At 71.5% G+C, this 43,624-nt stretch carries 28 protein-coding genes and 1 pseudogene (1 of these 29 cut by a window edge); 18 read left to right on the top strand and 11 right to left on the bottom strand.

Features of this window, described 5'->3' with window-relative positions:
* Window positions 1-9 precede the first annotated feature (9 nt).
* The 10 genes from ACFVYL_RS08950 to ACFVYL_RS08905 all read left to right on the top strand — a co-directional run bounded on the left by ACFVYL_RS08950 (window position 10) and on the right by ACFVYL_RS08905 (window position 21,697).
* A complete protein-coding gene (locus ACFVYL_RS08950) occupies window positions 10-11,268 on the top strand; it encodes an amino acid adenylation domain-containing protein (protein ID WP_389713935.1) in 11,259 nt (3,752 codons plus the stop codon).
* Window positions 11,265-11,477 (top strand): MbtH family protein, encoded by a 213-nt coding sequence (locus tag ACFVYL_RS08945; RefSeq protein ID WP_389713934.1) that lies wholly within the window; start codon window positions 11,265-11,267, stop codon window positions 11,475-11,477. The genes ACFVYL_RS08950 and ACFVYL_RS08945 overlap by 4 nt, the downstream gene beginning before the upstream one ends.
* 17 nt (window positions 11,478-11,494) lie before the next feature.
* Window positions 11,495-14,809, top strand: coding sequence for an amino acid adenylation domain-containing protein (locus tag ACFVYL_RS08940; protein WP_389713932.1), 3,315 nt, complete (start codon window positions 11,495-11,497; stop codon window positions 14,807-14,809).
* A 59-nt stretch (window positions 14,810-14,868) separates the two neighbouring features.
* Window positions 14,869-15,663 (top strand): alpha/beta fold hydrolase, encoded by a 795-nt coding sequence (locus tag ACFVYL_RS08935; protein ID WP_389713930.1) that lies wholly within the window; start codon window positions 14,869-14,871, stop codon window positions 15,661-15,663.
* Entirely contained in the window at window positions 15,660-16,652 is a 993-nt protein-coding gene (locus tag ACFVYL_RS08930) for a methyltransferase (RefSeq protein WP_389713929.1), read from the top strand. Before ACFVYL_RS08935 ends, ACFVYL_RS08930 begins: the two co-directional genes overlap by 4 nt.
* Before the next feature lie 144 nt (window positions 16,653-16,796).
* Window positions 16,797-17,525, top strand: coding sequence for a sulfotransferase family protein (locus ACFVYL_RS08925; RefSeq protein ID WP_389713927.1), 729 nt, complete (start codon window positions 16,797-16,799; stop codon window positions 17,523-17,525).
* Between the two features lie 407 nt (window positions 17,526-17,932).
* A complete protein-coding gene (locus ACFVYL_RS08920) occupies window positions 17,933-19,228 on the top strand; it encodes a phosphatase PAP2 family protein (RefSeq protein WP_389713968.1) in 1,296 nt (431 codons plus the stop codon).
* A 373-nt stretch (window positions 19,229-19,601) separates the two neighbouring features.
* On the top strand, window positions 19,602-20,558 hold the full coding sequence (locus ACFVYL_RS08915) for a YihY/virulence factor BrkB family protein (protein WP_389713926.1): 957 nt from the start codon (window positions 19,602-19,604) through the stop codon (window positions 20,556-20,558).
* A 91-nt stretch (window positions 20,559-20,649) separates the two neighbouring features.
* Window positions 20,650-21,045, top strand: coding sequence for a DUF2267 domain-containing protein (locus tag ACFVYL_RS08910; protein WP_389713924.1), 396 nt, complete (start codon window positions 20,650-20,652; stop codon window positions 21,043-21,045).
* Between the two features lie 37 nt (window positions 21,046-21,082).
* Window positions 21,083-21,697 carry a VanZ family protein gene (locus ACFVYL_RS08905; protein ID WP_389713923.1) on the top strand — a complete coding sequence of 205 codons (615 nt, stop codon included), beginning with the start codon at window positions 21,083-21,085 and terminating at the stop codon, window positions 21,695-21,697.
* A gap of 14 nt (window positions 21,698-21,711) precedes the next feature.
* Here ACFVYL_RS08905 and ACFVYL_RS08900 read toward each other — a convergent pair whose 3' ends face one another.
* On the bottom strand, window positions 21,712-23,211 hold the full coding sequence (locus ACFVYL_RS08900) for a SulP family inorganic anion transporter (RefSeq protein WP_389713921.1): 1,500 nt from the start codon (window positions 23,209-23,211) through the stop codon (window positions 21,712-21,714).
* Between the two features lie 277 nt (window positions 23,212-23,488).
* Window positions 23,489-23,641 (bottom strand): annotated as a pseudogene (locus ACFVYL_RS08895) (iron chelate uptake ABC transporter family permease subunit); the annotation flags it as partial.
* Window positions 23,642-23,698: 57 nt separating this feature from the next.
* Between ACFVYL_RS08895 and ACFVYL_RS08890 the strand changes: the two are divergent.
* Complete coding sequence (locus ACFVYL_RS08890) at window positions 23,699-23,953, top strand: DUF6332 family protein (protein WP_389713920.1); 255 nt, start codon at window positions 23,699-23,701, stop codon at window positions 23,951-23,953.
* Here ACFVYL_RS08890 and ACFVYL_RS08885 read toward each other — a convergent pair.
* Together ACFVYL_RS08885 and ACFVYL_RS08880 are read right to left on the bottom strand one after the other, a co-directional pair.
* Entirely contained in the window at window positions 23,876-25,162 is a 1,287-nt protein-coding gene (locus ACFVYL_RS08885) for an MraY family glycosyltransferase (RefSeq protein WP_389713919.1), read from the bottom strand. The two genes, ACFVYL_RS08890 and ACFVYL_RS08885, sit on opposite strands and share 78 nt — an antisense overlap.
* Window positions 25,163-25,273: 111 nt before the next feature.
* Complete coding sequence (locus tag ACFVYL_RS08880) at window positions 25,274-26,290, bottom strand: hydroxyacid dehydrogenase (protein WP_389713918.1); 1,017 nt, start codon at window positions 26,288-26,290, stop codon at window positions 25,274-25,276.
* A 169-nt stretch (window positions 26,291-26,459) separates the two neighbouring features.
* On the opposite strand from ACFVYL_RS08880, the gene ACFVYL_RS08875 reads away from it, so the two are divergent.
* A complete protein-coding gene (locus ACFVYL_RS08875; RefSeq protein WP_389713916.1) occupies window positions 26,460-27,272 on the top strand; it encodes a polysaccharide deacetylase family protein in 813 nt (270 codons plus the stop codon).
* 167 nt (window positions 27,273-27,439) lie between these two features.
* Entirely contained in the window at window positions 27,440-27,904 is a 465-nt protein-coding gene (locus ACFVYL_RS08870) for an SRPBCC family protein (RefSeq protein WP_389713915.1), read from the top strand.
* Between the two features lie 13 nt (window positions 27,905-27,917).
* Here the strand turns inward: ACFVYL_RS08870 and ACFVYL_RS08865 are convergent, their stop codons facing one another.
* The 5 genes from ACFVYL_RS08865 to ACFVYL_RS08845 form a co-directional block, all read right to left on the bottom strand.
* Complete coding sequence (locus ACFVYL_RS08865) at window positions 27,918-29,078, bottom strand: XdhC family protein (RefSeq protein ID WP_389713914.1); 1,161 nt, start codon at window positions 29,076-29,078, stop codon at window positions 27,918-27,920.
* A gap of 44 nt (window positions 29,079-29,122) precedes the next feature.
* Entirely contained in the window at window positions 29,123-30,580 is a 1,458-nt protein-coding gene (locus ACFVYL_RS08860) for an NCS2 family permease (protein ID WP_389713913.1), read from the bottom strand.
* A gap of 225 nt (window positions 30,581-30,805) precedes the next feature.
* On the bottom strand, window positions 30,806-33,187 hold the full coding sequence (locus ACFVYL_RS08855) for a xanthine dehydrogenase family protein molybdopterin-binding subunit (RefSeq protein ID WP_389713912.1): 2,382 nt from the start codon (window positions 33,185-33,187) through the stop codon (window positions 30,806-30,808).
* Window positions 33,188-33,191: 4 nt separating this feature from the next.
* Complete coding sequence (locus ACFVYL_RS08850; protein ID WP_389713910.1) at window positions 33,192-33,815, bottom strand: (2Fe-2S)-binding protein; 624 nt, start codon at window positions 33,813-33,815, stop codon at window positions 33,192-33,194.
* Window positions 33,815-34,705, bottom strand: a complete 891-nt coding sequence (locus ACFVYL_RS08845) for an FAD binding domain-containing protein (protein WP_389713909.1) — start codon at window positions 34,703-34,705, stop codon at window positions 33,815-33,817. The genes ACFVYL_RS08850 and ACFVYL_RS08845 overlap by 1 nt, the downstream gene beginning before the upstream one ends.
* Window positions 34,706-35,062: 357 nt before the next feature.
* Here ACFVYL_RS08845 and ACFVYL_RS08840 point away from each other — a divergent pair, with 357 nt between their 5' ends.
* Complete coding sequence (locus tag ACFVYL_RS08840) at window positions 35,063-36,739, top strand: PucR family transcriptional regulator (RefSeq protein ID WP_389713908.1); 1,677 nt, start codon at window positions 35,063-35,065, stop codon at window positions 36,737-36,739.
* A 186-nt stretch (window positions 36,740-36,925) separates the two neighbouring features.
* Window positions 36,926-37,687, top strand: a complete 762-nt coding sequence (locus ACFVYL_RS08835; RefSeq protein WP_389713907.1) for a hypothetical protein — start codon at window positions 36,926-36,928, stop codon at window positions 37,685-37,687.
* Between the two features lie 33 nt (window positions 37,688-37,720).
* On the opposite strand, the gene ACFVYL_RS08830 is transcribed toward ACFVYL_RS08835, so the two are convergent.
* Window positions 37,721-38,488: a GntR family transcriptional regulator gene (locus ACFVYL_RS08830; protein ID WP_389713905.1), complete on the bottom strand. Its 768-nt coding sequence runs from the start codon at window positions 38,486-38,488 to the stop codon at window positions 37,721-37,723.
* A 136-nt stretch (window positions 38,489-38,624) separates the two neighbouring features.
* On the opposite strand from ACFVYL_RS08830, the gene ACFVYL_RS08825 reads away from it, so the two are divergent.
* Both ACFVYL_RS08825 and ACFVYL_RS08820 read left to right on the top strand, forming a co-directional pair.
* Entirely contained in the window at window positions 38,625-39,488 is an 864-nt protein-coding gene (locus ACFVYL_RS08825) for a (2Fe-2S)-binding protein (RefSeq protein ID WP_389713903.1), read from the top strand.
* 231 nt (window positions 39,489-39,719) lie between these two features.
* Window positions 39,720-40,793: a DUF2637 domain-containing protein gene (locus tag ACFVYL_RS08820; protein ID WP_389713902.1), complete on the top strand. Its 1,074-nt coding sequence runs from the start codon at window positions 39,720-39,722 to the stop codon at window positions 40,791-40,793.
* A 36-nt stretch (window positions 40,794-40,829) separates the two neighbouring features.
* Here the strand turns inward: ACFVYL_RS08820 and ACFVYL_RS08815 are convergent, their stop codons facing one another.
* On the bottom strand, window positions 40,830-41,315 hold the full coding sequence (locus tag ACFVYL_RS08815) for an ATP-binding protein (RefSeq protein WP_389713900.1): 486 nt from the start codon (window positions 41,313-41,315) through the stop codon (window positions 40,830-40,832).
* Between the two features lie 177 nt (window positions 41,316-41,492).
* Here ACFVYL_RS08815 and ACFVYL_RS08810 point away from each other — a divergent pair, with 177 nt between their 5' ends.
* Window positions 41,493-43,624, top strand: the 5' portion of a protein-coding gene (locus ACFVYL_RS08810) for an alpha-mannosidase (RefSeq protein WP_389713898.1). Its footprint extends 913 nt past the window's final position; only the first 2,132 of its 3,045 coding nucleotides appear in the window; its start codon is at window positions 41,493-41,495; its stop codon lies off the right edge, out of view.

Genomic DNA, 43,624 nt, shown 5'->3' with positions numbered 1-43,624 from the left:
ACCGTCTTCATGGTGCTCCAGGCCGCCCTGAGTGTGCTCCTGCACCGCCTCGGCGCGGGCACGGACATCCCCATCGGCACACCCGTCGCCGGTCGCGGCGAGGAAGAACTCGACGACCTCGTCGGCTTCTTCGTCAACACGCTCGTGCTCCGCACCGACCTCTCCGGCGACCCGACGTTCGAGGAGCTGCTCGACCGGGTCCGCGAGAGCGATCTCAGCGCCTACTCCCACCAGGACGTCCCCTTCGAGGGCTTGGTGGAGGCGCTCAACCCCACCCGCTCCCTGGCCCACCACCCGCTCTTCCAGGTCATGCTCGCCCTCAACAACACCCCGCGTGCGGCGATGGAGTTCGGCGGGCTCAAGGCCACCCCCCAGGCCGTCCGCCTTCAGTCCGCCCGGATGGACCTGTCCGTCAGCCTGGCCGAACAGCACGACGACGACGGCTCCCCCGACGGAATCAGCGGTGTGATCTCGTACCGCACCGACCTGTTCGACCACGGCACGGTCTCCGCCATGGCCGAGCGGTTCATCCGCGTTCTTGAGAGCGGCGTCGCCGCCCCGGCGCAGCGCGTGGCGTCGTTCGACGTGCTGTCGGAGGACGAACGGCGCCACGTCCTCGAAGAGTGGAACGACACGGCTACGCCGGAACTGGCCGGTAGCGCAGCCGAGTTGTTCCAGGAGCGCGCGGTGGCCGTACCTGACGCGATCGCGCTCAGCGCCGACGGCGTCCACGTCTCGTACGCGGACCTCAACGCCCGCGCCAACCGTCTGGCCCGCCTCCTGGTCGAACGGGGCATCGGTCCCGAGCACATCGTGGCCCTGGCCATCCCTCGGTCGCCGGACCTGATCACGGCGCTGCTCGCCGTGCTCAAGGCGGGCGCGTCCTATCTGCCGCTGGACACCACCTATCCGGTCGACCGCATCCGCTTCATGCTGCGGGACGCCCGTCCGAGCCTCGTCCTGGCCCACTCCAGCGCCGCCGACATCCTGTCGGAGCAGGACGACACGTCCGTCGTCGTCCTCGACACCCCCGCGGTACGGGAGCACCTCGCGGTCCTGGACGCGTCCGACCTCACCGACGCCGACCGGCTCGGCGCTCCGGACCCCGCCCACCCGGCGTACGTCATCTACACCTCAGGCTCCACCGGCACCCCCAAGGGCGTCACCGTCCCGCACCGGGGCCTCGCCAACTTCGCGCTCGCGCAGAGCGAGCAGTGGGGCATCGGCGTCGGATCCCGGGTGCTGCAGTTCCTGTCGCCCAGCTTCGACGCCGCCGCGTCGGAGTTCTTCACGGCCCTCCTGACGGGCGGCACACTCGTCCTCGCCGACGCAGAGCGGCTCACGCCCGGGCCCGACCTCCTCGAACTCCTGCGCACCGAAGAAATCACGCACTGCACGCTGGTCCCGTCGGTGCTGCGGGTGCTGTCCGAGAAGACGCTGCCGGGCTCGCTGACGCTGATCGTCGGCGGGGAGGCCTGCGGTCCGGAGATCGTGGAACGCTGGTCCGCGGGCCGGAAGATGTTCAACGCGTACGGGCCCACGGAGATCACGGTGTGCGCGACGTTGAGCGAGGCGTTGTCGGGTGCGGTGGTGCCGCCGATCGGTCGCCCGATCGCCAACGTGCGGACCTATGTCCTGGATGAGGGGTTGTCTCCGGTGCCGCCCGGGGTGCCCGGTGAGTTGTACGTGGCCGGGCCCGGTGTCGCCCGCGGCTACTTGAATCGGCCGGGGCTGACGGCGGAGCGGTTCGTCGCCGATCCGTACGGGCCTGCCGGGTCGCGTATGTACCGTACCGGGGACTTGGTGCGGTGGAACGGAGACGGCACGCTGCAGTTCCTGGGCCGCGCCGATGACCAGGTGAAGCTGCGCGGGTTCCGCATCGAACTCGGCGAGGTCGAGGCGGCGTTGACCGCCTGCCCCGGCGTGGCGAGTGCGGCCGCTCTCATTCGTGAGGACCGGCCCGGCGACCGACGTCTGGTCGGCTACGTCGTGGCCGAGGACGACGAGGCCGGCGGTGGCGCGGCTGGTGCGGGGCTCGACGTCGAACAGGTGAAGAAGGCCGTCGGTGCGCGGCTGCCCGAGTACATGGTGCCCACGGCCGTGGTGCTCCTGGACGCACTGCCCCTGAGCGCCCACGGAAAGCTGGACCTCCGGGCGCTGCCCGTGCCCGACTACACCCGCGCCACCACCCCCGCCCGTGCCCCCGGCACCCCGCACGAGCGGATCATCGCCGGGCTCTTCGCCGACGTCCTCGGCCTCGACGCCGACCGCGTCGGCGTCGACGACGGGTTCTTCGCCCTCGGCGGCGACAGCATCAGCTCCATCGTCCTGGTCACCCGCGCCCGCGAGCACGGTCTCGACCTCACGCCCCGCGATGTCTTCAAGGACCAGACGCCCGAGGCACTGGCCCGCAGGGCGCGACCGGTCGGCGACGACGGCGGCAGCGGGTACGGCCGGAGCGGCGGAGACGGCTCCGACGCCGGTCGCGCGGGCGTGGGCGAGGTACCGCTGACGCCGGTCATGCACTGGCTCCTCGAACCCGGCCACCCCTTCGACGCCTTCCACCAGTCCGTCCTCGTACAGGTACCCGGCGGCATCGACCGCGCACAGCTCGGCGACGTACTGCAGGCGCTCGTCGATCACCACGACATGCTGCGGGCCCGCCTCGTGCGGCGGGACGGCACCGACGCCGAGTGGTTCCTCGACGTCCCGCAGGCCGGTGCGGTTCAGGTCGAGCCGCACCTCGCCCACGTGGTGACCGCCGGTCTCGATGACGAGCGGCGGCGCGCACTCCTCGTACACCACGCGGAGCAGGCATGCGGACGGCTCGCGCCGCACGACGGGGTCATGCTGCAAGCGGTCTGGTTCGACAACGGACCGGTGGAGCCGGGCCAACTGCTGCTCTCCATCCACCACTTGGTGGTGGACGGTGTCTCCTGGCGAATTCTGCTGCCGGATCTCGCCGTCGCGGGAACGGCCGTACTCGCCGGACGTACACCCGAGTTGGCGCCGGTCGGCACGTCGTTCCGGCACTGGGCCCACAGACTCACGGAGCTGGCCGCCGAACCCCGCGCCACCGCGACGCTGTCGCAGTGGACCGAGATGCTGTCCCGGCCCGAACCGCGCCTCGGGCAGGACTCCGAAGACGCTCACGAGGTGGGGGGCACGGGGGACCGTTCCGCGCGCGACACCGCCGACACCCTGGCCTCGCTGCGCGTGCGCGTACCGGCCGAGCTCACCGAGGCGCTCCTGACCCGCGTGCCCGCCTCGCTGCACTCCACCACCAACGAAGTGCTCCTGACCGGGCTCGCGGTCGCCCTCGCCGGCTGGCGCGACGCTCCCCGGCACACCTCCACGCACACCTCCACCCTCATCGACCTGGAGGGACACGGCCGCCAGGACGACCTCGCCGGGGCCGACACCGCCCGCGTCGTCGGCTGGTTCACCAGCATGGCACCGGTCCGGCTCGACCCGGGCGCCGTACCGGCCGCCGAGCTGCGCACCGGCGGCCCCGCGGTCGGCCGTGCGCTGCAACAGGTCAAGGAGCAGCTGCGCGCCGTCCCCGACAACGGATTCGCCTACGGGCTGCTGCGCCACCTCAACCCGGAGACGGCTCCCGTCCTCGCGCAACTCCCCGCCCCCCAGGTCTCCTTCAACTACCTCGGCCGGTTCACGGTGCCGGTCCCCGGCGCCGACACCGCGGCCGCAGACTGGCAGCAGGTCCCCGGCAACCCGTCGCTCGGCGGCCTGGACCCGCGCATGCGGGCCCCGCACCCGTTGATGATCAATGCCGTCACCGTGGACTCCGCCGACGGCTCCGCGCTGAGCGCGACCTTCAAATGGCCCGAGGCCCGCTTCCCCCGCCACCGCGTCCAGGAGCTCGCCGACGCCTGGCTGGCCGCGCTCGCCGCACTCGGCGCGCACGCCGAAGGACCGGCGGCCGCGGGCCGGACCCCCAGCGATCTCGACCTCGTCGACCTCACCCAGCAGCAGATCGCCCGACTCGAACAGCAGCACCCGGCGCTGGCCGACGTCTGGCCGCTGTCCCCGCTCCAGGAGGGCATGCTCTTCCACGCCCTCGCCGACGGCGCGGACCCCGACGCCCTCGACGTCTACATGGTCCAGATGGCGCTGCGCCTCGACGGTTACGTGGACGGCGAGGCCCTGCGGGCGGCGGCACAGCGCATGCTGGAGCGACACCCCAACCTGCGGGCGGCATTCCGCCACGACGGCCTCGACCGGCCGGTGCAGGTCATCGAGGACGGGACTCAACTGCCCTGGCAGTACGTCGACTTGTCCGACGGCGCGAAGGCCGGAGCCGACACCGAAGCGGCCCTGGACGAGTTCCTGAGCGGGGAGCGGGCCCGGCGCTTCGACCTGGCACAGGCGCCGCTCATGCGGTTCGCCCTGGTGCGCCTGGGCGAAGACCGCCACTGCCTGGCCATCACCCAGCACCACATCCTCACCGACGGCTGGTCCTCGGCCCTCCACATCAATGAACTCCTCGCCCTGTACCGGCTGTACGCATCCGGCGGCGACGACTCCGCCCTGCCCAGGCCGACCCCCTACCGCGACTACCTGACGTGGCTCGTGGAGCGCGACCGGACAGCGGCGCAGGACGCGTGGACGCAGGCGATGGCGGGGGCCGAACCGACGTACGCGGCGGCGGTCGCACCCTCGGCCGACCAGGGGTCCACATCCCTGCCCGAGCGGCTGGTGTCCCACCTGGACGCGGACACCACGGCGGAACTCGACGCCCAGGCACGCCGCGCCGGCGTGACCCTCAACACCTTGGTGCAGTGCGCGTGGGGTGTGCTCCTCGGCCGGATGACCGGTCAGGACGACGTGGTCTTCGGTGCCGTGGTGTCGGGGCGCTCTCCCGAGATTCCGGGTATCGAGGGCATGATCGGTCTGTTCATCAACACGGTGCCGGTCCGGGTGCGGCTGGACTCCGAGGACACGTGGGCCGATCTGGCCACACGTGTGCAGGACGAGCAGGGTGCGCTGCTGCCGCACCAGCACCTGTCCCTGACGGAGATCCAGCGGGCCGCCGGTACGGGCAGCCTGTTCGACACCGTCGTCGCCTTCGAGAACTACCTGTCCCCCCGCACCGCCAACCCCGCCGAGGATGCGGGAGGCCTGCGGGTCACCGGGGCCAAGGGCTACGACGGCGCCCACTACCCGCTGAACCTCGTCATCGTCCCCGGCCCCGAGCTGCGCCTGCGCCTCGACTACCGCCCCGACAACTACACCCGCCCGGACGCGGACGCTCTCCTCGACCGCCTGGTTCGTCTGCTGAGTTCTGTGGCTGAGGATGCGGGGCGGCGGGTCGGTGCGGTGGAGCTGCTCTCCGCTGGTGAGCGTGAGCGGGTGGTGGGTGAGTGGGGTGCCGGTCCGGCGGTAGAGGTGCTTGCGGAAACGGCCCCGGCTCTGTTCGCGGCGCGGGTCGCGCAGGCTCCGGATGCGGCGGCGGTGCTGGCTGCGGATGGCAACACCGTTTACTCGTACGGTGAGTTGGATGCGCGTGCGGATCGGCTGGCGCGGTTGCTGATGGACCGTGGGGTGGGGCCGGAGCAGGTGGTGGCGCTGGCGCTGCCGCGGTCACCGGAGCTGGTGGTCGCCGTCCTCGCGGTGTGGAAGGCGGGGGCGGCGTATCTGCCCATCGACACCGCGTATCCGGTGGACCGGATCCGCTTCATGGTCGAGGATGCCCGCCCGGCACTGGTCGTGACGGACACGACGAGCATGCATCTGTGGACGCAGGACACCTCCCTCGTCCTCCTTGACGATCCCGCTGTGCAAGCACAGTTGGCGGCTTCCGCCCCGGCCGGTCCGGTCGCGGCCGAGCTGGTCGCGGCCGAGCATCCTGCCTATGTCATCTACACCTCCGGCTCGACCGGGGTGCCCAAGGGTGTCGTGGTCACGCACGCGGGTCTGGTCAGTCTCGTGGCGTCCTCGGCGCCTGACCTCGGTGTGGGTCCGGGCAGCCGGGTGCTGCAGTTCGCCTCGCCCAGCTTCGACGCGGCCACCTGGGACTGGAGCCTGGCGCTGCTCTCCGGTGCCGCACTCGTAATCGCCGACGCACACGAGCTCGCTCCCGGCCCCGCGCTCACACGTGTCCTCTCCGACGCGGGCGTAACCTACTGCATGGTGCCCCCCTCCGCCCTGGGTGTGCTGGACACCGCACACATCCCGCCGTCGATGACGGTCGTCGTGGGCGGCGAGGCCTGCGGACCGGACACTGCCGCACGCTGGTCCGTGGGCCGGACCATGGTCAACGCCTACGGGCCGACCGAAGCCACCGTGTGCGCCACCCTCAGCAACCCCCTCTCGGGGCCGGAAATCCCACCCATCGGCCGCCCCATCGGCAATGCGCGGGTGTACGTACTGGACGGGGAACTCTCCCCGGTCCCCGCGGGAATGCCGGGTGAGTTGTACGTGGCGGGCGCGGGTGTCGCCCGTGGCTACCTCAACCGGCCCGGACTGACCGCCGAACGGTTCATCGCCGACCCCTACGGGCCCCCCGGGTCACGCATGTACCGCACCGGCGACCTCGCGTCCTGGAACAACGACGGCACCCTGCGCTACCTCGGACGCACCGACGACCAGGTCAAACTGCGCGGCTACCGCATCGAACTCGGCGAGATCGAAGCCGCGTTGACCGCCGCCCCCGGCGTCGCGAGTGCGGCCGCCCTCATCCGTGAGGACCGGCCCGGCGACCGACGCCTGATCGGCTACGTCGTGAGCGAAGCCGGAAGCGACGCCGAACCGGCCACCGTGCGCGCCCAGGTAGCCAACCGCCTGCCCGACCACATGGTCCCGTCCGCCGTCATGGTCCTGGACGCGCTGCCGCTGATGCCGAACGGAAAGCTGGACCGCAAGGCACTGCCCGCACCCGACTACGCCGCTACGGCAACGTCATCCCGGGCCCCGCGCGACGCACGCGAGGAGCTCCTGACCGGACTCTTCACCGAAGTCCTCGGCCTGGACCACATCGGCCTCGACGACAGCTTCTTCGACCTCGGCGGACACTCCCTGCTCGCCATGCGCCTCATCGGCCGCGTCCGAGCCGTACTCGGAGCGGACCTGGCCATCCGCGACCTGTTCACCGCCCCGACCGTCGCCACCCTGGCAGCCACCGTCCACGCCACGACAAACCCGGCCGCCCGACCCACCCTCACACCCGCCACACGCCCCGACCAGATACCCCTGTCATTCGCGCAACGCCGCCTGTGGTTCCTGCACCGCTACGAAGGACCCAGCGCCACCTACAACGTACCGATCGTGCTACGCCTGACCGGCACCCTGGACGTCGATGCCCTGTGTGCCGCGCTGGGCGATGTGGTCGCACGCCACGAGGCCCTGCGCACCGTCTTCCCCGACAACGACGGCCAGCCCTACCAGGACATCCGCCCAGCCACCGAAGCACAGCCCGAAATCACGACCGAAACACTCACCGAAGCGGAACTGACCGACGCGATCGACCGCACCGTCCGCCACCCCTTCGACCTCGCGACCGAACTCCCCCTGCGCGGAGCCCTGTTCACCCTCAGCGACACCACCGACGAGCACGTACTCGTCCTGGTCATCCACCACATCGCCGGGGACGGCTGGTCGATGGGACCACTGCTCCGCGACCTCAGCACCGCCTACACCGCCCGCCACGCAGCAGTCCCGCCCACATGGGAGCCGCTGCCGGTCCAGTACGCCGACTACACCCTCTGGCAGCACGAACTCCTCGGCGACACGGACGACCCCGACAGCCTGCTCACCACCCAACTCGCTTACTGGAAGCAAGCGCTGGCCGGGCTCCCTGACCGCATCGAGCTGCCCACCGATCACCCGCATCCCGAGCAGGCCGGAACCGAGGGCGGCGTGGTCGCGGTGCGCATCGATGCCGAACTGCACCAGGCCCTGGCCACCCTCGCGCGGTCACGCCAGACGACCGTCTTCATGGTGCTCCAGGCCGCCCTGAGTGTGCTCCTGCACCGCCTCGGCGCGGGCACGGACATCCCCATCGGCACACCCGTCGCCGGTCGTGGCGAGGAAGAACTCGACGACCTCGTCGGCTTCTTCGTCAACACGCTCGTGCTCCGCACCGACCTCTCCGGCGACCCCACCTTCACCGAACTCCTCGACCGCGTCCGCGAGAGCGACCTCAACGCCTACGCCCACCAGGACGTCCCCTTCGAAAGCCTGGTCGAGGCACTCAACCCCACCCGGTCTCTCGCCCACCACCCGCTCTTCCAGGTCATGCTCGCCTTCAACAACACCCCGCGCGCAGCGATGGAGTTCGTGGGGACGCAGGCCTCGGTGCGGCCAGCAGGCTTCCACGCGGCGCGCACGGATCTGGCCCTCAGCCTGGCCGAACGGCACGGCGAGGACGGCTCCCCCGACGGGATCTCCGGCTCCCTCACCTACCGCACCGACCTGTTCGAGCAGCACACGACGACCGCGCTGGTGGAGCGGCTGCTGCGCGTACTGCGTACGGTCGTGGCCGATCCCGACCAGGGCATCGCCTCCGTCGACGTACTGTCGGACGACGAGCGGCACCGGGTGCTCGAAGAGTGGAACGACACCGCCGTGCCCACCCGGCCCGGCACGCTCCCCGAGCTGTTCCAGGCGCAGGCCGAGGCCACGCCGGATGCCGTCGCCCTGATCGCCGACGGCACCCACCTCACCTATGACCAGCTCAACACCCGCGCCAACCGTCTGGCCCGGCTACTGAGGGAACACGGCGTCGGCCCCGAACACATCGTCGCCCTCGCCCTGCCCCGCTCACCGGAACTGATCACCGCACTCCTCGCCGTACTCAAGACCGGCGCCGCCTACCTGCCCATCGACACGGCCTACCCGGCGGAACGCATCCGCCACATGCTCCAGGACGCCCGCCCCACCCTCGTCCTCACCGACACCACCACCACCGGCCTCTGGCCGCAGGGCACCCCCACCGTCCTCCTCGACGACCCCGTCCTCCAGGCGCAGACGGCAGCACTCGACCCCACCAACCCCGCCACCACACCCGACCCCGCCCACCCCGCCTACGTCATCTACACCTCAGGCTCCACCGGCACCCCCAAGGGCGTCACCGTGCCCCACCGGGCTCTCGCCAACTTCATGGCGGACATGAGGGGCCGGGTCGGTGTGCGGGAGGGGGACCGGTTCCTGTCCGTGACGACGATCGCGTTCGACATCGCCGGGCTGGAGATCTACCTGCCGCTCCTGTGCGGCGCCGGAGTCGTGCTGCCCGGTGCCTCGGTGGCCAACGACCCGCTCGCCATGGTCCGGCTGATCGCCGAAGCCGGGGTCACCGTGGTCCAGGCGACACCTTCGCTCTGGCGGGAGTTGGCTGCGGCGCCCGGCGCGACGGGCCTCGGTCTGCGCCGTGTGCTGGTGGGCGGCGAGGCCGTCTCCGCGGACCTGGCGGAGACCCTCCGTGGTCTCGGCCGGGCGGTGACGAACGTGTACGGGCCCACCGAGACGACCATCTGGTCGACGGCCGCCGAGCTGGACCGTGCCGATGGCGGGGGTGCTCCGTCGATCGGCCGTCCGATCTCGAACACGCGGGTGTATGTGCTGGACGCCGCGCTGCGTCCGGTCGCACCGGGGGTACCGGGTGAGTTGTACGTGGCGGGGGCGGGCCTCGCGCGTGGCTACCTCAACCGGCCGGGTCTGACCGCCGAACGGTTCATCGCCGACCCCTACGGGCCCCCCGGATCCCGTATGTACCGCACGGGGGACCTCGCGTCCTGGAACAACGACGGCACCCTGCGCTACCTCGGACGCACCGACGACCAGGTCAAGCTGCGCGGGTTCCGCATCGAACTCGGCGAGATCGAGGCCGCGTTGACCGCCTGCCCCGGCGTCGCGAGTGCGGCCGTTCTCATCCGCGAGGACAAGCCCGCCGACCACCGCCTGGTCGCCTACGTCGTACCTGACGACGGCACGCCCCTTGACCCGCAAGACCAGCAAGACCTCCAAGGCCTCCAAGGCCTCCAAGACCTTCGGGATCGGCTGAAGCTCTCACTGCCCGAACACATGGTGCCCACAGCCCTCGTCCCCCTCGACGCGCTCCCCCTGACCCCCAACGGCAAGCTCGACCGCGCGGCCCTGCCCGCGCCCGACTACACCAGATCCACCAGTCCGACCCGGGCCCCCGGCACCCCGCACGAGCGGATCATCGCCGGGCTCTTTGCCGAAGTCCTCGGCCTGGACGTCGCCCTGGTCGGCAGCGACACGAGCTTCTTCGCCCTCGGCGGGCACTCGCTGCTCGCGATGCGGCTGATCGGCCGGATCCGTGCCGCCCTCGGCGCGCAGTTGCGGCCCAGGGACTTCTTCGAGGCGCCCACCGTGGCCGGGCTCGCCGAGCGGCTGCGCGGGGCGGCGAAGGCGGAGGGCGACGTCCTGCTGCCGCTGCACCTGGAAGGGGACCGGGCGCCGATCTTCTGCGTCCACCCCGCGGGCGGACACAGCTGGGGCTACTACCACCTCAAGGACCATCTGCCGCCGGGCCACCCGCTCTACGGGCTCCAGGCCCGCACCCTCCTTCAGGGCGCGGAGCCCCCGGCCACGCTCTCGGCGATGGCCGCGGACTACGTGGAGCAGCTGCGTTCGGTGCGGCCCAGGGGCCCGTACCACCTCGTCGGATGGTCGTTCGGCGGCCTCGTCGCCTTCGAGATGGCCACGCAACTGCAGGAGCAGGGCGAGGAGATCGCGCTCCTGGCCCTCCTGGACGCGTTCCCGACCACGGCGAAGAGCGGCGCCGAGCCGGTCCCCGCGGACGAGGACAGCATGCTGAGGATGATCGCCGCGAACGCCGGTTACGATCCGGAGGCCATCACCACCGTCGGTGCCGGTGAGCCGCTGACACCGACCGCGTTGAGCGCGTTCTTCCAGCAGGTCGGCGCGGTGATGGCCAACCTCACGGCGGACGACCTGCGGACGTTCGCACACACCCTGCGGCACAACGCGGGCATCGGCGCGGCGTTCACACCCGGTGTGTTCCGCGGTGACCTCCTCGTACTGACGGCGGAGCTCGGGCGGGACGGGTCCAGGACCGCACCCGGCAAGGGACGGGACGCCTGGACGGCACACGTCACCGGACGGGTCGGTGAGCACCAAGTTCCCTGCTCCCACGACGACATGTTGTTGCCGCACATCCTGAAGCCGGTGGGCGAGATCCTCTCCGGCGCCCTGCAAGCCCCCCCTCCCTCCATCAACTCCCTCCATCAACCCTCAACCCGTAACCCCCTCAAGGAGCTGACATGACGAACCCCTTCGAGAACCCGGACGGCACGTACGTGGTGCTCGTCAACGACGAGAACCAGCACTCGCTCTGGCCGGTCACCGTGGACGTGCCCGCGGGCTGGACCGTCGCGCACCCGAGCGACACGCGCGAGGCCTGCCTGCGCTTCATCGAGGAGAACTGGACCGACATGCGCCCGCGCAGCCTCGCGCAGCGCATGGCCGACAAGTAAGGAGATGGGGGAAGAGCGTGGTGTCCCCGACCGCCCGTCCCGCAGCCGGCTACGACCGTGCGCGGCACGGCATCCACAATCTGCGCCGTGCCGAGGTCATAGCCGACCCCCGGCTCTACTGGAAGGCGATTTCCGAGCTTCCGCCCGTCTTCTACGACGAGGTGGGAGGCGTCTGGGTCTGCTCCGGGTACGCCGAGTCGGTCGAGATCCTCGCCAACCACCGGGCGTTCTCGTCCGCGCGCCACCACTCCCCCGACGATCTGGCGGCGCGCGGCATGAGCGGCATCGTGCCGACCGCCGAGATGCTGTCCGCCCAGTTCCTCTTCAACGACCCGCCCGATCACACCCGGATCAGGAGCGCCCTGCGCGGCGAGTTCGCACCGGCCGCCATGGACCGGCAGGACCCGGCCCTGCGGGCGATCGCCGACCGGGTCCTGGCCACGCTGCCCGACCACGGACCCATCGATCTGGTACGGGACTTCGCGGAACGGCTGCCCGAGCACCTGATGACCCATCTGCTCGGCATGGCGGGCCGCGGCACGGAACTCACCGAGTGGGCCGACGCCTACGAGCGCCTGCTCAGCAGCGTCTCCACCTTCCCCAGCCGGGCCGACCTGGAGACGGTCCCGCTCCTCGACAAGGCGCTCGCCGGGCTGCGCGAGCTGGCCGCCGAACGTCTCGCCGCGCCCGGTGACGACCTCGTCTCCACCCTGGCGACGGCCCTTCGGGACGACTTCGCCTTCGGTCCCGCGCAGGAGCCGCCCGCCGAGCTGCTCCAGCTCGTCGCCGCCAACGCGCTGGTCCTGGTCGCCGGCGGCTATCAGACCCTGACCCACCTCGTCTCCAGCGGACTGCTGTTGCTCGCGGAGAACCCGGAGCAGCTGCGGCGGCTGCGGCAGGACCCCTCGCTCGTCGACTCCGCCGTGGCCGAGGTGCTGCGGATCGACGGTTCGAGCCAGTACGTGGGCCGGCACGCCGTGCGCGACATCGAGGTCGGCGGGGCGCGGATGGGGGCCGGGGACGGCGTCCTCGTCCTGCTCGCCGCGGCCAACCTCGACCCCCGCAAGTTCACCGATCCCACCGCCTTCGACATCGCACGCAGCGAGGGGCGCCACCTCGGGTTCGGCTCCGGCCCGCACTACTGCCTGGGCGCGCCGTTCGCCGAACGCCTGGCGCGCTGGGCCCTCCTCGGCTTCATCGAGCGCTACGAGCGGTTCGGGCTGTCGCCCGCGGAGTCGGACCCGGTGGAGTGGGGGCCGCACTGCAACACCCGCTCACGGCGCAGGGCAACGGTGCTCGTCGGCCGTACGTCCGAGACCGCGCCGACGGCTGACGCGGTACCGACGGTCGAGGCGGTGCCGGTGGCCGACGCGGTACCGACGGTCCAGACGGTGCCGGTGGCCGACGCCGTGCCGGCTGTGGCGGTCAAGGCGCTCAGCGATCTCGAACGGCACCAGATCGTCGCCGAGTGGAACGACACCGGCGCCGACGACGGCGCCGCCCAGGTCTGCTGGCAGCTGCTCTTCGAGGAGCGTGCCCGACTGGCGCCGGACAGCACGGCGGTCGAGGACGAGGGCGTCGCGTACTCGTACGCGGACATCGACGCACTGGCCAACGGGGCCGCGCACCGGCTGCGCGACCTGGGCGTGGAGCCCGAGACGGTCGTCGCGATCAGCATGGAACGCTCCGTGCGGCTCGTCGTCGCCATCCTCGCCGTGGCCAAGGCCGGCGGCGCCTTCCTCCTCGCCGCCGCCGACTGCCCGGGCGAGCGCCTGAGGACCATGCTGGAGCAGACGTCCGCGCGGCTCGTCGTCGCCGACGACGCCACCGGTGACCGGATCGCGGCTCTGGGTGTCCCTGCCGACGTCGTACGGCTCGATCCGGCGGCGCGCGCCGCCGCCCCGCCGATCACCGGAGTCGCGCCGGGCAACACCGCGTACGTCGTGTTCACCAGCGGCACCACCGGTCGGCCTAAGGCCATCGCCAACAGCCACGAGGCGCTGACCAACCTGCACATCGCCCAGCGCAAGGTGTTCCGGATCCGGCCGGAGGACCGGGTGCTGCAGTTCCTGTCGCTGAACTTCGACGGCTGCATATCCGAGGTCGTCCTCGCCCTGCTGTGCGGGGCGACGCTCGTCGTCGCGCGGACCGCGCAGCTGACGCCCGGCCCCCCGCTGCTGCGGCTGCTGCGCGAGCGACGGGTGAGCGCCGCCATCATGACGCCGTCGGTGTGGTCGGTGCTCGGGCACGATCCGCTGCCGGGCCTGCGCGTCGCGGCCTTCGCGGGCGAGCGGCTGCCCGGCGCCCTGGTCCGCCGCTGGACGGCGCCGGGCCGCAGGCTCCTCAACCTCTACGGTCCCGCCGAGGCGGCCGTCTGGTCCACGTGGCACGAGTGCGCCGGTGAGGACGACCCGCCGATCGGGCGCCCGGTCGCGGGCAAGCGCGTCTACGTCCTGGACGAGGAGCACCGGCTCCTTCCGGCCGGAAGTCCTGGCGAGCTGTACATCGCCGGGACCGGCGTCGGCCGCTACCTGGGGCGCCCCGACCTGATGGCCGAGTCGTTCGTGCCCGACCCGTTCGCGGGACGGCCGGGACGGTTGATGTACCGCAGCGGTGACCTGTGCGTGTGGCGGGAGGACGGCACTCTGGAGTACGTCGGCCGCCGCGACCGGCAGGTCAAGATCCGGGGGCAGCGCGTCGAGCTGTACGAGGTGGAGCGCGTGCTGGAGAAGGCGCCCGGGGTGTCCTCCTGCCACGCCGTCGAGCGTGACAACAGGCTGCACGCCTTCGTGGTGCCCGAGCGGCCGGGTTCCTGGGACGAGCAGGCGGTGCGTCGCCATCTCGCGGAGCGTCTGCACGTCGGCATGATTCCGACGGTGTTCACCGTCACGGAGGAGCTGCCGCTCACGTCGAACGGGAAGGTGGGGCAGCGGCACGAGACGGCGGCGCCCGGGAAGCCCACGGCGGCCGAGCGGGTGCTCGCGCCGGAACCCGCGCCACCGCGTCAGGTAGCGCCGGAACCCGCGCCACCGGCCACGTCCGCCCCTGCAACCGCAGCCGTATCCGCGTCCGCGCCGGACACCGATGCGGGTTCCACCCGCGTCACATGGGAGCTGGCCCAGCTGCTCTCGACGTGTCTGCGCGTGCCGCAGGCGCAGGTGAAGCTGGACACCGACTTCTTCGCGGCAGGCGGTGACTCCTTGGCCATGGCCGAGTTCATGGCGGCCGCCGAGGACCGTTTCGGCGTGGTGATCGACATACAGCGACTGCTCGACGAGCCGACCCTGGTCGGCCTTGTGCAGCTCGTGAGCGAGGGGCGAACGGCTCGGTGAACGACGTAAGTACACACCCGACGGCACAGACCGGGACCGCGAAGGAGCGGGCGAGACCAGTGGTCAGCACCTGGGGAGACGGGGCGGAGACGACAGCCGCGGCTGCCGCCGCCCGGCCGCCCGTCATGATCGTGCACGGCTCGATGGACCGCGGTGACGCGTTCCGTCGCGTGGTCGACCACCTGCAAGGCCGCTCCGTCCTCGGCTACGACCGGCGCGGCTGGGGCACTTCCCGCCCGCTCGGGGGCGCGGACGTCGACTTCGCCGTGCATGTGCACGACCTTCGTACGGCCCTGGCGGGGCTGGACGCGCCGCCGGTCGTGCTCGGCCACAGTTACGGCGCCCTGGTGGCGATGGCCGCCGCGGCCGCGGACCCGTCGCGGGTCGCCGGGATCGTGGCCGTGGAACCGCCGGTGCGGTGGCTGCCCTGGTGGCCCGCCGACGACCCCTGGGAGCGGACCGTGCGGAACGCCGCCGCGGAGGGCGGTCCTGAGCAGGCGACACGGGCCATCCTCACCGAACTCCTCGGCTCGGCAAGCCGGTTGCACCTGGCCCGCGCGCAGCCGGCCGACCTCGCCGCGGACGGGGCGGCCCTCATCTCCGAGATGACGGACCCCACGGTCGACGCGCCGAGCTTCGACCCGCTGACGTTTCCCGTCCCCACCGTGGTGGCGGCCGGGTCGCGGTCGGCCGCGCACCACAGGGAAGTGGCGCAGCGCCTCGCCGAACTGCTGCCGCACGGCCGGTTCGCCGAGATCGCCGGTGCGCGTCATGCCGCGCACGTCAGCCACCCGCGGGAACTGGCCCAACTGGTACGAGAGATCGACATGAACGAGGAGCAGCAACACCGATGATGCCCAGCGCGCTTGAGAACTCCGTCTACGGACTCCTCTCCACTCCGGTGCTTCACACCGCCGTCGAGCACGGGGTGTTCGCCTCCCTCATCGAGGAGGGCCCGGACACCGCGCCCCGCCTCGCGGAGCGCCTCGACGTCGACCAGGACACGTTGGAGCGCATGCTGCTCGTCCTGACGTCCCTCGGCGTCGTCGAGCGCGCGGCGGGCGGGGAGTACGCCCTGACCTCCGACGCCGTGCCGTTCCTCGACCGCCGCAACAGCCGGTACCTGGGCGGGTTCATCAAGCACCTCACGCTGGAGACCCGGGGCCGGCTCGACCGCCTCGACTCCTACCTCTCCGAGGGGAAACCGGTCACGGAGGCGTCGCCGTTCGACGACGTGTACCGCGACGCGGAGTCACTGCGGGACTTCATGCGCGCCATGTGGGACCTGAGCTTCGGTGTGTCGCAGGAGCTGGCCGCCCTCGCGGGGATGGCGGGGACGAGGCGCCTGGTGGACGTGGGCGGGGCCACGGGCCCGTTCGCCGTGGCGGCGCTGCTCACCGACCCCGCGTTGCGCGCCACCGTCTTCGACATGCCGGCGGTCGGCCCCTTGGTCGGCGAGGACGCGGAAGCACGTCCGGTGGCCGACCGGCTCGACTTCGTGGGCGGCGACTTCTTCGCGGACGAACTCCCGCAGGGCGACTGCCTCGCTTTCGGCTACATCCTCTCCGACTGGGACGACGACACCTGCGTCACGCTCCTTGAGAAGGCATACCGTGCGTGCCGGGCTCCCGGCCGGGTCCTCATCATGGACCGTCTCTTCGAGGACGACCGCACCGGTCCGCTGGCCACCGCCGCGATGAACCTGGTGATGCACATCGAGATGGCCGGGAAGCACCGTACGGCCGCCGAGTTCATCGCACTGCTGGAGCGGGCCGGGTTCGGCGACTGCGAGGTACGCAGGGCGAGCGGCGAGAAGCACGTGGTCATAGGCCACAAGCGATAGCCGCACGTGAGCGGCCGGAATCCCACGGATGATCCCACGGGCGTTCCCACGGGTTGTGTCACAGGCGATCCCATGGACGATTCCAGATCCCATGGACGATTCCACGGACGCGCGAAAAGGCATGCAGCAGAATGGAGCTTCCTCATGAACGACGCACCACATCAAGGGCACAATCTCCTCTTCCTCTGGAGCCCTCCGCGCAGCCTCTCCACCGCCTTCCTGCGGATGATGATAGAGAGAGGCGACCACCTCGTCGTTCACGAGCCGTTCTCCAGCCTCGTGGTGCAGGGATACGCCGTCGTCGAGGGCGAAAAGATATCCGACCAGTATCAACTCCTCGACGCGCTCAAGGACATCTCGACGCGACGCCGAGTGTTCGTGAAGGAAACAACGGAGTACCGCTACGACATCGTCGACGCCCCGGAATTCCCCAAGATCGGCTGTCACACATTCCTGATCCGGGACCCCGAATCGGTGATCCCGTCGCACTACGCGATGAAGCCGGACATCACCTGCGCCGAGATCGGCTTCGAGCACCAATGTGAAATATTCCGCATCGTGCACGAAAGCGTCGGGGCGTGCCCCGTGGTCTTCGCGGCGGAGAGGCTGGCCGCCGAGCCCGCGGCAGTGGTCCGGGACTACTGCTCCCGGGTCGGCATCGACTTCACGGAGTCCCACCTCTCCTGGGAGCCCGAAAACCGGGAGGAGTGGAGCCGCACGAGGGAATGGCACGCGGACGCGGCGAGAAGCAAGGGTTTCCACCATGTTCCCCGGGTCTACCCGGAGAGAGTGGAGAACAACGCGACGCTGGCATCGTATTACGCGTACCAGTTTCCTTTCTACGAGCAAATGCGGTCTTTCCTGTCGGAATGACAGCGTGAAGGGCCCTGCGGAGGCGTGTCTGTCAGCAGGTTGAAGGCGGTCGAAGACGGTGTGAAACCCCACGCCCCGCACCACCGCAGGCGGGCCGTGCCGGAAGGAGCCGACCCGCGAGGCGGACCGGAGGCCCGTGTGGCCCGCCGCAGGGGCCCGTACCGCTCGCCGCACGCCGGGTGAGCACCGGTACCCATGCCCGGCGAAGCCGCCCGCACCGCTCCGATGGCATGATCGGTCTCCCGGCGGGCCTCCCCAGCGGCCCGTCCTCGCCGCCATCTAGCACATCGGTCGAACAATTGATATCCATCGCGTCGCGGGTGTTTTCACGAATAACACGAATAAACAGCGCACTGAGGTCCCCCTCGCTCCGTCGGCCACGGACGGTCCTGTGGGCCGTGGCCGGTGTGGTGACGCTCGCGTTCCTCATCGCCCTGGAGATCGCCGCGCGTCGCTACGGCGGCGTACCGGGGCCGATCACCAACCAGGCGCGCGAGGTGCTGTTCCCGCCCAAGCCGGGGCCGCTGTACGGCGGTCTGGCGCTGATGATGGTGGTACTCACCTGGCGGCAGCGGTTCATCGCGGCCGGCGCCGCGATCGGCATCGACGCCGTCTTCGTGATGGTGCGCTGGGCGGTCGACGCCGATGTGCCCGAGGACCACTTCTTCGGCAACGGCGCGCTGTGGGCGATGCTGGGCTGTGCGGTGTTCGCGCTCACGCGCCGCACCGGCGCGGAACGCGTCCTGCTCCTGAAGGGCGTCGGCCTCGGCCTGCTCCTCGTGGCCGGCCGCAAGACCGGCGACACCTGGCTCCTCATCACGTCGAAGACCCGGCCGACCGTGCTCGACCCGTACGTGGCGACCGCCGATCACGCGCTCGGCAACCCCTCATGGGCGGCGGGCCGGATGCTGGAGGCCACCGGCCCGGTCGGCACCCACCTCCTCGACGGGGTGTACGGGCAACTCGCCGTGGCCGCGATCGTCGTAGCGATCTACCAACTGCGCCACGTGGCCGCCGAGCGCCGCTTCCCGCGCCACCACCTGGTGCGCACCTTCCTGGTCATCGGTCTCCTCGGGCCTGCCGTCTACATGATCTTCCCGGTGGTCGGGCCGATCTTCGCGTACGGCCCCGGCACGTCCGGCACCGGCGGCGTGGAGTGGGCGGTGGTCGACCTGTGGCCGCACACACCGCCGCCGATCGGCATCCCGCACCCGGTCCCGTACGACGGGATCACCCCGCGCAACTGCATGCCCAGCCTGCACACGGCATGGGCCACCGCGATCTTCATCCACTCCCGCAAGGGCCCCAGACTGCTGCGCTACGCGGGGACGTTCTGGCTGACCGCCACGCTCGCCGCGACGCTGGGCTTCGGCTACCACTACGGCGTCGACCTCCTCGCGGGCGTGGTGTTCGCGCTCACGGTCGAGACGGGCCTGCGCGCGCTCGACCACGGCTGGGGCCGCCCCGCGATCCAGCAGGTCGCCTACGGCACCGCGGTCTTCACCGCGCTCCTGCTGTCCTACCGCTACCTGCCGGCGGACATGGCCCGGCACCCCTGGCTGGCGGGGCCCCTCCTCCTCCTGCTGACGGCCTCCGTGATCTACGGGTACGCGCGGACCATCAAGCTGTGGGAGCCGGAAGCCGCGAAGGCTTCTGGCGACCGTCCGGAACCCGGGCCTGAACCACAGCCCGCAGTGATCTGAGTCAGGTCCGGCCACAGGTCGAAGCCGCTCTCCGCCATCCAGGTGCGCACGAGCACCGGCCATGATGGGCTAAGATCATTCATGCCACCTCGCGCCGGACTTCCGGTCGGGGGACCGGCGTTGGTCGTCCAAGGAAAGACGCCCCGCTTCCTGCGGGGAAATGCAGGTGCAAGGCCTGCCCAGCGCTCCGGACAAGCCCTGGATTCCCGTGTACGGGAGTCCGGGGCTTTTGTCGTTCCCGCCCAATGACGTGCACCGGTGAACCGACAGGCGCGTCACAGCGCCCCGTGCCGCGTGTCCGAACAGCGGAACACGGACAAAGGAATGAAGAGGCGGCACTCTCGCCGCCGACCTGCCCGAAGGAGCAGCCCCCATGGACAGTCCACCGCCCGCCGCGCACGGAGCACCCGTCAAGCTCCCGCACGGTCGCGGGGCACGCTCCCCCCGTACGACCGGGACCGGCCGCTCCCCCGAGACCACCGACGCCCCCTCGGCCTGGGCCCTGCGGCGCACCGCCCTGCGCCGCACCCCCGTGTCGATGTGGAACGACGACGTGTCGGACTGGGCGGCGGCGCTGACGTACTACGCGATCCTCGCCCTGCTCCCCGCGCTGCTCGTCACCGTCAGCCTCATCAGTCTGGTCAGTCCCGCGACCACCCAGGAGCTGATCGCCGAGGTGACGGACTGGGCGCCCGCCGAGTCGGGCGGCTCCCTGCACTCGGCGCTCAGCGACATGGCGGACGCGCGCTCCGCGGCTCTCACGGTGGTGATCACCGGCGGGGTCAGCGCGCTGTGGTCCGCGTCCAGTTACGCGGCCGTGTTCCGGCGGGCGCTGCACGCGATGCACGGGGTCGAGGACGCCCGGCCCGCCTGGCGGAAGGCGCACCGTGTGCTCATGACCGCGCTCCTGCTGCTCGCCCTGCTCGCCGCCAGCGCGCTGCTCCTCGTGCTCAGCGGCTCCCTCGCCGAGAACGTGGGGCGGTGGATCGGTTTCGGCGACGCGGGACAGGCCGCCTGGGCCGTCCTGCGGTGGCCGGCCCTGGTCTGCCTGGTGGCGCTGCTCGTGCTCGTCCTCTTCCGCAACGCGCCGCCCGAGGCCCGCGGCTGGCGCCACATCCTGCCCGGCGGGGTGCTCAGCGCGCTGCTCTGGCTGCTGTCCTCGGGCCTGTTCACGCTGTACGCGGCCGAGATCGGCAGCTACGGCAAGCTGTACGGCTCCCTCGCCGGCGTCGTCGTCTTCCTGGTCTGGCTGTGGGTGTCCAATCTGGCGCTGCTCGCCGGGGCGCAGTTCACGGTGGAGATGGACCGGGCGCGGGCCGCCGTGCGGTGAGGTCCCGGCGCGGGCCGCACGCATCAGGTGGCCCGGCTCGGGTAACCGGATCGAGAACCGGACCCGAGACACCGAGACACACGGAGTCGGCATGGGCAGCACATCCTTGGAAGTACTCCTTGACCAAGTGCGGGCGCGAGGAGCCTTCGCCAGTCGTCAGCAGGCGGCGGGCGCCGTGGAGAACGTCCTGGCCATACTGGGTGCCCATCTGGTCGGGGACGACCGCACCGACCTCGCCCGCCTGCTGCCCGAACAGTGCGGGCAGGTGCTGGCCGGGGCGGAGCCGGCCAGCGAGCCGCTGACCCCCGGGGAGTTCGTCGACGCGGTGGCCGCGCGGACCGGGGACGACACCGCCGGGGCGCGCCGCGCCGTCACCGCCGTACTCGGCACGCTCGCGCGGGCGGCGGACGACGCGCTGCTGCGCCGCATCCTCACTCAGCTCCCGCCGGGGCACGCGGGTCTGTTCGGCCGCACCGAACCGATCTGAGCACAGCCGGCGGACACGGCGCTTCCTGGAGGCACGCATGGCTCGGACGGCAAGGACGGCACGGCCATCACGTACGGCGCGACCACCACGACCGGCACGGACCGGCCGTGACGGAAAAGGTCGCGAGCGGCTCGACAACGCGGCCTCCGGACGGGCGGCGCCCCTGTCGCCGCTGGCCCGGGCGGTGACGATGCTGGCGGCCTTCGCGGCCATGGTCGCCTTCGCCGTGGTGCTCGCCCGGCTGACGCTGGAGCCGTCGGCGGCCTCCGAGGCGCTGACCCACAGCAACTTCACGCCGGGCGACTCCATCGACGCCTACCTCTCGGAGCCCGCCTTCCGTGACACCGTCAAGCAGCTCGGCGGGAACATCCTGCTCGGCGTGCCGTTCGGGCTCCTGCTGCCCGTGGTGCTGCCCCGCACCCGTGGGCTGATCCGGGTGGGGCTGGCCACGGCCGTGACCATGGTCCTGGTCGAGCTGGCGCAGGGCGCGTTCGTGACCGGGCGCACCTTCGACATCGACGACGTCATCCTCAACACCTTCGGGGCCCTGCTCGGCTACCTCCTGCTGGGGCGCCGGCTGGGGCGCGCGGTCCATCCCCGGCGGCGGCACTGGTGGCACCGCTTCACCAGGCGCGACGCGGCCGACGTCTGATCAGGACCGTCCGATCAGGACGTCAGTTCCCCGCTGAGGTTGCCGTGCATCGTGGCGCTGTGCTCGTTCAGACCGACGATCTCGACCTGTTTGCCGCGCTGTTCGTACTTGCCGGTGATCGCGTCCAGGGCGGCGACCGACGACGCGTCCCAGATGTGCGCGGCAGTGAGGTCGATGACGACCTTGTCGGGGTCGGTGGCGTAGTCGAACCGGGTGACCAGGTCGTTGGCGGAGGCGAAGAAGAGTTCGCCGGTCACCGAGTAGACGACCTGGGTGCCGTCAGGGGTGACGGCCGCCGAGACGTCGGCGTGGTGGGCGACGCGCCGGGCGAAGACGACGGTCGCGGTGACGGTGCCGACGACGACGCCGATGGCGAGGTTGTGCGTGGCGACGACGACCGCGACGGTGACGACCATGACCATCGTCTCCCCGAGGGGCAGGCGCTTCAGGGTCTTCGGGGCGATGGAATGCCAGTCGAAGGTCGCGAAGCACACCATCACCATCACGGCGACCAGAGCCGCCATCGGGATGTCGGAGACGACCGGGCCGAAGACGACGCAGAGCACCATCAGGAAGGCGCCCGCCAGGAACGTCGACAGGCGGGTGCGGGCGCCTGACACCCGTACGTTGATCATCGTCTGGCCGATCATCGCGCAGCCGCCCATGCCGCCGAAGAAGCCGGTGACGATGTTGGCGATGCCCTGGCCGATGGACTCGCGGGTCTTGGAGGAGCGAGTGTCGGTGATGTCGTCGACGAGCTTCGCCGTCATCAGGGACTCCATCAGACCGACCAGCGCCATCGCGAGGGCGTAGGGGGCGACGGTGGTGAGGGTGTCGAGCGTGAAGGGCACGTCGGGCAGGCCCGGCACGGGCAGCGAGGACGGCAGGTCGCCCTTGTCGCCCACGGTCGGCACGGCGATGCCCGCGGCGACCGTGATGGCGGTGAGAACGACGATGGAGACGAGCGGCGCGGGAACCACCTTCGTGATCTTCGGGAAGAACACCATGAGCGCCAGGCCGGCGATGATCAGTGGGTAGACGGGCCAGGGCACGTCGTGCATCTCGGGGACCTGCGCCAGGAAGACCAGGATGGCCAGCGCGTTGACGAAGCCGACCATCACGCTGCGCGGCAGGAACCGCATCAGCCTGGCGACACCGAGCACGCCGAGGACGATCTGGAAGACACCGGCGAGGATCACCGCGGCGACCAGGTAGCCCAGGCCGTGCTCGCGGTTGAGCGGGGCGATGACCAGGGCGACCGCGCCGGTCGCGGCGGAGATCATGGCGCGGCGTCCGCCGACGACCGAGATGGTCACGGCCATGGTGAAGGACGCGAACAGACCGATCGCGGGGTCGACGCCGGCGATGATCGAGAACGAGATCGCCTCGGGGATCAGCGCGAGCGCGACCACCAGGCCGCCCAGGATCTCGGTGCGCCAGACCTTCGGGTCGGACAGCCAGTCGGGGCGCAAGCCGCGCAGCCGCGCGGCCGGGGACGGTGCGGAGAAGGACAAGAGAAGCGGAACCTGTCGTGCTCGGGCGCGCCCGGCGGCATCGGGGGGCGTGCGGTGGGGGCGGGGCGGGGCAGTCGGTCGGCACCGGGAGGGGACGGTCGGTCGTCACCGGGGCGGGACCGTGGGCTTCACCAGGGCGGGACCGTGGACTTCACGGGGGCGAGAGCGTGGACGGGAGCCTTCCGCTCCCCGGATCCGGCCCGCGTCCTGCCGCGCCATGGGCCGAGGCGCAGCGCCGCGCCGACGACCCCACAGTCTACGCGCACCGGCCACAGGGCTACCGGCGGCTGCGGACGAGCAGACACAGGACGAGCAGATACAGGAAGTACGGCGTACCGGTCACCGCCGTCATGAGCCCGGCGCCGAGCCGCGCCGGTGCGATCACCGTGCGGCCCACCAGGTCCGCGGTGCGTACGAGGACGGCGCCCATGCGTGTCGGTCGCCCGCTGTCGATCGCCTCCCGAGGGCGCCGTGGGAAACTCCGGCCATGGATATGGGCCGTGAGTCCCGCTGGGAGAAGGACGCGATGACCGTCGAGATCATGTTCGCGCTCGTGAGCGCGCTGGTCGTCGGGGCCTTCGTGTTCGGTGTCGTCATGGCCCCGGCCCTGGTCTGGGACCTGCCGCCGCGCGTCGTCGAGGGGCTGCGGTGGGCCGGCGGGGTGCTAGGCCTCGGGGCGGCCGTGCGGCGCGTGGTGCTCGTACTGCTGCGCCACGACCGGGACCGGCGCACCGGTAGGTGAGGGTTCTTCGGCCCGCGCGGCCCGCAGGCGGGGGACCAGAGACCGTGCAGGCCGCAGGCGCGGGGCCAGAGACCGTACGGTCCGCAGCGTCGCGGACGGCGAGAAGCCCGGGAGCATCAGCACCACCATCCCCGTCGCGCTGACGGCGAGGAGCCCCAGCAGGAGCCAGCGCGCTCCCCCGCCCGCGGCGACCGCCACCGTCCCGAAGGCGAACAGGGCCGCCCACGCGTACATGATCAGCACGGCCCGGCGGTGCGAGTGGCCGATCTGCAGCAGCCGGTGGTGCAGATGCCCCTTGTCGGCCGCGAAGGGGGACTGCCCGCGCCACGTGCGCCGGACGAACGCAAGGACGAGGTCGCTCACGGGGAGCGCGAGAACCGTCAGGGGAAGCAGCAGCGGGATGTAGAGCGGCACCATCACCTTGTTCGCCTCGTGCGTGCTGCCCGCCGCCTGGACGAACAGGGAGGCGTCCACCTGGCCGGTGAGCGAAATGGCGCACCCGGCGAGAACGGTGCCGATCAGCATCGAACCGGAATCGCCCATGAAAATCCGCGCCGGATGCACGTTGTGCGGCAGGAATCCCAGACACATGCCCACGAGTACGGCGGAGAACAGCGCGGCGGGCTCGGCGGCCTCGATGCCGTATCCGAACAGCAAGCGGTAACTGTGCACGAGGAACGCCGCGGCGGCGATACAGATCATGCCCGCCGCGAGTCCATCGAGCCCGTCGACGAAATTGACGGCGTTGATGGTGATGACGATCAGGGCGACCGTCAGCAAGGAGCCCTGGACCTGGTCCAGATAGAGCGTTCCGTAGCCGGGAATCGGCAGCCAGAGAATGACGAGTCCCTTGTAGACCATCACGCCCGCCGCGATGATCTGGCCGCCGAGCTTGCTGAACGCGTCGATCTCGAACTTGTCGTCCAGGACTCCGACCAGCCAGATCACCGCCGCGCCGGCCAGCAGCGCCTGAGGCTGACCGGTGGGGAAGACGTGCGCGAGGCCCGGCAGTCGGGCGGCGACGAGCAGACCGGCGCACAGTCCGCAGAACATCGCGATGCCGCCCAGGCGGGGCGTGGGCACGCGGTGCACATCGCGGGCCCGGACCGCCGGAGCGGCCCCGGCTGCGATGGCGAATTTCCGCACCGGACCGGTGGCAAGACAGGTGACGGCCGTGACCACGCACAAAACCAAGAGGAAATCCCGCACAGCGTCCTTGCCCGAGTTCGTTTGTCGTACGGAACACCACCCTAATCGCCTTGCGCGGGAGGGTTATACACCGTCCAACGGACCCGATCGGACGCTGATGCCCTTTCCGGCTCAGGCCAAGAACGGAAGCCTGTCGCGTCGTACCGCGTGGGCGAAGCCGTCGCCCGCGGCCCAGCGGCGGACTTCGTCGACGGTGAGTTCGGCGAGGCGCCGCCACTCGTTGCCCTGGGAGCCCGCGATGTGCGGGGTGAGCAGGGCGTGCTCGCAGTCCCACAGCGGATGGTCGCGCGGCAGGACGTCGGGGTCGCTCACGTCGAGCACCGCGCGGACGCGGCCCGCGGTGACGGCGTCGGTGAGCGCCTCCTGGTCGACGACGGCGCCGCGCGCGGTGTTGATGAGCACGGCGCCGGGCCGCATGGCCGCGAGCAGGTCCCGGCCGACGAGGCCGTGCGTGGCGGGCAGCAGCGGGGTGTGCACACTGACGGTGTCGCTCTGCGCGAAGAGTTCGGCGAGCGGTACGAGCTCCACGCCGAGCGCGGCGGCCTCCTCCCCGGAGACGTACGGGTCGTACAGGAGCACCCGCAGGTCGTAGGGGCGCAGCAGCTCGATGACGCGGCGCCCGGTCAGCGAGGCGGAGAGGATGCCCACCGAGCGCCGGTAGTTGCCGACGGAGCGGGGCGTGCGCCGCCAGTCGGCCTCGGTGCGGGCGGCGCGGTAGGAGCGGGCGCTCTCCAGGACGCGCTTGCCGGTGAGCAGGATCATCGCGACGGTGTACTCGGCGACGGGCAGCGCGTTGGCGGCGGCGGCCGATGACACGTCGATGCCGCGCTCCCAGCACGCGTCGGTGACATGGGCGCGGACGGAGCCCGCCGTGTGGGCGACGGCGCGCAGGCGCGGGGCGTGCGCGAGCACCTCGGTGGTGAGCGGCGGGCAGCCCCACCCGGTGACGAGGAGTTCGGTCTCGGCGAGCACGGCCCGTGCGCGGTCGGTGCCGAAGTCGTCGAGTACGGGCGGCGGTTCGAGCGTCGTGGCCCCGGCGAGCGCGTCGAGGACGGGCTGTTCCAGGACGGCGTCGGCCGCTGCCTGCGACATGGCGAGCGCGGCGCGGGGCCGGTGGGACGGTGACATCTTGGACACCTTGCTCCTCGGGGAAGGGCTCTGTGGGGCCGCGCGGCGCGGCGCGGGCTCTGCGTACCCGCCCCGGCCCGTGCCGCTCCTGCCAGCTGCCCCTACCCGTTCCGTCCGGAGCCGACGCCCACTATGAACGAGGTGTATACATGCTATGTATAGTGGTCACATGCCCGCCTCGAACATCCCTTCCGCCAGCAAGACGACGCGCTCCCCCAAGAGGTTGCCTCGTCGCGCCACATCCGTCCTCGCGACAGGAGCGGCCCTCGCCCTCGCCCTGACGGGGTGCACCAAGCTCGACACCACCTCGCCCAGCACCGTGCGCAAGGACGGCGCGAACGCGAAGGCCGCCGATCAGGGGAAGATGGGCACCGTCGACTGCCGCAAGGCCAAGTGCGTGGCGCTGACCTTCGACGCGGGACCCAGCGAGAACACGCCCAGACTTCTCGAGATCCTCAAGGAGAAGCAGGTCCACGCCACCTTCTTCACGCTCGGCAAGAACCACATAGAGAAGTACCCCGAGCTCGTGAAGCGGATGGACGCCGAGGGCCACGAGGTCGCGAGCCACACCTGGTCGCACAAGATCCTGACGAAGATCGACGAGAAGGAGGCGCGGCGCGAGCTGGAGCGCCCCAACAAGGCGATCGAGAAGCTCATAGGCAAGAAGCCGACGCTGATGCGCCCGCCGCAGGGCCGCACCGACGACGACGTCAACAAGCTCTCCAAGGAGCTCGGTCTCGCGGAGGTCCTGTGGACCGTCACCGCGAAGGACTACACGACCAATGACTCCAAGCTGATCCAGAAGCGGGTCCTCGACCAGACCGAGCGGGACGGCATCATCCTGCTGCACGACATCTACAAGGGCACGGTGCCGGCCGTTCCCGGTGTCATCGACGGGCTGAAGAAGCGCGGATACGTCTTCGTGACGGTGCCGCAGCTGCTCGCGCCGGGCAAGGCGGAGCCCGGCAAGGTCTACCGCTAGGCCCTGTCGTCAAACTCGCGTCGTTCGCCCGGAGGGCGGCCTCGCGGCGTCTGGTGCGTGCGATCGCCGTGCCAGGCGTCGCAAGGCAGACGGGAGTTTGACGACAGGGCCCAGGGTCCTGGGTGTGCTGTCCGGCGGACCGGGGCGCGGCCTGGCAGGCTCATCGCGTGGCCATCTTCCAGATCACCCGAGACATGCCCCTGCCCGCCGACGAGGCGTGGCGCCGCCTCACCACCTGGGAGCGGCACGGCGACGTCGTCCCGCTCACCCGCATCACGGTCCGCACTCCCCCGCCGACCTGCGTGGGCACGGTCTTCGTCGCCCGCACCGCGCTGGGTCCCGTCGGCTTCGACGACGTGATGGAGGTCGTGGAGTGGTCTGCGCCGGACGGTACGGCGCCGGGGCGGTGCCGCCTGGAGAAGCGGGGGTCGTTCGTGACGGGGTGGGCGGAGATCGAGGTCTACCCCGCGCGCGGCCGGGGTTCGGCGCTGGTGTGGCGCGAGGACCTGCGCGTACGGTGGCTGCCCGCGCTCTGCGACGGGGTGCTCGCGGCCGTGGCGCGGCGGATGTTCGCGGGCGCCGCGGACCGGCTCGTCGCGGCGGGTCCCGCATCGAGCGCGGGCCGTCCGTGACGAGGGCCCTGGCTCAGGCGACCGAGCCGATCCGTCCCGAGGGGCCGCGCGTCCCGTCGTGGTGGATGGGCGTGTGCGCGCCGGTCAGGGAGACTCCGCTGCCGCCGCGCCGGTGGGCGACGATCTCCGAGGCGATCGACAGGGCGGTCTCCTCGGGCGTGCGCGCGCCCAGGTCGAGTCCGATGGGCGACCGCAGGCGGGCCAACTCCATCTCGGTGACGCCCACTTCGCGCAGGCGCTTGTTGCGGTCCTCGTGGGTGCGGCGCGACCCCATGGCGCCGACGTAGGCGACGGGCAGCCGCAGTGCCAGGTGCAGCAGCGGTACGTCGAACTTGGCGTCGTGCGTGAGGACGCAGAGGACGGTGCGGCCGTCCACGTCGGTGGATTCCAGGTAGCGGTGCGGCCACTCGACGACGATCTCGTCGGCGTCGGGGAAGCGCGTCGGCGTCGCGAAGACGGGGCGCGCGTCGCACACGGTCACGTGGTAGCCGAGGAACTTGCCGATGCGCACCAGCGCCGAGGCGAAGTCGATCGCCCCGAAGACGATCATGCGGGGCGGCGGGACGCTGGACTCGACGAGGACGACCAGCGGCGAGCCGCACCGCGAGCCGTCCTCGCCGATCTCCACGGTCGCGGTGCGGCCCGCGTCGAGCAGGGCGCGGGCCTCCTCCGCCACGGTGCGGTCCAGCTCCGGGTGACCGCCGAGGCCGCCCTCGTACGTCCCCGCCCCGTCCGTCGCGCGGACGAGGAGGGCGCGGCCGAGAAGGTCGGCGGGCCCGGAGGTGACGCGTGCGACGGCTGCCGCCTCTCCGGCGGAGGCGGCGGCGAGCGCGGAGCCGAACACCGGCCGCGCCGCGGAGTCCGCGCGGACCGGGGTGACGAGGATGTCGATGATGCCGCCGCAGGTCAGCCCCACGGCGAAGGCGTCCTCGTCGCTGTAGCCGAAGCGTTCGAGTACGGTCTCGCCGTCGTCGAGTGACTGCCGGCACAGTTCGTAGACGGCGCCCTCCACACATCCGCCGGAGACCGAGCCGATCGCCGTGCCCTCGCTGTCGACGGCGAGCGCGGCACCGGGTTGCCGGGGCGCGCTCCCGCCGACCGCCACCACGGTGGCGACGGCGAAGTCACGTCCCTGCTCGACCCACCGGTTCAACTCGTCGGCGATGTCCAGCATCTCGGCCTCCTCAGGCTCTACGGGTGTGCGGAGGGCCCGGCGCCTCAGTGGACGCCCAGCCAGCTCTCGATGGGGTTGAGGGCGAAATAGATGATGAAGACGAGCGTCAGGCCCCACATGAAGGCCCCGATCTCGCGGGCCTTGCCCTGGGCGGTCTTGATGGCGACCCAGGAGATGACACCCGCCGCGACACCGGTGGTGATGGTGTACGTGAAGGGCATGAGCACGACGGTCAGGAAGACCGGGATCGCGGTGGCGCGGTCGGCCCAGTCGACGTGCCGGGCGTTCATCATCATCATCGCTCCGATGACGACGAGCGCGGCGGACGCGACCTCCTGGGGCACGATCGCGGTGACCGGCGTGAAGAAGAGGCAGCCGGCGAAGAACAGGCCGGTGATGACCGAGGAGAGGCCGGTGCGGGCGCCTTCGCCGACGCCGGTCGCGGACTCGACGAAGACGGTCTGACCGGAGCCGCCCGCCACGCCGCCGATGGCACCGCCGGCGCCGTCGATGAACAGCGCCTTGGACAGGCCCGGCATGCGGCCCTTGTCGTCGGCGAGGTTGGCCTCGGTGCCGACGCCGATGATGGTGGCCATCGCGTCGAAGAAGCCGGCCAGGACCAGGGTGAAGACGATCATGCCGACGGTCATCGCGCCGACCTCGCCCCAGCCGCCGAACTCGACGTCGCCGAGGAGGGAGAAGTCGGGTGACGAGACCGCGCTGCCGTGCAGTTCGGGGGCGCCGTTCGCCCACTGCTTGGGGTCGATGACGTCGAGCGCGTTGAGTGCGACGGCCACGACGGTGCCGGTGACGATGCCGATCAGGATCGCGCCCGGGGTGTTGCGCGCCTGCAGCATGAAGATCAGCAGCAGGGTGCCGGCGAAGAGCAGCACGGGCCAGCCGGAGAGTTCGCCGGCGGGGCCGAGCGAGAGCGGGGTGGCCTTGCCGGGGTGCACGAAGCCGCCCTTGACCAGGCCGATGATGGCGATGAAGAGCCCGATGCCCATGGTGATGCCGTGCTTGAGGGCGAGCGGGATGGCGTTCATGATCATCTCGCGCAGCCCGGTGACCACCAGGAGCATGATCACGGCGCCGTACATCACGCACATGCCCATGGCCTGCGGCCAGGTCATCTCGGGTGCGACCTGCGAGGAGATCACTCCGGACACGGAGAGTCCGGCGGCCAGGGCCAGGGGCACCTTGCCGATGAACCCCATCAGGAGCGTGGTGACCGCCGCGGCGAGCGCCGTCGCGGTGATCAGGGCCTTCTGGCCCATGGTGTCTCCGGCCGCGTCCTTTCCGGACAGCAGGACGGGGTTCAGCAGGACGATGTACGCCATCGCCATGAAGGTGGTGATGCCGCCGCGCACCTCACGCGCGACCGTCGATCCCCGGAGGGATATGTGAAAGTACCGATCGAGCCAAGACCTGCCGGCCGGGACGCGTGAGCCGGGGCCCGCGTCCTCTGCGGTGGTCTTGGGCTCCACTGACGACTGGGTCATGGTGCCTACTCCCAAGGTTCACAGGGGCACCCGCTGAGTTCACGGGATTTGGGATGGTGCGTTGGCTGCACGACCCGGGGGACGGCCCGAGACGAACGACGCTCCCTCGTGGGGAGGGGGAGCTGGGCTCCGGGCGGTGCGGGCGGCGGAAGTGTGACGTTCCTCGGTGGCCCGCACCGCGCGGAGGGCTTCGGGGGTGGACGGCTCGCGGTCCACCCGGTGGGGTTACGTACCGGTCAGGTGCTCAGGGCGTACCGGCGTCTTGTTGAGCTCCAGGCCCGTCGCGTTCCTGATGGCCGCGAGGACCGCCGGGGTGGACGACAGGGTCGGGGCCTCACCGATGCCGCGGAGCCCGTACGGGGCGTGCTCGTCGGCGAGTTCGAGCACGTCGACGGGGATGGTCGGCGTGTCGAGGATGGTGGGGATCAGGTAGTCCGTGAAGGAGGGGTTCCTGACCTTCGCGGTCTTCGGGTCGACGATGATCTCCTCCATGACCGCGACGCCCAGGCCCTGGGTGGTGCCACCCTGGATCTGGCCGATCACGGACAGCGGGTTGAGCGCCTTGCCGACGTCCTGGGCGCAGGCCAGTTCGATGACCTTGACCAGGCCGAGCTCGGTGTCGACCTCCACGACCGCGCGGTGCGCGGCGAAGGAGTACTGGACGTGGCCGTTGCCCTGGCCGGTGCGCAGGTCGAAGGCCTCGGTGGGGCGGTGGCGCCACTCGGCCTCGATCTCGACGGTCTCGCCCTCCAGGACGTCGACCAGGTCGCCGAGGACCTCGCCGCCGTCGGTGACGACCTTGCCGCCTTCGAGAAGGAGTTCGGCGGTGGCCCAGGCCGGGTGGTAGGTGCCGAACTTGCGGCGGCCGATCTCCAGGACCTTCTCGCGGACGAGCTCGCAGGAGTTCTTGACGGCGCCGCCGGTGACGTACGTCTGGCGCGACGCGGACGTGGAACCGGCGCTGCCCACCTGGGTGTCGGCGGGGTGGATCGTCACCTGCGTGACGCCCAGCTCGGTCCGCGCGATCTGCGCGTGGACGGTGACGCCGCCCTGGCCGACCTCGGCCATCGCCGTGTGCACGGTCGCCACGGGCTCGCCGTTGATGACCTCCATGCGCACCTTGGCGGTGGAGTAGTCGTCGAAGCCCTCGGAGAAGCCGACGTTCTTGATGCCGACCGCGTAACCCACACCGCGGACGACGCCCTCGCCGTGCGTGGTGTTGGACAGGCCGCCCGGCAGCTGGCGCACGTCGGCGCCCTCGCTGGACTCCCACTGGCGCTCGGGCGGCAGCGGGCGGGCCTTGACGCGGCGCAGGATCTCGGCGACCGGGGCCGGCGAGTCGACCCGCTGTCCGGTCGGCAGGAGCGTGCCCTGCTCCATGGCGTTGAGCCGCCGGAACTCGACCCGGTCCATGCCCACCTTGTCGGCGAGCTTGTCCATCTGGGCCTCGTAGGCGAAGCAGGCCTGGACGGCGCCGAAGCCGCGCATCGCGCCGCAGGGCGGGTTGTTGGAGTAGAGGGCGATGGCCTCGATGTCGACGTCGTCGATCACGTACGGGCCGACCGACAGGGACGAGGCGTTGCCCACGACCGCCGGGGAGGCCGACGCGTAGGCGCCGCCGTCCAGGACGATCTTGCACTTCATGTGCGTGAGCTTGCCGTCCTTGGTGGCGCCGTGCTCGTAGTAGAGCTTCGCCGGGTGGCGGTGCACGTGGCCGAAGAAGGACTCGAACCGGTTGTAGACGATCTTGACCGGCTTGCCGGTGCGCAGCGCCAGGAGGCAGGCGTGGATCTGCATCGAGATGTCCTCGCGGCCGCCGAACGCGCCGCCGACGCCGGAGAGCGTCATGCGCACCTTCTCCTCGGGCAGGCCGAGGACGGGGGCGATCTGGCCGAGGTCGGAGTGCAGCCACTGGGTGGCGACGTAGAGCTCGACGCCGCCGTCCTCGCAGGGCACCGCGAGACCGGACTCGGGACCGAGGAAGGCCTGGTCCTGCATGCCGAAGGTGTACTCGCCCTTGACGATGAAGTCGGCCTTCTTGGCGGCCTCTTCGGCGTTGCCGCGGACGATCGGCTGGCGGTGCACGATGTTGGGGTGCGGGACGTGACCGATGTGGTGGTCGTCGCGGCCCTCGTGCACGAGTACGGCGTCGGGAGCGGTCGCCGAGGCCTCATCGGTGATGAGGGGCAGCTCCTTGTACTCGATCTTGATCTTGGCGGCTGCGCGGCGCGCGGTCTCCGGGTGGTCGGCGGCGACCAGGGCCACCGGCTCACCGTGGTGGCGGACCTTCTTGTGCGCGAGGACCGGGGTGTCCTGGATCTCCAGGCCGTAGTTCTTCATCGCGGCCGGCAGGTCGTCGTAGGTCAGGACGGCGTAGACGCCGGACTGCGCGAGCGCTTCCGAGATGTCGATGGAGACGATCTCGGCGTGCGCGACGGTCGAGCGCAGGGTGTGACCCCACAGCATGTCCTCGTGCCACATGTCCGAGGAGTACGCGAACTCGCCGGTCACCTTCAGGGTGCCGTCGGGGCGCAGCGTCGACTCGCCGATGCCGCCCTTGGTCTTGGAACCCTGCGTGATCTTGGTGGGTGTACCTGTGGTTCCCATGGCGTCAGACCCCTTCGGACTGGCGCGCGGCCGCGAGGCGGACCGCGTCAAGGATCTTCTCGTAACCGGTGCAGCGGCAGAGGTTGCCGGAGAGCGCCTCGCGGATGTCGGCATCCGACGGCTGCGGGTTGCGCTCCAGCATCTCGTCGGCCGCGACGAGCAGGCCGGGGGTGCAGAAGCCGCACTGGACGGCGCCGGCGTCGATGAACGCCTGCTGGATCGGAGAGAGCGTCGCACGCGGGAAAACGCCGCCGCCCTCACCGGTCTGCGAGTCGGTGGCGCCCTTCTCCGGGTTGGCCTGCCACTGCTGGGCGTCCTGGACCGAGGTGCCGCACGCGCCGGAGGCGCAGCCGCCGCCCGGGTGGGCGTCCTCGCGATGCCTGGCGTAATCGGCGAGGCCCTCGACGGTGGTGACCTCACGGCCCTCCACCTGACCGGCCGCGACCAGACACGAACAGACCGGCACGCCGTCGAGACGGACGGTGCAGGAACCGCACTCGCCCTGCTCGCAGGCGTTCTTGGAGCCCGGGAGCCCCATGCGCTCGCGCAGCACGTACAGCAGGGACTCGCCCTCCCACACGTCGTCGGCTTCCTGCTGACGGCCGTTGACCGTGAAGTTCACGCGCATTATGCGACTCCCTCAGTGCTGCGGCTGTTGCCGCGGTACGACTCCCAGGTCCAGCCGAGCGTGCGGCGGGCCATGATCCCGACGGCGTGCCGGCGGTAGCTCGCCGTGCCGCGCACATCGTCGATCGGGTTGGCGGCACCGGAGGCGAGCTCCGCGAACTGCTTGGCGATCGAGGGGGTGATGATCTTCTTGCTCTCCCAGAAACCGCCCTCTTCGAGGGCCGCGTTCAGGAAGTCCTCGGCCGCTTTCGCCCGAACGGGGGTGGGAGCGGCGGAGCCGATGCCGGTCCGCACGGTGCGGGTTCCGGGGTGCAGCGCGATGCCGAAGGCGCACACGGCGATGACCATCGCGTTGCGGGTGCCGACCTTCGAGTACTGCTGCGGGCCATCCGCCTTCTTGATGTGGACGGACTTGATGAGCTCGTCCGCGGCGAGCGCGTTCCGCTTCACGCCGGTGTAGAAGTCGTCGATCGGGATCAGGCGGGAGCCCCGCACGGACTCCACCTCGACCTCGCAGTCGGCGGCGAGCAGGGCCGGGTGGGCGTCGCCCGCGGGGGACGCGGTGCCCAGGTTGCCGCCGACGCCGCCGCGGTTGCGGATCTGCGGGGAAGCGACCGTGTGCGAGGCGAGCGCGAGGCCGGGGAGCTCCGTGCGGAGCTCCTCCATGATCTGCGTGTACGGGACGGAGGCGCCCAGCTGGACCGTCTCCTCGCCCACCTCCCACTCGCGCAGTTCGACGATGCGGTTGAGGTCGAGCAGGTACTCGGGACGACGGTGGTCGAAGTTGATCTCGACCATCACGTCGGTGCCACCCGCAATCGGCACAGCCGTGGGGTGCTCGGCCTTGGCGGCGAGCGCCTCCTCCCAGCTGGCGGGGCGAAGGAAGTCCATGAGGCTCTCTTCTTCATTCGTGTCGAGGGTCGTTCGCTTCGAGGGACCCGAGATTTCCGAATCAGAGGATTCCGTTTAGGCCACTCGGGCCGTTGGTCCCTCGACTGCTCGTTCATGTGCTGTTAACGCGGAGTGGGGCAAGTACACCGCTCGCTCGTCCGATGGGGTCAGTCACCGAAACCATGAAGGAGTTGGCTGGCCAAGCCGCGCGTCTTGTAGATTCGTATGAAGAACGGGCCCCAGGAACCTCGCGGGTTCCCCCCGGAAACCGCGGCCCCCCTGCGACAGCGGGCCCCGGCGCTACAGAGCGCACATGTTTGTACACACCATTCGAGACAGATCGGCGGCGACGACACCATGCGGCTGCGCGCACTCCTGGACACCGACGCGCTGGGCCTGCGGCTGCTCGGCGGCGAGGACGAGCTGGACCGCACCGTGCGCGGTGTGATGACCACGGACCTGCGGGACCCCAGCCGCTATCTGGCCGGGGGCGAGCTGGTCCTCACCGGCCTCGCCTGGCGCCGTGACGCCTCGGACACCGAACCCTTCGTCCGCATCCTCGCGAGCGCGGGGGTCGCGGCCCTCGCCGCCGGTGAGGCCGAGCTCGGGGACATCCCCGACGACATCGTCGACGCCTGCGCCCGGCACCGCCTGCCGCTCTTCGCGGTCAACGAATCCGTGGCCTTCGCGACCATCACCGAGCACGTGGTGCGCCAGGTCTCCGGCGAGCGCGCCGGGGACCTCGCGGCCGTCGTCGACCGGCACCGCCGCCTGATGACCTCGGGCCCCGCGGGCGGCGGCCCCGACGTCGTCCTCGACCTGCTCGGCACCGACCTGGACCTGCGGGCCTGGGTGCTCTCGCCCGCGGGGCGCGTGATCGCCGGATCCGGCCCCGCGGGCACCGCCCTGCCCGGGCCGCTCTGCGCGCGGCTGGCCGGCGAGCACCTGGCGGCCGTCCGGACGGGCCGGCGCGGACCGCACCGCGTCACGGTGGACTCGCTCACGTACTCGCTGTTCCCCATTCGGACCAGTGGGCGCGGCACGGCCGGCGCCTCGCGCGACGTGCGCGAGTCGGTGCTCTCCGACTGGGTGCTCGCCGTGGAGGCCGACGCGGGCGACTGGCCCGAGGAGCGGCTCGACCTGCTGCAGGGCGTGACGCAGCTGATCGCGGTCGAGCGCGACCGGCGCGACGCGGCCCGCACGGTGCGCCGCCGCCTGGCCCAGGAGGTCCTGGAGCTGGTGCAGACGGGCGCGGCGCCCGCGGAGATCGCGGCGCGGCTGCGCGTCGCCGCCCCGGTGCTCCTGCCGGGCCTCGGCACGGCCCCGCACTGGCAGGTCGTGGTGGCCCGTGTGGAGTGGGAGGGCGGGGAGATCGACAGCGGTCCGGTCGCCCAGTCGCTCCTGGAGGAGATCCTCGTGGACCCGGCGTCGGCCGGGCCCGAGCCGTCCGACCGGATCGCGGTCGCGCACACCGGCGACGAGGCCATCGCGCTCGTCCCGCTGCCCGCCGTCTCCGGCGAGCACGACGGGCAGGAGACGGGCCTGATCGCGGACTCGCTCCTGGCATCCGTCCACGACCCGCTGTCGGCGGGCCTCGACGGCGACGGCCGCCTCACCCTGGGCGTCAGCGCGTCCGTGCACTCGGCGGAGGGGCTGCGCGGCGCCCTGGAGGAGGCGCGGCACGCGCGCCGGGTCGCCGCGGCGCGCCCCGGCCGGGTCTGCGCGGCCGGGCACCAGGAGCTGGCCTCGCACGTGCTGCTGCTGCCGTTCGTCCCGGACGACGTGCGCAGGGCGTTCACCGCGCGGCTCCTGGACCCGCTGCGCGAGTACGACTCGCGCCACCGCGCCGAGCTCATCCCGACCCTGGAGGCCTTCCTCGACTGCGACGGATCGTGGACGCGCTGCGCCGCGCGCCTGCACCTCCACGTCAACACGTTGCGCTACCGGGTGGGCCGCATCGAGCAGTTGACGGGCCGTGACCTCTCGCGCCTGGAGGACAAGCTCGACTTCTTCCTCGCGCTGCGGATGAGCTGAGGTCATCGGGGTACGGAGCCGGCCGGCGGCCGCGGGGCGCCGGCCGCCCGGGCCCCGTTCCCTGCCCGCCCTTTGTGAATTCTTTCACCCAGCCTCTTGGCCCGGTGCCGCGATCCATGCTGAGATTCGCCCACGACTCAACAGCTCAATGGGGTGCTCGGGGAGGGCAACGTGGCGCATACCGCCATGTCTGGTACCGGAACGACTGCAGGGGACGATCCACTCCAGACCGCGGTATGGCGGCTGCGCTCGCGCGGCTGCTGGACCGACGCGGCAGCGCTGCTCGCCTCGCGGGCCGGGGCGGCCGCGGCACTCCAGAGGACGGCGCTCCTCGTCGAGCGGTGCCTGTTCACCGGGGAGGGCTGGGGCGAGGCCGAGGACGGTCTGCGGACCGCGGAGGCGCTCGCCGAGGACGACGGCGACCGGGGCGCCGCGGCCTGCGAACGAGGTCAACTGGCTTACGCGTCAACGGTCCTGGGCGTACGCGACCGGGCCGACGAGGCGCGTACGGCGCTCGGCAGGGCGGCCGCGCTGCTCCCCCCGAACGCCCCGGGACGGCCACTGCTCGACTTCCGCAGAGGCCTGATCGCGGAGCACATCGCCCACTCGCCGCAGTCCGCGAAGGCCGCGTACCGCAGGGCGCACGCGGGCGCCACGGCGCACTCCGACCCCCTGCTGCTCTCCTTCACCTGGCGCCATCTGGCCGGACTTGCCCTGCGCGACGGGGAGTTGGCGGAGGCGCGGCACGGTTTCACGGAGTCCCTGCGCATCCGCGAGGAGCTCGGCTACCTGGTCGGCACGGCCCCCGCGCTCGCCGCCCTCGCGGACGCGGAGCCGGAGCCCGAGGCCACCCGGCTGCGCGCCGAGGCCACCCGCCTGTTCCGCCTCCTGGGCGGCGTACCGTCCTGGCTCGCCCAGCATCTGCAGCCGCCGGCCGCCGCGGTGTAGCTCACGGCCGCCGGGCCCCGCCGGGGTCCGGGGTCAGCCCCCGGCCCCCGTGAAGTGCTCCTTGACCAGCGACGAGACCACGCCCAGGTCCTGGACGGTGAGCGCTTCGAGGAGGGCCATGTGCTCGGCCGCGTCCGCCACCAGGTCGGCCCTGCGGCCCGCGACGGGGCCGCTCGCCAGGGGCCACTGCGAGCGCCGGTGCAGGTCCTCCGCGACCTGCACCAGCTGCTGGTTGCCCGACAGGGAGAGCAGCGCGCCGTGGAAGGCGCGGTCCGACTCGGCGTAGCGCGCGAGGTCGCCGCCCGCCGCCGCGGTCGCGGTCGCCTCGGCCAGCGGCCGCAGTTCGGCCCAGCGCGCGGCGGGCACCGTGCGGGCGAGCCGCAGCATCACGGGTACCTCGATCAGCGCCCGCACCTCGGCCAGCTCCGCGAGCTCCCGCGTGCTGCGCTCGGTGATCCGGAACCCGCGGTTGGGGACGACCTCCACCGCGCCCTCGACGGCCAGCTGCTGCATGGCCTCGCGGACGGGTGTCGCGGAGACGCCGAAGCGCTCGCCGAGGGCGGGCGCCGAGTACACCTCGCCGGGTGCGAGCTCGCCGCCGACGAGGGCGGCGCGCAGCGCGGCGAGGATCTGCCCGCGCACGGAGCTGCGCCGGACCGTGCGGCGGGGCCCGGGGACGGCGACCGTGTGTTCGCTCCGGTTCGCGGCGGGCCCGCGCGTCTCGGCCCCCGCCTGTTCCGGCACCCGGACGCGCGGCTCCCCGGCCAGGGGACCCCCCTCGCGTGCTCCGGTCTGCTCCACGACGTTCCGCCCCGCTTCTGACTGCTCCGAAAGGTACGAGAGGCACCATAGGCGGACAGGACCGGAGTTGAAACCTCGATCACGTCGGGTAAGGTAAGGCTAACCTGCTATCGATCGCGATTCGGTGGTCCCCCGCATGTCCGTACCCACCCTGTCCGCACCCGCCCTGGGCGCCCGCAGTGCCGTAGCGGACTCGTACGCCCGCCTCGCCGAGGTGTACTCCGGACTGCACATCACCGAGCTCGCTCACGCGGAACGGCCCCCCCAGGGCGGCGGCTGGGTCACCGCCGCCCGGCTCGCGGAGGGCGGGGCCGACCTCGACGCGTTCCTCGCCTGGGACGACGCGCAGGTCCTGAAGGACTACGGCACCCGGGCGCGGCCGGACGTGGTGGCCAGCTTCGGGCTGCACCGCTACGCCTGGCCGGCCACCCTGCTCATCACGGTCCCCTGGTTCCTGCACCACCGCGTCCCCCGCTTCCCGGTCGCCGACGTCTCCTTCCACCGCACCCTCGGCCGGATGGCCGTGCGCGCGCGGAGTTTCGCCTGTCTCCCCGGCGACCCCGCCGCCACCCTGCCCGGCGCCCGTGTCGTACCGGACGAGGAAGCGCTGCGCGGGGAGGTGCGGGCCGCGGTCGCCGAGCACCTCGGGCCGCTCCTCGACACCTTCGGCCCCCGGATGCGGCGCCGCTCGCGCGCCCTGTGGAGCCTCGCCACCGACGAGATCGTCGAGGGCCTGTGGTACGTCGCCCACCTCTTCGGCGAGGAGCGGCGCGCGGTGACCGAGCTGGAGCGCCTGCTCCCCGGCGCCACCAAGCCGTACGTCGGCACGGCCGGCTTCCGGGAGCTGACCGGTCCCGACGGGGAGGCACTGCCGACCCGCGACCGGGCGAGCTGCTGCATGTTCTACACGTTGCGCCCCGACGACACCTGCGTCACCTGCCCGCGCACCTGCGACGCGGAGCGCGTCGCACGGCTGAGCGCGGCCGCCTCGACCGGCTGAGAGCCCGCGTCGACGGGCCGAGCGCCACCGCCGGGGCGGGCAAGCCCCCTTTCGCGCTCGTTTAATCGAACTCAACGCCTGGTCCCCCGCCACGAGTTCGAGCAAAAGTACGCCGTGTGTGCTTCCATGCACCCCCCTTGGCGTTCTCTTGCCCCGAAACCCCCTGCCTGCCATCGGGGTTGGGTAAATATGGCGCCCGATACGCCCTACCGCAACGCAAGGGACCCCCAGATGAGACTGACCGACATATCGCTGGACTGGCTGCTTCCCGGCGGCGTCCTGCTCCTGGGCATGCTGGTGGCGGTGGCGGTGCTCGCGCGCGGCAGGCGAGGCCACGGCAAGGCGGCGAAAGGGAGCGCGGGCGACGACTCGTGGGAGCGCACCGAGGAACGCCGCAGGCGCAAGGAAGCCATCTACGGAACCGCCTCCTACGTGCTCCTGTTCTGCTGCGCCGCCGTCGCGGCCGCGCTCTCGTTCCACGGCCTGGTCGGCTTCGGGCAGCAGAACCTCAGCCTCTCCGGGGGCTGGGAGTACCTGGTCCCGTTCGGCCTCGACGGCGCGGCGATGTTCTGCTCAGTCCTCGCCGTGCGCGAGGCGAGCCACGGCGACGCGGCGCTCGGTTCACGGCTGCTCGTGTGGACGTTCGCGGGCGCGGCCGCCTGGTTCAACTGGGTGCACGCGCCACGGGGGCTGAGCCACGCGGGCGCTCCGCACTTCTTCGCCGGGATGTCGCTCTCGGCGGCGGTGCTCTTCGACCGCGCGCTGAAGCAGACCCGCCGGGCGGCGCTGCGCGAGCAGGGCCTGGTGCCGCGGCCGCTGCCGCAGATCCGCATCGTGCGGTGGCTGCGCGCGCCCCGCGAGACCTTCGCGGCCTGGTCGCTGATGCTCCTCGAAGGCGTACGCACCCTGGACGAGGCCGTCGAGGAAGTGCGGGAGGACCGCCGCGAGAAGGAGAGCGCACGGCTGCGCAGGCGCGACCAGGAGAAGCTGGAGCGTGCGCAGCTCAAGGCGCTCAGCCGAGGCCAACGGAACTGGCAGGGCCGCGGCGGCCGTCAGGTGGAGGTGCAGGCCGTCTCGCAGGCCGCGGGGTCCGCGCAGGTCGGCGCGGACCCTGCCATATCGGCGCAGGAACAGCTGCCGGTACGCTCCCGTCCCTCCCTCCAGGCCGTCAGGAACGGCCCTGACGGCTCCGACCCCGTCGCCCCCGTCACCGTCGACCTGACGGCGGAGGACGACACCCAGGCCCTGCCCCGGCTCGATTCGCTGGAGCAGAAGCTGAAGGATCTGGAACAGCAGTTCGGCTGACCGCACCCGGTCCGGCCGGTCCGGCGGCGGTACGGCTCACGCCGTGCCGCCGCCGTCCAGTTCGAACCACACCACCTTGCCCACCCCGTGCGCCCGCACGCCCCACGCGTCGGCGAGGGACTGCACGAGGATCAGGCCCCGTCCGTTCGTACCGTCGTCGGCGTTCGGTACCCGCGGCTCGGGGCGGACCCCCACGAAGTCCCGCACCTCGACACGCAGGCCGCGCGGGCCCAGGGTCGCGGTGACGTACGCCTCGTGATCGGTGTGCACCAGCGCGTTGGTGACCAGTTCGCTGGTGAGGAGTTCGGCTGTCTCGGATCTTCCCGGCTTCCCCCAGTGCCTCAGGAGTTCCCTCAGGGCCCTCCTGACCTCGGACACCGCGCGCAGATCGGCTCTTCCCAGCCTGCGCGTGAGCTGTCCGCTGTCCGGTCCGTCCGGCGCCCCGCCGGTCCTCTCGTCCTGTTCTCTCGGCGAGGAGGCCCCGATTCCCCCGGGGCCGCCCCCACGTGACTGCCTCGTCATGACCCCCGCCCACAAACCGATGTCTCTGCCCCCCTGCTCGAACAACCTCACGAGATGCATGCCCCGGGCCCGTGGCGGCACGCTTGTCGAATCGTCAACCAATGGCGGTGGGTGCATCGCGGCGTACGGGGGGAAGTGAAGCGGTGGACCCCGCCGCTTCAGCCCCGAGGAGCCCGAGTGCACGACGACCGACTGCTGGTGGAAGGCCGCCTGGAGCGGGCCCTGCGCCAGTTCATCCAGCCCGCCCAGTACGCGCGGCGCACGCCGCTGTCCCTCTCCGTCTGGCACGCGCCGGGCGAGCCGGTGCCGGTCGCGACGGCCATCGAAGCCGCGTACGAGCCCTTCGAGACCGGCACGCAGTGGGGAAACCCCTGGTCCACCAGCTGGTTCCGCATTCAAGGTCGGGTGCCGGAGGAATGGCGCGGCCGGCGGGTCGAAGTGGTGATCGATCCCGGCTTCACCGGGGACGGTCCCGGCTTCCAGGCGGAGGGCCTGGTGTACGACGCGTCGGGCGTTCCCCTGAAGGGCGTTCACCCGCGCAATCGGCATATTCCGGTGGACTCCCCCGCCCGGGGCGGCGAGTCGGTGCACCTACTCCTGGAAGCGGCGGCCAATCCTGTCGTTCTGCACGACTTCGTGCCGACACCGCTCGGCGACGTACTGACCGCAGGCAATAGCCCGATGTACCGATTCGCGTCTGCCGATCTCGCCGTACTGGACGAGGACGTATGGCAGTTGACCTTGGACATCGAGGTGCTTTCCGAGCTGATGCGCGAACTGGACCCCGAACGTCCGCGTCGCCACGAGATCCTGCGCGCTCTGGAGGACATGCTCGACGCACTCGATCTGCACGACGTGCCGGGCACGGCGGCCGCGGCCCGCGCCGGGCTCGCCGGCGTCCTCGCCAGTCCCGCGCACGCCAGCGCGCACCGGGTGTCGGCGGCCGGTCACGCGCACATCGACTCGGCGTGGCTGTGGCCGCTGCGCGAGACGGTGCGGAAGGCTTCGCGGACCTTTGCCAATGTGACGGCACTGGCCGAGGAGTACCCGGAGCTGGTCTTCGCCTGCTCGCAGGCCCAGCAGTACGCCTGGGTGAAGGAGCACCAGCCGCACATCTGGGAACGCGTCAAGAAGGCCGTGGCGGACGGGAACTGGGCGCCGGTGGGCTCGATGTGGGTCGAGTCGGACGCCAACATGCCGGGCGGCGAAGCGCTCGCCCGGCAGATCACGCACGGCAGGCGGTTCTTCCGGGAGGAGTTCGGCGTCGAGACGGAGGAGATCTGGCTGCCGGACTCCTTCGGCTACACCGCCGCGTTCCCGCAACTGGCGAAGCTCGCGGGCATCCGCTGGTTCCTCACGCAGAAGCTGAGCTGGAACCAGTCCAACAAGATGCCGCACCACACCTTCTGGTGGGAGGGCATCGACGGCACCCGGGTCTTCACCCACTTCCCGCCCGTCGACACCTACAACTCGCAGTTCCACGGCGCCGAACTCGCCCACGCCGAGCGGAACTTCGCGGACAAGGGGCGCGCATCGCGCTCCCTGGTGCCGTTCGGCTGGGGCGACGGCGGGGGCGGCCCCACCCGCGAGATGATGGAGCGGGCCCGGCGGCTGCGCTCCCTGGAGGGATCGCCGCGCGTCGAGATCGAGAAGCCGTCGGCGTTCTTCGCCGCGGCCGAGGAGGAGTACGGCGGGCAGGCGCCGGTCTGGTCGGGCGAGCTGTACCTGGAGCTGCACCGTGCCACCTACACCACGCAGGCGGCGACCAAGCGCGGCAACCGGCGCAGTGAACACGCCCTGCGCGAGGCAGAGTTGTGGTGCACGGCGGCCGCGGTGCGCGATCCCGCGTACGTGTATCCGTACGACACCCTGGACCGGCTGTGGAAGACGGTGCTTCTGCACCAGTTCCACGACATCCTGCCGGGCTCGTCGATCGCCTGGGTGCACCGGGAGGCGCGCGACACCTACGAGCGGGTCCTCGCCGAGCTCGACGAGATCACGGCGGCGGCCGTGCGGTCGCTCGGGGCGGGCGGGCCCGCGGCCCTGAACGCCTCGCCGTACCCGCGCGACGAGGTCGTCGACCCGGGCGACGGCACGCTGGTGCGCGTCGACGTCCCCGCCCTCGGCACGCGGAGCCTGGACGCCGCGCGGGACGCGGGCCCCGGGGCGCTCGCGCACACGACCGGCGACACGATCCTCCTGACCAACGAGCACCTGAGCGTCACCGTCGACGCCGCCGGGCTGCTCACCTCGGTCAAGGACCTGGACGCGGGCCGCGAGGTCCTCGCCGCCCCCGGCAACCTCCTCCA

The sequence above is a fragment of the Streptomyces sp. NPDC058308 genome, assembly GCF_042880275.1.
GTDB lineage: Bacteria > Actinomycetota > Actinomycetes > Streptomycetales > Streptomycetaceae > Streptomyces.
This window is presented reverse-complemented; position numbering and strand designations above follow the sequence as displayed.

Excerpts from the sequence above, each read along its gene's own strand:
- ACFVYL_RS08950 (WP_389713935.1), top strand. The coding sequence starts at position 10 with ATGGTGCTCCAGGCCGCCCTGAGTGTGCTCCTGCACCGCCTCGGCGCG.
- ACFVYL_RS08945 (WP_389713934.1), top strand. The coding sequence starts at position 11,265 with ATGACGAACCCCTTCGAGAACCCGGACGGCACGTACGTGGTGCTCGTC.
- ACFVYL_RS08930 (WP_389713929.1), top strand. The coding sequence starts at position 15,660 with ATGATGCCCAGCGCGCTTGAGAACTCCGTCTACGGACTCCTCTCCACT.
- ACFVYL_RS08925 (WP_389713927.1), top strand. The coding sequence starts at position 16,797 with ATGAACGACGCACCACATCAAGGGCACAATCTCCTCTTCCTCTGGAGC.
- ACFVYL_RS08915 (WP_389713926.1), top strand. The coding sequence starts at position 19,602 with ATGGACAGTCCACCGCCCGCCGCGCACGGAGCACCCGTCAAGCTCCCG.
- ACFVYL_RS08910 (WP_389713924.1), top strand. The coding sequence starts at position 20,650 with ATGGGCAGCACATCCTTGGAAGTACTCCTTGACCAAGTGCGGGCGCGA.
- ACFVYL_RS08905 (WP_389713923.1), top strand. The coding sequence starts at position 21,083 with ATGGCTCGGACGGCAAGGACGGCACGGCCATCACGTACGGCGCGACCA.
- ACFVYL_RS08890 (WP_389713920.1), top strand. The coding sequence starts at position 23,699 with ATGGATATGGGCCGTGAGTCCCGCTGGGAGAAGGACGCGATGACCGTC.
- ACFVYL_RS08880 (WP_389713918.1), bottom strand. The coding sequence starts at position 26,290 with ATGTCACCGTCCCACCGGCCCCGCGCCGCGCTCGCCATGTCGCAGGCA.
- ACFVYL_RS08875 (WP_389713916.1), top strand. The coding sequence starts at position 26,460 with ATGCCCGCCTCGAACATCCCTTCCGCCAGCAAGACGACGCGCTCCCCC.
- ACFVYL_RS08865 (WP_389713914.1), bottom strand. The coding sequence starts at position 29,078 with ATGCTGGACATCGCCGACGAGTTGAACCGGTGGGTCGAGCAGGGACGT.
- ACFVYL_RS08860 (WP_389713913.1), bottom strand. The coding sequence starts at position 30,580 with ATGACCCAGTCGTCAGTGGAGCCCAAGACCACCGCAGAGGACGCGGGC.
- ACFVYL_RS08855 (WP_389713912.1), bottom strand. The coding sequence starts at position 33,187 with ATGGGAACCACAGGTACACCCACCAAGATCACGCAGGGTTCCAAGACC.
- ACFVYL_RS08850 (WP_389713910.1), bottom strand. The coding sequence starts at position 33,815 with ATGCGCGTGAACTTCACGGTCAACGGCCGTCAGCAGGAAGCCGACGAC.
- ACFVYL_RS08845 (WP_389713909.1), bottom strand. The coding sequence starts at position 34,705 with ATGGACTTCCTTCGCCCCGCCAGCTGGGAGGAGGCGCTCGCCGCCAAG.
- ACFVYL_RS08840 (WP_389713908.1), top strand. The coding sequence starts at position 35,063 with ATGCGGCTGCGCGCACTCCTGGACACCGACGCGCTGGGCCTGCGGCTG.
- ACFVYL_RS08835 (WP_389713907.1), top strand. The coding sequence starts at position 36,926 with ATGTCTGGTACCGGAACGACTGCAGGGGACGATCCACTCCAGACCGCG.
- ACFVYL_RS08825 (WP_389713903.1), top strand. The coding sequence starts at position 38,625 with ATGTCCGTACCCACCCTGTCCGCACCCGCCCTGGGCGCCCGCAGTGCC.
- ACFVYL_RS08820 (WP_389713902.1), top strand. The coding sequence starts at position 39,720 with ATGAGACTGACCGACATATCGCTGGACTGGCTGCTTCCCGGCGGCGTC.
- ACFVYL_RS08815 (WP_389713900.1), bottom strand. The coding sequence starts at position 41,315 with ATGACGAGGCAGTCACGTGGGGGCGGCCCCGGGGGAATCGGGGCCTCC.